This window comes from Pseudonocardia oroxyli, assembly GCF_900102195.1.
Lineage (GTDB): Bacteria > Actinomycetota > Actinomycetes > Mycobacteriales > Pseudonocardiaceae > Pseudonocardia > Pseudonocardia oroxyli.
The window spans coordinates 1-55,678 of sequence record NZ_FNBE01000009.1 but is presented as its reverse complement, the minus strand read 5'-3'; the positions used below and the strand labels follow the sequence as shown (position 1 = coordinate 55,678).

Below are 55,678 nucleotides of genomic sequence, written 5' to 3'. Positions count from 1 at the left end.
CATCCCGAGCGACCGCACCACCTCGGTCGGCTCCGGATCCCGCTCCAGCACGACCACGCCCACGCCCTGCAACCGCAGCTCGCTCGCCAGCACCATCCCGGTCGGCCCGCCCCCGGCGACGATCACGTCGATCACGAATCCCCCTCGTTCCCGCAGGTGAGACGGCATTCTGCGGGCCCGTGGGGGGCTTGCCACAAGCCCCGATCACCGCTATATGTTGAGAGTGGCCGGAGCGTCAGGTCATGCGGGGCCGCTGCCGTACGGGCGGGTCAGGACCTCGAGATTGTGGCCTTCGGGAGAGTCGAAGTAGGCACCGCGGCCACCGTCGTGGGTGTTGTGGCCAGATCTGCGGTGCCCCGGGTCGGCGTAGATCGGGACTCCTCGCTCCCGCAGCCGGTCGGTGACGGCGTCGAACTCCGCCTCGGAGACGAGGAACGCATAGTGCTGCGGATGCACCTCGTCGCTGTCGAGATAGTCGAGGGCGGCCCCGTCGGGCAGCGCGACGACGCTGAACGGCCCGAAGCGGGTCGGGGCGGCCAGTCCGAGGACATCGGCGAGGAAGCGCGCACCGGCGTCCTGGTCACGGGTCGAGACGATGGTGTGGTTGAACGCGACAGACATGGGTGGAGAGTGCAACCTCGACTCGGGTTCAGGTCAAGCGGGCGACGAGAACGGCGTCCATGCGCCGTGGGCCAGACCTGTACGTCGCGCCATCGGATACACCTCGTCGTGTGTCGGGTCGCGGCGTCGACTCCGCCCTCACTCACCGAACGGCGTCGCGGCTCCCCCGGGCATCACGGCCCGGTCGTAGTACTCCCGACACGAGACGATCTCGAGTTCCGGGTTCAGGACGAGGACGGCGACCGAACGGCCGCTGAAGGGTTTGCCCGTCGCCTTCATCTTGCCGCCGCCGAGGTCGTCACCGGAGAAGGTGCCTCGCCCGGTCACCTCCACGACCACGAACCCGTCACCGGTGTGCACGTCGTCCACCGTCATCCCGCAGTCCGAGACGGCGGCGTGCCAGAGACGGTGGCGGGTAGCGATCAGGTCGTGCCCTCGACGTCGCACCCCGAAGGTCACGTCGAAGTACTCGCCGTCCTCGGCGTACAGGTCGACGAACGCGTCCGGGGTCGGTGCGCTCCACGCCGCGGCCCAGCGGTGGGCGACATCGGCAGGCGTGATGGTCGTGCGAATGGCGGACAAACGGGTTCTCCCTCTGAGTGATCGAGACCGAGCGACGGGCGGAGCGAGCGGTCAGTAGACGGCGCCGGGCTCGTCCGTGATCTCGGGCAGGATCGCGCCGTCCTCCATCACGTTGGCACCCGGGATCTCCTCGATGAAGATCGCCAGGTCCTCCTTCGCGTCCCCGGTGATCGCGGACCAGGCGTCCGCGATCCCGTGGATGAGCGTCGACCGGATCTCGACGGAACGGCCGTCCCGGATGAGCCCGACCATCCGCGGCCCGTCGGCCCGCTTCCCGGCGACGTAGATGCCGTCCTCGGCGACCTCGACGAACGCGCAGTGCACGTACGCGCGAGGGGCGCCCGTCACCTCGCTGTGGACCGTGGTCATCGCCTCGGCGACCTCCGCCTTGTGGAGCAGCGTCGCACCGCCGCTCGGGACGATGAACTGGTAGTAGGGCATCGACGACCTCCACGAACCGTGCGGGTTCGAGGCCGGCGGGACTCGAACGAAGTGGAGGCTAGCCGGCAACAGGGGACCCCAGCAAGCTGCTGAGACTCGAAAAGTGTCCTTGGTTGGGGCCGAACGGGATGCCCTACACTCGGCCCGTGAAGCACGACGAGCTGGAGGAGCTCTACTGCTCCGTCGCCCGCACCTGGTCGGTGATCGGTGAGCGGTGGACGATGATGATCCTGCGCGAATGCTTCCGCGGTGAACGCCGCTACGACCATTTCCGCGCCAAGCTGGGGCTCGGTAGCAACGTGCTCAACGACCGCCTGCGAGTGCTGGTGTCGGAGGGGATCCTGGAGCGGGTGCAGTACCAGGAACAGCCGGTGCGGCACGAGTACCGCCTCACCGCCAAGGGTGCCGACCTGTATCCGGTGCTGGTGTCCGTCATGGCCTGGGGAGACAAGTACAAGAACGACGTCCCCCCGGTGCGCTTGATCCATCGTGGCTGCGGCCACGAGGCCGAGCCCCGCCTGACGTGCGCACACTGCGCCGAACCCGTGTCCTGGCGCGACGTGACCGCGGAGTTCCAGCCGGACGCGTGGTGAGCTCGGACTCGCGGCGCCGCGCGACCGTCGGCGTCGGCGCCGCTCCAGGAGCGGATCGGATGACCCCGTTGCTACAGCTGAGCGGTTTCGGGAGAGCCAGGCTGGAAGAAGTGCCTGGTGAGAAGGTGTGGCCAGGGGCGGGGTCGAACCGCCGACCTTCCGCTTTTCAGGCACCACGAGGCCTGCGCTCCACCCACTCCGCCACCGGATCGGGCAGGACCGGACCCGCTGCGACCGGCTGCGTCCGGGTGCGTTGCCGTCAGGGTTGCCGTCAATCTCGGTACCCGCCGCCGCGCTCCTCGCTCATGATGTCGACCATGTCCACCCCGGGTCAGGTCCGCGTCTGGCACGACGAGGAGGGTTGGGGCGTCATCGACTCGCCGTCGACGCCTGGTGGCTGTTGGGCGTACTACAGCAACATCGCCATACCCGATCAGTACCGCAACCTCGACGCAGGACAGCTCGTCGAACTGGAATGGGAGTCAGCCCAGCAGGACGGCTTCGACTTCCGTGCGGTCCGCGTCTGGCCCCGGGGAGAGGAGCCATACGACAGGCCTCCCACTCCGGTGTCGGAGGGCGACACGGCCTACCGCAGCACGTTGACGATCTACTTCGACGACCCACCCGGCTGACTCTCCGCCCTACTCACTCCGCGGCCTTGCTCGTCGTCCTGGCCGCCTCATCGACCGGGCCGGCCGTGTCAAGGCAGGAACACCACGACGCCGGCCCCGCCCTTTCCTCCTCCGGTGCTCGATCCTCGGGAGCCTGGGCGGGGCCGGCGTCGTGGTGCGCGTAGCGGCCTTGATGCGGTCGGCCCGGTCGTTGACGATTGCTGCGGACGAGCTAGTGCCTCCGTCGGCCCGGAGCCTTCTGCATCTCACCCGGTTCTGGTCCCGGCGCTGCCCGGGCGCGCCGGCCGGGAGCGGAGCGGCAAGGCCGAGCGCGCTTGGAGGGCTGCGCCCCGGCCCGCTAGGGCCGGCTTGAAGACGTACAGAAAGTGCTCCTCGGTAACGAGGCTTGCGAGCGGGCGCATTTGGCGTCTCCCGGTAGCAGCCCTGCAGCGGTCACTGAATTCCGCTGACGAGACAGGCCATCCGGCGCTAATTTCCGCCGCCTCGCCGCACCCCGCCCGTCGGCAAGCGCGCAGCCGACCCATTCCGAGCACACTGGACGGGCAGAGGACGGACACGCTTGGGGGATTCGACTTGCCACGCGATATTGATCTTAAGGCAGCTATCAACGCGGTGTCGGACGTCATCCAGAATCGCCCACGCCCGATTCGTGAATTCGATCAGATCTACATGAAGACCGGCGACATGGTGATGCAGAGTGAATTCGTAGCGGACTGGGCTAAAGGCAAGAGCCTCGCATTCATCGGCGACGGCGACTCCATCTCCGTCTGCGTCGCCTACCTGTTCGCTAGGGACATCATTGACTACGGCCCGTCTAAGATTACCGTCTTCGACTTCGACGAACGCATCGTAGGGGCAATCAATCGATTCGCAGACCGCGAGCGAATCCCTTCGCTTGAGGGCAAGCTCTACAATTGCCTGGACGCCTTCCCGTCAGGGCAGATCTACGACTACTTCTACACCAACCCGCCCTGGGGCGCGAGCAATAACGGCGAGAGCGTCAACGTATTCGCGCAGCGAGGAATGGAAGCGATAGGCTACAGCGGAGATGGCATGATCGTTATTGCAGACGACGAGCACCTCGACTGGCCAAAGTCAGTCCTTGGTGAAGTCCAGCGATTTGGGTCGCAAAATGGCTTCTACGTTAGCCGGATGATGCCTCGTCTGCATGAGTATCACCTGGACGACAACCCCGACCTCCGATCGTGCAACCTCATCCTGAGCTCAGTACCGGGAAATGGGCGGAAAGTAAACAGCTCTGCAATAACCGACCCCGGTAGGCTCGCCAACTTCTACGGACTGGATCAATCTCCCCGTGTTCGCTACGTACGTGAACGGAAGCGCGTAGACTATGGGGTAGCGTCCGACGACGAGTACGAGTTTCAGCTGATCGAAGAGGAGTGACGAGCGCGTGTTCGAGCCAGGTAGCGCAATCCTCTATATGAAGGTCGGAACGCACGCGAAAGAGGAGCTCTCCGATATCATCGAGCGCAAGCAGCGCGAGATAGAGGACGAGGGGATGGCCATGTGGGGGTACGGCGGTAATACTTGTCACCCGACCACGATGGTTCAGCCGTTTGCGAGAACGAGAGCGACTGACGAGCAACCAATTGTTCTTGCGATGCAGCCTATGAAATCAAAGCACTTCGCCGACCCTGTCAGGGCAGACGAGTACTCGCAAGATGGCAAAATCTGGACACCTGTTCCCCAGGGCATAAATGTTCTCGGATCGAGGTATGCTCTCTGTATCCGCACCCTTGAGCAAGTCGATACTAAGATCCATCTGGCCGAGACGAAGGTCGCGATCGGAAAGAGCCTGGGCAAGGCAGGGAGCAGCTACGTAAAAGGCCGTGTTGACAAGGCCTGCTTAGAGGTAACCAGTGAGGCAGTCGTGGACGAGGATGAGGGCGTCCCGATTGGCCTGATTGCGGAGCTGGTTGACCCCTATGCAGTCTTCCTGCGAAATAGCTAAGTCTCTACGTCTCGGAAAGAATATGAGGCGCCTGTCGCCGAAGATCATCAATATAGCTCTCTAATCCACTGTCAGGGGAGAGTGCGATATGGAGAGACGCGCAGCTGCAACATGCGCTAAGAGCCTTATCAACGTCCTTCTCGCGACACACACGGGCCCGGACCTCCTCTTCCCCGAGAGCGACGACTAGCCAGGCGATCGACTGTTCTAGCGATACCGCTTTCCCGTCAAGATCACTCAGGATGGCCAGCAGTTCCCGCATCTGCTCAAGAGCTATTACTGCCCTCTTGTCCCCAGTAACGAGATAGTCGTAGACTCGTGTAATAACTATTGCACAGAGCAAGCTTTCTCCGCCATCCATCTCGACGGCTTCCCGTTGCGCTATTTCTTCGATCTCTGTTGCCAGAGCAACTTCCGCATTAGACGGTTCGAGTTGGTCGGCATGATCCAAAAGGCGCCGGAAATTCTCTAGCGCCCGGCCTTTGTCAGTAATCCTGCTACTCCGCGCAATCGCGCTTGGTACGACAAAGCGTGCCGCACCCAAGACGTGGACAGCGGATCCCGACTCTCTACCTGCCGCCCCTGGGAGGTCATCCAGCATGGAATAACAGGACAACTTGATCAAAATGTCGTTGTCGACCGCGAGATCAATTGTCACTGACCAGCGCCCATGATCGCCCGGATGTATGAGGCCCTCTCATCACTGAGCGAGTCCCATTCAAGACGCTCGGATGCGAGCCAGTTGATGCTGCCCCCCAGGTCCTCGAAATATTGGCCGGGAAGGTGCCTCAATGCAGTCATTGACTGCCTCCAGCGGCCGGTAGAATGCGCCAGACTGAGGGCAAGAAATCCGGGGTCTACCCGCAGCTGTGGAGCCCATTGAGTAACAGCCTGAACCACTTCGGCAGAATTGTAGCGCTCAATACTCGGCAATACCTGGAAATTGGCCTGACCGGTCAACAACTTGAGCGCGAACCGGTCCGCCTCATGTTCTTCGTTATCCTGGCCCTCAGCTTCAAGTGGATCAGCCATCTCTAATAGCGCGGAGCCGTCTACTAGATCGCCATTCGAGATATGTCCAAGTTCGTGCGCGATGATAAATAGAACCCATGCCGGGTGACTAGAATCGCGGCCAATAAGGATTGCATACCGGTCGCCAACTCTCACCGACATTGCCTGCATCAGCTTACGACGTAGCGGAAGCAGGTTGGCCTTAATGACCGGAACGCCCATGTCCCAGCAGAGCGACAGGACTGTGCGCATATCTAGGTGAGGTATGCGATCCAGCAGCGCACCACGAACAAATTCCGGATTTGATGCCTGAAAGCCTGCCCCCGGCGGCGTTCCAGCGATTAGCGCCCGCGCGACTGCAACGCCGAACGAAGACAAGACGTCCTGTTCCTGAATCGTGGCATCACCAAGATTCTTGAACTTGGCACTGTCTCGCCATACAAACTTGGGCTCTCCTTCGAAAAGGGAGCCAGGCGAGATGCCCAGTCGGCGCGCTACCGTAAACCTAAGCTCAGCGACCGCCGACACAGACTGCTCTGCCTCGTCGCTCCACCATTCTGGCCATACGCCATCAATGGCCGACCTCGTAAGACCAGCGCTACGGAGCTCCTTAGTGAGGGAAGAGCGCAGCGTTGCCACAGCTACTCCCCCTCCCAGGTGACGCGGCCCAAGCCTTGATCTTGATCGTTCGACACGGCTAGCCTACCGCGATCCAGGAGGTACGGCCGTCACCAGCGCGCTGCTGGCGCGTTGACTTGACAGGGTGTGCTAGTTGCCGAGGGTGAGGGGTTGCGGTGTCCGTGCCGAGGGCGTTCTGCTGGAGCAAGTTCGGCACGGAGGCGGGGGAGCCCGCCGGCCGGATCATTGCGCGCAAAGAGTACGAGCGCCAGCAGAACGGCGGGGTCTTTCTGTGGGGTATCGGCAACAGCATTCGGCCCTCTCTTCTAAAGCTGGTTGACGATGAGCCACACCCAGAGGTCTTGTTTACTGAGATGCTTTCCCAGCCCAAGGAACACGATGTCTCGCCCGCGGCAGTGCAATTGTGGCGGGAAGCTACCGGAATAGATGGCTCAACTTTCGAACTGCCTGAGTATTCGGCGGTAACAAGTCGCGTGTCTGGCCGCCGTAGTCATTTCGCACTGATCTGCCGGTCTGCCGAACCACTGGGCTTTCAGCCTGACAACTCGCCGAAGTTCCGCGCTAACGATGTTCGGAATATCTTGACGGGGAACCTAGTTGGCTCCTCACAGGTGACCTCGGTTGTCCGAAAGGCCCCTTCGCTCTCACAAGAGGGAAGATCGTACTCGGTAGCGTTCAGGGCCGAGCTGGTGTACCCGTATTTAGCTTGCTTGCAAGCGCCGCTCACAGTCAGCGGCTCGGTGCACACTTCGTCGACCGACACATGTCCGCGCGAAACAGTCGATTGGCTAGTCGGGGTACGGCATCAAAATACGGCCTCGTCTCCACATCTAGCTCTCTTCTAGCTGGACTGACTCTGCGGAATAGATCGCGGAGTTAAACCCGGACATACCTGCATCTGCACATCCTTCACGATTGATAGCCCTAGACGCAGGGGCTCGCGGGGCGTAGAATTTTCACATGCGTGGGGCTGGCGACACTTTAGCGTTAGGGCAGAGAGTTGCCTTCTATCGCGCCCGCCGTGGACTAACGCAAACTCAGCTTGCGAACTTGGTAGGCCGGAGGACTGACTGGCTCAGTAAGATCGAGCGTGGTGAGCGACAGCTTCGGAACGTCGAACTAATTGCCGATCTGGCGAAGGTTCTGCGAGTGTCGCTTCCTGATTTGATGGGCCAGCCAGTCTTACTTGAGGGTGAAGATCGACGAGACGACGTTCCGGCTATTCGCGATGCACTGATGGCGCCAGGCCAGCTATCCCGAACTCTATTCGCCGTCTCTGAAGCTCCGGCGAAGCCGCTGGACGTAGAACAGTCTTCCCGCCTGGTCGAATTCGCTTGGACTTCCTATCAGGCCGGTAGGATTGGCGACGTCGTTGCTTCACTCCCTCGCCTGATCCGTGAAGCGCAGGAACTGGAACAGCACGCAGAAGTCGGGGCTGATGCAAGTATTTCGGCATGGGCCGTTTCGGCTCGCGTCCATCACCTCGCGGCAACGACACTCAGCAAGGTTGGGGAGTCTGATCTGTCCTGGATCGCGGCTGAGCGAGCCATGCGAGCAGCAGACGAGTCCGGCGATCCGTTGGTTCTGGCCTCCGCTGCTCGTGCGGCGACTCACGCGCTGCTCGCCATTGGGCGGTACGACGATGCGCTTCGTCTCGGCGAAACCGCCGCGCGATGGTTGGAGCCGCGAGTGGCCGATGGCGATTTGGAGGCCCTGAGCCTGTTCGGGATGCTTCACCTGCGCACGGCCGTGGCGGCGGCAAGGCACCAGGACAGGGCGACCGCGGCTGAACTGCTCGGGCGGGCTGCTCGCGCTGCGGAGCAGCTCGGGGTGGATGCGAACTACTGGCAGACCGGGTTCGGCCCCACCAACGTCGAGTTGCACCGGCTCTCCGCCGGCCTCGATCTCGGGGACGTCGCGTGGGTCGCCGAGCACGGGCAGCAGGTGGGCGCCGAGGAGCTGCCCGTCGAGCGGCGGGTCACGCACATGATCGACGTCGCTCGGGCGCTCTCCTACCTCGCCAAGGACACCGAGGCCCTGGACCTCCTGCTGAACGCCGAGCGGCAGGCGCCGGCTCTCGTGCGGCACAGTGCTTCCGTGCGGGAGATGGTCAAGGACATGCACCGGCGGTCCCCGGTGACGGGAGGCTCGCGTTCCTCGGAGCTGCTGGCGTTCGCGCAGCGCTGCCGGGCGGTGGCGTGAGTCGGGGGACGATCGGGCTCGTCGCCTGCGCCGCCGGCGGGGCCGAGACGATCCGGGCTGACTTCGTCGAGCCGGCCATCGAGCGCGGCTGGGACGTCGCGGTCACCCTCACCCCGACCGCGGCGACCTGGTTGGAGGAGAGCGGGGAGGCGGCCAAGCTCGAAGAGCTGACCGGGCACCTCGTGCGCAGCTCCCCGCGGATGCCCGGCGAGAAGAGCCCGCACCCGCCGATCTCCTGCTACGTCGTCGCGCCGGCTACGGCCAACGTCGTCGCCAAGCTCGCGCTCGGGATCTCCGACAACCAGGCCCTCACGACCGTCAACGAGGCCATCGGGGGCGGCGTCGTCCCGGTGGTCGTGTTCCCGCGGGTCAACGCCGCGCACACTCGCCACCCCGCCTGGAGATCTCACCTGGCGGCCCTGGGGTCCGCTGGGGTACACCTGGTGACCGGCGAGGACGTCTGGCCGCTCTACGAGCCGCGAGAGGCCCCGCCCGGCCGTCCCCTCCCGTGGTCGGCCATCCTGGACCTGGTCGAGCAGGTCACTGCGGCAACGCGATAGCACTCCCCCGCACCGCGCAACCCCTCCCAGAACAGACCCGGACAGTTTGTCCGGGTCCTTTCGCGACTTCGGGCTTCTCCTGGTGAGGCACCACCCCGTGCCCCTCGAACAGGAGACCACCCGTGCGCCTGCTGATCGACACCAGCCAGATGAACTTCACCGTCGGCCGCCCCTTCGACCGCCGCCTCGACGACAACGGCGTCCACCGCCTCGACCGCCGCACCGGCGCCCCGCTCTGGGCCGCCCAGCTCGTCGTCATGGACGCCGAGGGCGCCGACACCATCACCGTCACGATCGCCGCCCCGGAGCCGCCGCAGCTCCACCAGGGCCAGCCCGTCAGCCTCGTCCGGCTCGTCGCGATGCCCTGGGCCCGCAACGGCCGCGACGGCGTCGCCTACCGCGCCGACGAGGTCCGCCCCCTCGCCGCCGCCAAGAGCGCCTGATGCGCGCCGCGAAGCAGCGGGGCCGGCTCATGGTGCGCTCGCACTCCGACCGGCTCGTCCGCTCCGAACCCTTCGAGGTCTTCACCCGCCCGCAGCGCTCGCTCCCGGCCCGGCTCGTCGGGCTCCTGATCCGCTGGCGCGCCGAGCTCCTCATCCTCGGCCTCCTGCTCGCGGCGTGGGTCTGGCTGACCAAGCAGATGCCCGCCTGGGCCGCGGGGACCGCCCTCGGCGGCACCGTGTTGGTCCTCGTGGTCTGGCCGGCGTCTCGCCGGTATCTGGTCCACCGCGGCTATGCGGTCATGGTCCGGCACCGGCTGCGCTCGACCTTCGTGGAGCGGCGGGTCATGAACTACTCGGGAAACCTGCCCCTGCTGCTCTGGGCCCGTCCGACACCGGTCGGCGAGCGGGTCTGGGTGCTGCTGCGCGCGGGCATCGATTTGCAGGACATCGAGGTCGCCGCGTCCTACTACGCCGTGTCCGGCTGGGCCCGCGACGCCCGTGTGGTTCCGACACGACGCCTGGCCGCGATCGTCGTGGTCGAGGTCGTCCGCCGGGACCCGCTCACCGGGCCCGCCGTGGCCTCACCGCTGAGTCGCACGCACCTCGTCCCCGTCCCGCCGCTGGAGGAGGCCGGCCATGCGTAAGCGCGCCACGGAGTACGGGCCGCTGTCGATCTATGACCCGATCTACCTCGGCATCGACGAGAACGCCTGCCCCGTCGACATCACCCTGATCTACAAGAACCTCCTCACCGCCGGCGAGCCCGGCGCAGGCAAGTCCGGGGCCCTGAACAACCTGGTCGCCCACGCCGCCCTCGCCTCCGACTGCCGGTTGTGGCTGATGGACGGCAAGCGCGTCGAGCTGGGCCTGTGGCGCGACCGCGCCGAGGTGTTCGTCGGCTCCTCGCTCGACGACGCGATCGACCGGCTCCGCGAGCTACAGGCCGAGATGGACAGTCGCTACGACCAGCTCGACGGCTGGAAGCTCCGCAAGATCAGCCGCGGGGACGGCAACCACCCGATCATGCTGGTCATCGACGAACTCGCCTACTACTCCGCCACCGCCGGGGACAAGCGCACCCGCGAGACCTTCTCGCTCCTGCTCCGCGACGTCATCGCCCGCGGCCGCGCCGCCGGGATCATCGTCGTCGCCGCCACCCAGCGGCCCAGTGCCGACATCATCCCGACCAGCCTGCGGGACCTGTTCGGCTACCGGCTCGCGTTCCGCTGCACCACCGAGACCAGCTCCGACATCGTGCTCGGGCACGGCTGGCACTCGCGCGGCTTCGACGCCTCACAGATCGACCCCACCACGCCCGGGGTCGGGCTGCTGCTCGCCGAAGGTGGAATCCCGCGCCGGATGCGTTGCGCCTACCTGTCCGACGTCGAGATCAGCCGGATCGCCGGTCACCCCGACAGCGGGAGCGCGGCATGAACGAGCCGATCGACACCCCGCCCCTGCGGCTGCGACCGCCCCTACGACCACCCCGACGACATGCGGCATCAGGTCTTCGGCTTCGAGACCGCCGACGAGTGGCGCTCGCGCATCCACATCGACAACCGGGCCGCCCTGCTCGAACACCTCGACGGCATCCCGCTCGGCGACTACGACCACCGCATCATCGACTGGCTGGCCTGCTGGGACGTCCCGACGATCGCCGTGGTCGCCTCCCTGCTGCGCCGCGCCTGGTGGGCGGGTCACGGCTCGGCCTGTGACGCGCACCGGCCCGGGAGGCCCCGGTGATCAGGTTCCTTGCTGGGTTGGCTGTCACCGTCGCCACCGTGATCGTGGTGCTCCGCCTCATCGGCGCAGCCGAGAGCGCCGCCATCGCCCCCACCGGCAAGGCCGGCTCCTCGTCGATCACCATCGTGGACCCGTGCCAGACCGGGGAACGGGCCGTAGTCCGAGCCCTGCCGGACGGCTCCATCGAGGGCGTGCAGTGCCGATGAGCACCCCACAGGCGCTCGTCGACGGGCTGGTCCGCCGGGCCGGGTCACCCGACTTCGACCGCTGGCGCGGGCACATCACCGCGGCCGCGGGCTGCTCGCACCCGATCCGGCTCACCGGCGAGATCCACCACGTGGAGACTGCGACCGGGCGGATCACCAGCAGCACCGCGACCGCGGACATGCCCGACGGCGTGATCTACGTGCCCTGCGGCAACCGCCGCGCCACCGTCTGCCCCTCCTGCGCCGAGACCTACCGCGCCGACACCTTCCAGCTCGTCCGCGCCGGATTGGCCGGCGGCAAGGGCGTCCCCGCCACGGTCGCCGAGCACCCGTGTGTGTTCCTCACCGGCACCGCCCCCTCCTTCGGCGCGGTCCACGCCCACCACCGCGACGGCCGCCCCTGCCGACCCCGCCGCGACCCGCAGACCTGTCCGCACGGCGTCGTCCTCGACTGCCGCACCCGCCACCGCGACGACGACCCCGCCGTCGGGCGTCCGCTGTGCCTGGACTGCTACGACCACGCCCACCAGGCCGTCTGGAACGGCTACGCCGGCGAGCTGTGGCGCCGCACCACCAACACCGCCAACCGCGCCCTGCGCCGCCTCGGGGACCGCTACGGCACCCGCCTGCGGCTGTCCTACGCCAAGGTCGCCGAGTTCCAGCGCCGCGGAGTCGCGCACATCCACGCCATGGTCCGGCTCGACGGCGTCGACCCCCTCGATCCCGACAAGATCATCGCCCCGCCCTTCGGCATCGGCCCCGGCCACCTCGCCCAGCTGCTCGCCGAGGCCATGCGCGCCACGTCCTTCACCACCCCGCTGCACCCCGACCGACCCGAGGGGTGGGAGATCGCCTGGGGCGCCCAGCTCGAACCCCGACAGGTCCGGCTCACCGTCCGAGACCTCGACGACCACGGGGAGATCACCACCGGCGCCGTCGCCGGCTACCTGGCCAAGTACGCCACCAAGGCCACCGAGATCACCGGCCACGCCTCCAAACGCCTCGACGAAGAGACCGCCCGCATCCACGGCGACCGCACCACCCATCCGGGCCGGCTCATCCGGGCCTGCTGGGACCTCGGCACCCAGCCCGCCGACGTCCGCCAGGGCCAAGACGCGTGGATCCGTGGCGGTGGTGGCCCGCTCGACCCGGACTCACCCCTCGGCCGCTGGAACGCCGGCTACGGCCGGCTGCGCCGCTGGGCCCACATGCTCGGGTTCGGCGGCCACTTCTCCACCAAGAGCCGCCGCTACTCCACCACCCTCGGCGCCCTGCGCCAGGCCCGCCGCGACTGGCGCCGCGCCCAGCTCCGCGACACCGGCCCCGATGAGCCAGCGCCCGAGGACGACGACACCACCGTCGTCATCAACTCCCTGGCCTTCGCCGGGATCGGCTGGCACACCACAGCCGACGCCCTGCTCGCCAACACCGCGGCGGCCAAGGCTCGTGCGCAACGGCTCACTGCCCGCGAGGAACTGTCCATCACCAGCTGATCGAGGAAGGAGAGAACCGTGGAACCTGTGTTCCTGACCGTCGAGGAGGCGGCTCGGACGCTGCAGATCAGCCGCACCCGGGTCTACGACCTGATCCGGACGCACCAGCTCCGCTCGCGCAAGATCGGCCGCGTCCGCCGCATCCCGGTCGACGCCATCCGTGAGTTCGTGGCCCAGGCCGACGAGGAGGTCGCCTAATGCCGCCGGCTCGGCGCGCCCGGAAGCGGGCGAACGGGGAGGGCACGATCTACCCGCGGGCCGACGGGCGCTACGAGGGCGCGGCCTATGTGCTCATGTCCGACGGCTCGCGACGGCGCCAGCGCGTCTACGGCAAGACCCGTGACGAGGTGTTCGACAAGCTCTCGGAGCTGCAACGCCTGTCCCGCCAGGGCATCCCCATGCCGTCGGAGTCCTGGACCGTCGACCGCTACCTCGAGTACTGGCTCGAGCACGTCGTCCGGCCGACCGCGAAGCCCAAGACCCACCAGGGCTACGAGGTCGTCGTGCGGGTGCACATCGTGCCGGTGCTCGGCCGCAAGCGGCTCAAGGGCCTCCAGGCCGCGGACGTGCGCCGGCTCCTGGCCGTCGTCGAGCACCGCTGCCGCTGCTGCGCCGAGGGGATCGACGCCCGGCGACCGGAGAAGAAGCGGAAGTGCTGCGCGGTCGGCGACTGCTGCGAGTCGTTCCCGTCCGTCCGGACGATCCAGCAGGTCCACGCCGTGCTCCGCAACGCGCTCCAGAACGCGGTGAAGGAGGAGATCGTCTTCCGCAACGTCGCTCGGCTGGTCTCGGTCCCCACCCCGCGCTATCGGGTGCACCGGGGCATCGACATCGAGCAGGCGCGCAAGCTCGTCACCGCCTCCGCGAGCGACCGGCTGCACGCCCTGTACGTCCTCACGCTCTACCTGGGGATGCGCCGGGCCGAGCTGCTCGGACTCCGCTGGTCGGACGTCGACCTCACCGCCGGGACCTTGGAGATCGTCCAGACCCTGCAACGGGTCGACGGGGAGCTCCGGTTCGTGCCGGCCAAGACGCTGAGCTCGGAGCGCACCGTGCCGCTGATCGGGCTGTGCGTCGAGGCGTTGAAGTCGCACAAGGCGAAGCAGGCGTGGGAGGCGAGCCAGGCCGGCGAGGGCCGCTGGACCGACAGCGGGCTCGTGTTCACCTCGACCGTGGGCACGCCCATCGAGCCGGACAACCTGCGTCGGAGCTGGCACCCGCTCCGCGCCTCCCTCGGGCTGGGGCCGGTCCGGTTCCACGACCTGCGCCACACCTGCGTGAGCCTGCTGCTCGATCTCGGGGTGCCGCCGCACATCGTGCGGGAGATCGTCGGGCACGCGGACATCGGCGTGACGATGAACATCTACGCCCACGCCTCGCTGGCCGAGAAGCGCGCTGCGCTGCTGAAACTGGACGAGAGACTCCGATGACGTTGCCGTCACGGTTGCCGTCAACCGGGGAGATCGGGACGGTGCCGAGCGGAGAATCCGCTGGTGAGAAGGTGTGGCCAGGGGCGGGGTCGAACCGCCGACCTTCCGCTTTTCAGGCGGACGCTCGTACCAACTGAGCTACCTGGCCCCGGCTCCGGAGCGGAACCTGGAGAGTGAAGCGACCCAGACGGGACTCGAACCCGCGACCTTCGCCGTGACAGGGCGACGCGCTAACCAACTGCGCCACTGGGCCTTGCTGTGAAACCGTACCCCCAACGGGATTCGAACCCGCGCTGCCGCCTTGAAAGGGCGGAGTCCTAGGCCGCTAGACGATGGGGGCTCGGACGACCCGGAGGCTGTCCTCGACCTCCAACGGCTGTCCGTTGGGAGCAAGGAGAGCTTACGACACCCCGCACCGGGCTTCACCACCACCCCTCCCCCGCTGGATCGTCCCAGCTCAGCGGGGGTGCGGGCGGTCGAGAGCGGGTCGGTTCGCCGGATGCGGCCCCGGTGAGACCTGCCGCACAGTTCTCAGCGGCTCACCGGGGGTGGCAGATCGGGGTTGCCGGACACCAGGCCGAGCATGTCGAGGAGCAGCCGGAGATCGTCCGGGCCTTGCGAGTTGTCGGCGACGACCTTGCGGGCGCGGTGCAGCTCCTCGTCGGACACCCGGTAGGCGTCCGCGGCGTTGCGCGGGCTCGGGATCGACCCGCGGTCCTCCCCGTCCGATGCGGCGACACCCTCGTTCACGACTCCGGTCCTCACGATCCCGCTCAACGGCGTCTCCCTCGTGTCGCACCCCGAACGCCCGTGGGGTGGACCGCACGGACCTGCGGGCACGACGAGACGCACGACCGCCGATCCCCCGACCGGCGCCGCGTCCGTCGACCCGAAGCCTCCCGCCGACCACCCCCGTGGCCGTGGCCGGAACGTTACCCATCCGAGACCGTCGGCGCATGCCCCTTCCCGGGTGAGGACCACGACGTTGCGTCACGACCCGGACACCGTCCGAACAAACGGGGTGGCGGCCCGCCCGTACCCCGGAGGGGTATGCTGGGCGGCGAGCGACACGACGAGCGGAGGCGGGATGCACGGATACGCGGACTCGCGCGAGGCACACCTGCGCCGGCTGCGCCGGATCGAGGGCCAGGTCCGTGGCCTGCAGCGGATGGTGGACGACGACGTGTACTGCATCGACATCCTGACCCAGGTCTCCGCCGCCACCCGGGCCCTGCAGTCGTTCGCTCTCGAGCTGCTCGAGGAGCACATGGCCGGGTGCGTCGTCGACGCCGCCCGCCAGTCCCCCGAGGAGGGCGCCGCGAAGGTGAAGGAAGCCGCCGACGCCATCGCCCGGCTCGTCAAGTCCTGACAGCTCCCCGCAACGCACCGAGAGGCAGTCGAGATGACCGTCCAGACCCCGTTCCAGACCACCGTGACCGTCGTCGGCATGACCTGCAACCACTGCACCAGCTCGGTCCAGGAGGAGGTCGGCGAGATCGCCGGCGTCCGGTCGGTGGACGTCGTGCTGGACAGCGGCGCGGTGACGATCTCCAGCGACCGCCCGCTCGCCCGTCCCGAGATCGAGGCCGCCGTGGTCGAGGCGGGCTACACCCTGGCGTAGGGCTACTGTCGGCCCATGGCCCGTCACGCACCGAAGCACGGAGCGCGACGGGCCGCGCCCGTTCCCGAGCTCGAACCGCACGATCCCGAGCTCGACTCCTACCTCGCCGCCCTCGCCCCCGACCCGGCGGCGACCGGCAGCCTGAGCGAGACGCTGCAGGTCCGCCTGCCGGGGATCCAGGCCGAGGAGCTGCGTCGGGTCGCCGCCGAGCAGGGCGTCACCCCGGCCGCCCTCGCCGCGACCTGGCTCGTCGAACGGCTCGGCCGCGAGGAGCCCCCGACCGGCCCGCTGCGCACCGTGTAGGCACCGGCCCTCAGCGTGCGGCCGAGGCCCGCACCTGTGCGGCGTCCTCGGCCAGGCACGGGCTGCCCGTCAGCCGTCCGACGTCCACGGCGCCGGCCAGCGCGCGGTAGCCGGCGGGCGAGAGGTGCAGGCCGTCGCCGGAGTCGTAGGCCGCGGCCAGGCGCGTCGGGTCGCTCGGGTCGGCGACCGCGGCGGCGAAGTCGAACACGCCGTCCGCGTGGGCCGCACCCTCGGTGCGCAGCCAGCGGTTGACCGCGTCCCGCTGCGCCGTCGCCAGGCCGTGCGCCCCCGCGTTCGACGGCGTGATCGTGGTCAGGAAGACCCGGTGCCCGTCGGCCCGCGCCCGGTCGGCGTAGCCGGCCAGCCCCGCGGTGACCTCCCCGGCGGACCGCCCGGCGGCCAGATCGTTGGTCCCGATGTGCAGCACGACGTCCGTCGCCCCCGGCACGTCCGCCACGTCCGTCGCGTACCGCTGCGCGGGGGGCGGCCCGCTGACGCCCGCGACCAGCTGGTTCGCCGAGATCCCGGCGTTGAGCACCGGCATGGTCAGCGCCCCGGTGAGGCGCTCGGCGAGGGCGTCGGACCAGCGGGTGCCTGCCGTGGCACCCACCCCGTCGGTGATCGAGTCCCCCACGAGGACGACGGCGTGCTCGGTCCGCGGGGTCAGCACGTCCAGCCCCGAGAGCACCGACCACGAGGTCACCGGCCGGGTGAAGGCGGCGCCGGACGGGTCGTCGACGACGGACCCCGGCTCGGAGACGTAGGAGGTCGTGAGCGCGACGGGGTGCACCGAGACGAGCGCGGGCGCGGTCGGGACGAAGAGGCTGACGGCGACCGCCCGTCCGCGCTCGGCGACGAACGTGACCGGGTCGCTCGCCCACTCCGCCCCCGGGGGCACGACGACGCCGGGCGCGCCGTCGAACGTCACCGGCCGCCCGGAGCCCGACACCAGCTCCGCCCCCGCGCCGGCGAGCCCGACCGAGGCCGAGCCGACCTGGAGCGGGGAGGCACCGAACCGGTTGGAGACCCGGATGCGCAGCTCGGTGCCGGTCGCCTGCGGGGTCGCGATCATGCGCAGTGTGCGGCCCGCGACGTCCGCGCCCGATCCGGGCTGCGGGCTCGTGCGCCACGCGCCGACCCACGCGGCGCCGCAGTCCGGCGCGGGCGCCGTCGCCGAAGCGGGAGCAGCCGACGGGGGCAGCGCGACCAGGCCCACGCTCAACAGCGCCGCCACCCCGGTCAGCCACGCCAGCAGTGCGCGCACCTGTGCCCCTTTCGAGGGAAGAGCCGTTCACCCGGACGAACGATCACGCCCGTCCATTCGCGTATCGGCCCCGCGCCGGGTGACGTTACGTGGACCCGACATCACCTCCTGTGAGCGCCTGCTCGGCGAGCGCGGCGGTGTCCCCGTCGGGAGAAACGCCTTAGGGTCTGCCGCAGAGACGTCGAGGTCAGGAGGTCGCCGGTGGGTGCGTACGAGGAGGTCTTCCAGGCCGCGGTGCAGGACCGGGAGGGGTTCTGGCTGGACGCGGCCCGGGCGCTGGAGTGGGAGCAGGCCCCGACACGGGCCTTGGACGAGTCGAACCCGCCCTTCTACCGCTGGTTCCCCGACGGCGTGCTCAACGTCGCCCACAACGCCCTGGACCGCCACGTCGCCGCAGGTCGCGGCGACCAGGCCGCCCTGATCTACGACTCTCCGGTCACCGGGACCCAGCGCACCTACACCTACGGTGAGCTGACCGAAGAGGTGGCCCGCTTCGCCGGAGTCCTGCGCGATCTCGGGGTGGGAGTCGGGGACCGGGTCGTGGTCTACATGCCGATGGTCCCCGAGGCCGCGATCGCGATGCTCGCCTGCGCCCGGCTCGGCGCGGTGCACTCGGTGGTGTTCGGCGGGTTCGCCGCCAAGGAGCTCGCCGTCCGCATCGACGACGCCACGCCCGCGGTGATCGTCTCCGCCTCGTGCGGGATCGAGGGCACGCGGGTCATCGAGTACAAGCCCCTGTTGGACAAGGCGATCGAGCTCGCCACGCACAAGCCGGGCAAGCGGGTGATCCTGCAACGCCCCCAGGCCGAGGCCGCCATGGGCCCCGACGACCTGGACTGGGCCGACGCGGTGGCGCGCGCGACGCCCGCGGCGCCGGTCCCGGTCCGCTCCACCGACCCGCTGTACGTGCTCTACACCTCCGGCACCACCGGCAAGCCCAAGGGCGTGGTCCGCGACGGCGGCGGCTACGCCACCGCGCTGGCCTGGTCGATGCCGAACGTCTACGACGTCGGGCCCGGGCAGACGATCTTCACCGCCTCCGACGTCGGCTGGGTCGTCGGGCACTCCTACATCGTCTACGCCCCGCTGCTCGCCGGGGCGACCACCGTGCTCTACGAGGGCAAACCCGTCGGCACCCCCGACGCGGGCCAGTTCTGGCGGGTCTGCGCCGAACACGGGGTCCGGTCCCTGTTCACCGCCCCCACGGCGTTCCGGGCGCTGAAGAAGGAGGACCCCGACGGGGACTACGCGAAGAAGTACGACCTCTCGCGGCTGCGGTACCTGTTCCTGGCCGGGGAGCGGCTGGACCCCGAGACCTACCGGTGGGCATCGGCGCTGCTGGACATCCCGGTGATCGACCACTGGTGGCAGACCGAGACCGGCTGGCCCATCGTCGCCGACCCTGTGGGCATCGAGCAGCTGCCCGTCAAACCCGGCTCGCCGACGAAACCGCTGCCCGGCTGGGACGTCCAGATCCTCGACGCCGCGGGCAAGCCGGTGCCCGCGGGTGAGGACGGGGCGATCGTGGTCAAGCTCCCGCTGCCCCCGGGGGCCTTCCCGACCCTGTGGAACGACGACGACCGGTTCGTCTCCTCCTACATGTCCGCCTTCGACGGCTACTACCTCACCGGCGACGGCGGCCGCATCGACGAAGACGGCTACGTGTTCGTCATGGGCCGCACCGACGACGTCATCAACGTCGCCGGACACCGGCTCTCGACGGGCGGGATGGAGGAGGTCCTCGCCTCCCACCCCGACGTCGCCGAGTGCGCCGTCATCGGCGTCGCGGACACCATGAAGGGCCAGATCCCCCGCGGGTTCGTGGTGCTCAAAGCAGGAGCCGACCCCGACCCCGAACAGCTGCGCGCCGAGCTCGTCCAGATGGTCCGCGACCAGATCGGCGCCGTCGCCAGCCTCAAGGAGATCGCCGTCGTCGCCGCCCTGCCCAAGACCCGCAGCGGCAAGATCCTCCGCAAGACCATGCGCGGCATCGCCGACGGCCTCGACGAACCCGTGCCCTCCACCATCGAGAACCCCGACATCCTCGACGCACTGCGCCCGGTCCTGCGCAAGGAGTAGTCACCTTTGATGAGGTGAGGTAATGGCGGGGTAATGAGGGCGATAGGTCGGGCACGGCGGTCGCAGGGACGCGGCCGCCGAGCCCGACCGATGGGACACGCATGCCTTCCCGCACGACCCGACTCGCCGCCGTACTCGTCTCCGCGTCCGCGGCGCTCCTGTTCGGGACGGCCGTACCGGCCGTCGCCGACGACCTCCGCAACTGCACCACGTTCAGCTCGTGGGCGGAGGCGGACGCCTATTGGAGGGCGCAGGGCCGCCCGGCCGCAATGGACCGGAACGGCGACGGGATCCCGTGCGAGTCGCTTCCGGGCGCACCCACGAGCGGCGCCGAGGCCCCGGTGACCACGACCCCCACCACGCCTGCCGCCCCCGCCGACGAGCCGGTGGAGGAGACCTCCGAGCACGAGGAGTCCGCCCCGGAGCCGACCCACGAGGCCGCTCCGGTGTTCGTGGCGGCCGCGGGCGGGAACGGGGGTGCGAGCGCGCCCCCCGCCGTCGCCGACCGCGACTGCGCCGACTTCGCCACGCAGGCCGAGGCGCAGGCCGCCCTCACCGCGAACCCCTCCGACCCCGAGCGGCTCGACGCGGACGACGACGGCATCGCCTGCGAGAACGCGTTCGGCACCGAGGGCCGTCAGGTCGCGGTGTTCCCGCTCGGGGGCGTCGCGACGGGCGGGTCCGGCCTCCGATGAGGGTCCGGGCGCTCGCCGCCGCCCTGCTGCTGGCCGCGCTGGCGGGCTGCAGCACCCCGCCCCCCGCCCCCGCGCCGGCTCCCGCACCCGTCGCGGCCGAGCCGGCCGCGACGCGACCGGCCGCGGCCCCGATCGCCGCGTTGGCGCCGTCGGACCCGGTGGGTCTGGGGGTACCGACGATCGGGGTGCGCTCGGGCCCGCTCATGCGCCTCGGGATCGACCGCGCGGGCGCGCTGGAGGTCCCGCCGGACGCGACGACGGTCGGCTGGTTCACCCTCGGCCCCACACCCGGCGCGCCGGGGCCCGCGGTGCTGGCCGCGCACGTGGACTACCGGGGCGTGCCCGGGGCGTTCACCAACCTCAAGGCGATGAGCGAGGGCGACCGGATCAGGGTGCCGCGCGCCGACGGGAGCACCGCGGTCTTCACCGCGTACCGGGTCGCGCGGTACGACAAGTCGGCCTTCCCGACCGAGGACGTCTACGGGGACACCGCGGGGTCCGAGCTGCGGTTGATCACCTGCGGCGGGGAGTTCGACGCCGCCACCCGCAACTACCGGGACAACGTCGTCGTCTACGCGCGGCTGACGGGCTCGGAGTAGTCACCCGATCGTGTAACGCGCCGGTCTCTCACCCGATGAGGAGTCGACGGTCCGCTCCCCGGCCGTCGCTCCCCCGTTCGTGAGAGAGACCGATGCTCCGCACCCGAGTGGTCGCCGTGTCCGCGGCCGTCCTCGGCCTGCTCGTCGTCGCCGCGTTGGCGACGGCGGCGGTCGCCGTGGGCGCCGCGCCCCCCGAGCCCGCCCCGGCACGGGCGGCACCGCCGCCCACCGCCGCCCGCCTCCCCGTGACCACCCCGCCCGCGCCGGCGCCCTCGCTCCTGGCCGAGGCGGCGCGGGCGGCGCTGGCGGTCGAGCCGACGCCCCCGTGTGCCCGCACCCGGGAGCTGACCCCCATGGGCTCCCGGCTGCAGGCCAAGCCCGTGACCAGCGCCGACGTCGAGGAAGGCTGTCCTCAGTCCGGCGGTCCCCGGCTGCGGGGAGCACCATGAGGGCATGAAGGTCACAGTCGACTTCGACCTCTGCGAGAGCAACGCGCTGTGCATGGCGGCCGCGCCCGAGGTCTTCGAGGTCCGAGAGGACGACTTCCTCTACGTCCTCGACGAGAACCCGCCCGAGTCCCTGCGGGCCAAGGTCGAGGAGGCCGTTCGGGCCTGCCCGAAGGCCGCCATCACGCTCGGGGATGCCTGACCCGTCAGACATCCCCTCACAGGGGTAGCACGCCGGCGCCCGAGCGGTCAGGATCGACGGATGACGCCGGTCTGGCACACCCCGCTGACCCCGCTGGCCCTGCTCCGCCGCTCGGCGCAGGTGTATCCCGACCACACCGCGATCGTCTACGGCGAGCGCCGCACGACGTACGCGGAGTTCGCCGCCGAGGTCACGCGGGTGGCGCACGGCCTGCGCGGCTCCGGGATCCAGCCCGGTGACCGGGTGGCCTACCTGCTGCCGAACCTGCCGGAGATGCTCGTCGCGCACTTCGCGGTGCCGCTGGCGGGTGCCGTGCTGGTCGCGATCAACACCCGGCTGTCCACCGAGGAGATCCGGTACATCCTCGACCACTCCGGCGCGAAGCTGCTGGTCGTGGACGCCGCGCTGCACCCCCGGGTCGCCCCGGTGGCGTCCGGGTTGAAGAGCGTCGAGGAGATCATCACGGTCATCGACCCGGCCGACCCGGGAGACGGCGTGGGCTCGGGTGTGCGCTACGACGACCTGCTCGCCCGCGGCACCGAGGCCCCGATCCCGTGGGAGGTCGCGGACGAGGAGTCCACGATCTCGATCAACTACACGTCCGGCACCACGGGGCGCCCCAAGGGTGTGCAGTACAGCCACCGCGGCGCCTACCTGAACTCGTTCGGCGAGATCGTGCACTCCGGGTTCACCCCGGAGAGCGTCTACCTGTGGACGCTCCCGATGTTCCACTGCAACGGCTGGTGCACCCCGTGGGCGGTCACCGGCATCGGCGGCACCCACGTCTGCCTGCGCGAGGTGCGCGGCGACCGCATCTGGGAGCTGATCGGCGAGCACGGGGTGACGCATCTGAACGGTGCCCCCACGGTCGTCACCACGATCATGCGGGCGGAGCAGGCGCGGCAGCTGGACTACCAGCTCGTCGTCACGACGGCCGGGGCGCCGCCCAGCCCCACGACGATCCTGCAGATGGAGCGCATGGGCTTCCGGATCGTGCACGTCTACGGCCTCACCGAGACCTACGGCCCCTACACCGTCAACCAGTACCAGCGCGCGTGGGACGGCCTCGACCCCGAGGAGCGGGCGCGGCTGCAGTCCCGGCAGGGCGTCGGGATGCTGCAGACGGACGCGGTCCGCGTCGTCGACGAGCAGATGGGGGACGTGCCCGCGGACGCCACGACCATGGGTGAGGTCGTGATGCGCGGCAACAACGTCATGACCGGCTACTACGACGACCCCGCCGCCACCGAGAAAGCCTTCGAGGGCGGCTGGTTCCACTCCGGGGACCTCGGCGTGGTGCACCCGGACGGCTACGTCGAGCTCCGCGACCGGGCGAAGGACATCGTGATCTCCGGCGGCGAGAACATCTCGACGATCGAGGTGGAACAGGCCGTCGTCTCGCACCCCGCGGTGCTGGAGGCCGCCGTGATCGGGGTGCCGGACGAGGAGTGGGGCGAGCGCCCGAAGGCGTTCGTGGTGCTCTCCGGCGAGGCCACGCCGGAGGAGCTGATCGAGCACGTCAAGTCGACGATCGCCCGCTACAAGGCCCCGCGCGAGGTCGAGATCGTCGAGTCCCTCCCCAAGACCAGCACCGGGAAGATCCAGAAGTTCGAGCTGCGCAAGCGCCCGTGAGTGGCGATGGTCGCTCTGGCGACCATCGCCACTCACGAGCCGTTTAGCCTTGCTCACGATGGCTGAGCAGAGTGCGGTGCGGGTGGGGGCGGGGGCCGTCGCGATCACCACCTCGACGGTCCTGCCGGTGTTCCTGCTGGGCGCGTTGAGCGTCCAGATCGGGGCGGAGCTGCACTTCGACCCGGCGGCGCTGGGGCTGGTGGTGGCGCTCTACTTCGGCGTGTCGGCGTTGGCGTCCCTGCCGGTCGGCAAGCTCGTGGAGCGGTGGGGGTCGCGGCGCACCAGCCGTGTCGCGGTGTGCGGCGCGGCCGGGTTCATGCTGCTCACGGGCCTGGTGCCGTGGAACTACGCCTCGCTCGTGGCGATCCTGCTGTGCGGCGCCTGGTGCAACGTGATGGGCCAGCTCTCCTCCAACCTCACCCTGGCGCGGTCGATGCCGGAGCACCGGATGGGGCTGTCGTTCGGGGTCAAGCAGGCGTCGGTGCCGCTGGCCACGCTGCTGGCCGGGGTGGCGGTGCCCGCCGTCGCGCTGACCGTCGGATGGCGGTGGGCGTTCGTGATCGCCGCCGGGCTGGCGCTGACCGCGCTGGCCGCGGCGCCGCGGGGTTCGGGGCCCGCCACGCGGGACCGCGCCGTCCCCGAGGACCGCGCGACGGGTTCGCTGGCGGTCATCGGCGCCGCCGCGGGCCTGGGCGCCGCGGCCGCCACCGGCCTCGGCATCTTCCTGGTGTCCGCAGCTGTGGATCAAGGTGTGGATCCGGGGACGGGCGGGCTCGTCCTGACCCTCGGCAGCGTCGTCGGCCTGGTCATGCGGATGCTGCACGGCCATCTGGCGGACCGACGCAGCGGCGCGCACATCGCGTTCGTCGCGGGCTCGCTGCTCTCCGGTGCGGTCGGGCTCGCGCTCCTCGCCGTCCCCGGCCCGGTCACGCTGATCGCCGGGGTGGTCCTCGGGTTCGGCCTGGGCTGGTCGTGGCCCGGGCTGCTGCAGTACGCGGTCGTGCGGCTCAACCCCTCGGCCCCCGCCGCGGCGACGGCGATCGTGCAGGTCGGGGTCTACGCGGGCGGGTTCGTGGGGCCGATCGGGTTCGGGTTCCTGGCCACGCACGCGTCGTTCACGGTGGCGTGGTTCGTGTCGGCGGCGGCGATGCTGGTCGCGGGCGCCGGGGTGCTGGTGGGGCGGCGGATGCTGGTCGCCCACCGGGTGGCTCAGGAGAGGCGCTCGGCCAGCGCGATCGCGTCGTAGGGCGCCCGGATCTTGACGTCGTTGTCGAAGTAGACGAGCACGTCCCGGCCGTCGGCGAGCCAGCCGCGGATCCGCTCGGCCCACGCGTCGAGCGCCTCGGGGGTGTAGCCGGAGACGTAGAGCTCCTCGCTGCCGTGCAGCCTGCAGTAGACGAAGTCCGCGGTCACCTCGGTCAGGAAGGGCCACTTGCCCGCGGTGTCGGCCACGACGAGGGCGACCCCGTGCTCACGCAGGAGCCCGAGGAACTCCGTGCTCCGGAAGCTCTCGTGGCGCACCTCGATCGCGTGCCGCAGCGGTCGGTCGTCCGTGTGCAGCACGGGGTTCGCGATCCGCTCGTCGTGCTCCGTGCCCAGCTCCGCGGCCTGCGCGGTGGTGCGCGGCAGCAGGGCGAGGAACTCGCGCATCCGGTCCGGCTTGAACAGCATCCGCGGCGGGAGCTGCCAGAGGATCGGCCCGAGCTTGGGGCCCAACGCCAGGACGCCCGAGGCGAGGAAGTTCGCCACGGGCACCCGGACGTCCTTGAGCTGCTTCATGTGGGTGACGAACCGGGGGCCCTTCACCGAGAACAGGAAGTCCTCCGGCGTCTCGTCCCGCCAGCTCGGCCAGGCGGTCTGGATGGAGTAGAACGAGCCGTTGATCTCGATCGACGACACCGCACGGGAGAGGTACTCCAGCTCGCGGCGCTGCGCCAGCCCCGTCGGGTAGAAGGTGCCGCGCCACGGCGGGTACCGCCAGCCCGAGGTGCCGGTCCTCCAGCTCGCCATCGGCGACTCCGTCGCTCGTGAGTGGTAAGTGGTGCTCTGGCACCACTTACCACGCACGGGCGCGTCAGCGCAGGGTGAGACCGGGGAAGCCCTGGTCGGCGTTCTCGTCGCAGATCCGGAAGTAGTTGTTCGCGCCGCCGAACCAGACGTTCACCCCGCGCGCCTTGCCCGGGATGTTCGCCCCGAGGAACCAGGTGTGCACGCCCTCGCCCTCGGTCAGCAGCGTCGGCTCGACGGCCTCGCGGGTCTGCCGCGCCCAGTCCTGTTCGGCCTCCTCGGTGGCCTCCACGACCCGCCCGGCCGCGTGGTCGAGCGCCGCGCCGATCCACTCGACGTTCTTCTCGATGCACACCGGCAGGTTGGCGAACGGGCTCAACGGACCCGTGATCATGAACAGGTTCGGGAAGCCCGCCGTGGTGGTGCCCAGGAAGGTCAGCGGACCGTCCTGCCACTTCTCCTTCAGCGTGATCCCGTCCCGGCCGCGGATGTCGATGGCCGTGAGCGCGCCGGTCACGGCGTCGAAGCCGGTGGCGAGGACCAGGACGTCGAGCTCGTAGGAGGCGTCCGCGGTGCGCAGCCCGGTCGGGGTGATCTCCTGGATCGGCGCACCCTTCGCCGAGACGTCGACGAGCCGTACGTTGTCCCGGTTGTAGGCCTCGTAGTAGTCGTGCCCCGCGGGCGGGCGCTTGCCGGAGTACGGGTAGCCGCGCGGCGAGAGCAGTTCCGCGGTCGCGGGGTCGTGCACGATCTCGCGGATCCTGGAGCGGATGAACTCCGCGGCCGCCTCGTTCGCCGCCGGGTCGAGGATGAGGTCGTCGAAGGTCTCGAAGAGGAACCGGAAGCCGCCGCGGGCCCAGCCGTCGGAGAAGATCCGCTGCCGCTCGTCCTCGTCGACCGCCATGGCCGCGCCGTGGCCCGCGTCGAACGGCATGGCGAAGGAGTGTGCGCGGGCCTTGGCGAGGATCTCGTAGTGCCGGGCCTTGAGGTCGGCGATCTCGTCCGGGTCCATCGGCCGGTTCTGGGCGGGGACGACGTAGTTGGGCGTGCGCTGGAAGACGACCACCTCCGCCGCCTCCTGCGCGATCACCGGGATCGCCTGCACCCCGGTCGCCCCCGTGCCGATGACCCCCACCCGCTTGCCCCGCAGGTCCACGCCCTCGGCGGGCCACCGGCACGTCAGGTGCAGGTCGCCCGCGAACGTGTCCAGCCCGGGGAAGTCCGGGACGTGCGGGTCGGTGAGGAACCCCAGCCCCGTCGCGACGTACCGGCTGCGCAGCTGCTCACCGGAGTCCAGCGAGACGTCCCAGCCCTCGTCGCGGTACTCCATGGCGGTGACCCGCGTGGAGAACGTGATGTCCTTGCGCAGGTCGGCGCGGTCGGCCACGAACTCCAGGTAGCGCTGCATCTCCGGCTGCCCCGGGTAGCGCTCGGACCAGGTCCACTCCGCGACGAGCTCCTTGTTGAAGGACAGGCAGTAGTAGTAGCACTCGCTGTCGGTCCGGGCGCCCGGGTAGCGGTTCCAGAACCAGGTCCCGCCGACGTTCGAACCCGCCTCGATCACCCGGGCGGACAGCCCGGACTCGCGGACCCGGTTCAGCATGGCCAGGCCGGAGAACCCGGCCCCCACGATGACGACGTCGTAGGTGTTCATCGGGCCTCCAGCCCCAGGCGCGGGCGGACCCAGGCCGCCATCGCCGCGATCGTGGCGTCCGCCTCGGGCGCGCGGCCCGCGGAGAACGGGTGGACGTGCTGCATCTCCGGAGTGATCTCGAGCGTCGCGTCCACACCCGCGGCGCGGGCCTTCTCGTGGAACAGCTCGGCGTTGTCCAGGAGGGTCTCGTGGCCGCCCGCGGCGATGAAGCAGGGCGGCAGGCCGGTCGGGTCGCAGTGCAGCGGGTTGGCCAGCGGGTCGCGCCGGTCCCCGTCCTCGCCGAGGAACATCCCGGACATCGCCTCGACGACGGCGCGCTGCACCAGCGCGTCGGTGTCGGCGTTGGCCTCCAGGGTCTTCCCGACGTGCTCCATGTCCAGCCAGGGCGACATCGGCAGGATCGCGGCGGGCAGCGGGACGCCCTCCGCACGCAGCGCCAGGACGGTGCTGATCGCCAGGTTGCCGCCCGCGGAGTCGCCCGCCGTCGCGATGCGCTCGGGCGCGTAGCCCTGCGCGAGCAGCCACCGGTACGCCGCGACGGCGTCCTGCACCTGCGCCGGGAACGGGTGCTCGGGCGCGAGCCGGTACTCCAGCACCAGCGCCCGCGCGCCGACCGCCTTCGCGAGATGGCCCGCCAGCTTGCGGTGCGTCGCGATCGACCCCACGACGAAACCGCCGCCGTGCAGGTACAGCAGCACCCGGTCGTCGGCCGCGTCGAGCGGCAGACACCACAGCGCGGGCCGCCCGCCCGCCTCGACCTCCTCGTAGGTCACCCCGGTCGGTTCGGCGGTGGGCAGGTGCCACTCCTCGAACAGGTCCCGCAACGTCGGCAGGTCCATGTCCGGCGCCGCCGCCATCCGGTCGCTCCAGCTCTGGTAGATCGTCCGCAGCTCCGCGGACTCCGCGCTCGCCATGGCCGAGGAGCATGCGGCCGGGCGCCCGCCGAGAGTGTCCGACTTCGCGACACCACCCGAACGGTCGTCATGTCTGTCGCGTTCTGGGACAGTCGGACGGGACCCGGGACGTGTTGACTCGGGGGACGCCGCAACGACGCGGAGGTGCCCATGACCGTCGACGAGCGGGAACGCCTGGTCCGGGCCGCCCGGGAGGGGTTCCTGTCCGGGGACCGCCCGGACGCGCGGCTGCGCCCGGAGATCGCCTCGTCCTGGCGTCGCAGCCGACTGTCCCGGGTCGCCCCGAGCGACGACAGCGTGCCCTACGCGCCGCTGCTCGACGGGGCCAACCGGCTGCTGACGGCCGCCGCCACACCCGTCCTGGACTGGCTCGCCGACCAGCTGACCGGCGGGACCGCGGTGATCCTCGCCGACGCGGACGCCCGCATCCTGGACCGCCGCGCGGACGGCCGCACCCTCTCCCGCCATCTGGACACGGTGCTGTGCGTGCCCGGCTCCCAGTTCGGCGAGGAGCACATCGGCACCAACGGCATCGGCAGCGTGCTGGAGGCGTCCGGTCCGGTGCGGATCGCGGGCGCCGAGCACTACCGGGACAACCTGCAGGGCTTCACCTGCGTCGGGACGCCGCTGCGCCACCCCGTGCACCGCAGGCTGATGGGCGTGCTCGACGTCTGCTGCCGCTACGACGACACCAACGACCTGATGACCCCGCTCATGCTCTCCGCGGCGCGGGAGATCGAGTCGCGGATGTACGCGGAGTCGTCGTTGCGCGAGCGGATGCTCCTGGAGGAGTTCCTGAAGGCCTCCCGCCGCACGTCCGCCTTGGTGGTCACGCTCAACCAGGACTTCCTGATCACCACCACCGCGGCCGCCACGCTGCTCGACCCGAGCGACCACGCCCTGCTGTGGGAGTGGGCGTCGGACGCGATGACGCGGCGGGGCGAGTGCGCGGGGGACGTCCGGCTGCACGGCGGCGCGGTCGTCTCGGCGCGCGCCCGGATGGTCCCCGACGCGGGTGTGCTGATCGAGCTGCGCGGGGACCGCGCCGGTTCCCCGCACCGCAGGCCCGCCACCTCCGACCCCGAGCTGCCCGGGCGCAGCGCGGCCTGGCGCCGGGCCCTCGCCGAGGTCGGCGCCGCCACCCGTTCCGGGCTCGACGTCCTGGTCACCGGCGAGCCGGGGACCGGCAAGACCCGGGTCGCCGCGCGGATCCTGCCGGGCGCCACCGTGTTCGACGCGGCGTTGGCGGCGGTCTCGCCGGCCTGGACCGCCGAGCTGCAGGACGCGCTGCGGCGCGGGCCGGTGATCCTGCGACATCTGGACGCGCTGCCTGCGGACCTGGCCCCGGTCGTGGCCGCGCTGCTGGGGACCTCGCGCGTGGTCGCGACCGCGAGCGACCCCGCCGCCCGCCTGTTCGACCACTTCGGCGCGCGGATCGAGCTGCCACCGCTGCGGCAGCGCCCCGAGGACCTCCCCGACGTGGCGGCGGCCCTGCTCCGCACGCCCTCCCCCGCGCCGCGCCTGCAGCCGGCGGCCCTGCAGGCGCTGCAGGCGTACGGCTGGCCGGGCAACGTCCGCGAGCTGGGCGCCGTCCTGGCGTCGGCCCGGCTGCGGGCGATGGGCGGGGACATCGGGCTCGCCCACCTGCCCGCCGAGCACCGGCGCGCCGCCTCGCCGTCGCTGCCGACGCTGCGCCGCACCGAACGCGAGACGATCCTCGAAGCCCTGCGGGACGTGCGGGGCAACAAGCTCGCCGCCGCCGAACGCCTCGGTATCGCCCGCTCCACCCTCTACCGCAAGATGCGCGCCCTGGGCATCGAGGACACGCGCTTCGCGCCCGTGCGCGGCAAGTAGTGCCCGGGCACCACTGCGCTCACCCACCCCGCGGCTCCGCCGCTGCCGTCCCCCGGCCCACTCACGACCTGTGACGCGCCGACCCGCTCGTTCGTGTACGGGGCGAGAGAGGGAGGTCCCGTGATGCCTCGGTGGATCGTGCCGCTGGTCGTGGCCTCGGACGCGGCCGTGATCGTCCTGTTGTCGCTGGTCCTGGGCTGGCCCGCGGTGTTCTTCGCCGTGCCGGTGGTGGCCGGGAGCATCATCGCGCTGGTCGTGCTGACGATCATGACGCGCACGAGGCGGGCGGTGTCGCAGCTGCGGATCCCCGCCGGGCCGTACCGGGCGGCGGGGTCGGCGGCGGGGTCGGAGCCCCATCGGTGGTCGAGCAGCAGCACGGACTCCTACCCGGACTGGACGGGCCAGAGCACGTGGTCGGACGGCGGGGCCTGCGGTTCCGCGGACTCGTGGTCCGCCGACGGCGCCGGCTGCTCGTTCGACACCGGCTCGTCCTCCTCCGACTCCGGTTCCTCGTCCTCCTCGGACTGAGCCGCGAGGACTCGCGGGCACGGAACCCGGGGCTCGCGGCGCTACCCTGCGCCCCATGACCGGTCCCGCCCAGCCCGACGAGTCGTACCTGCGCTCCCTCGTCGCCGCCACCGAGGCGGCCGTCGCCCGCGCCGAGCCGCTGACCAGCGCGTTCACCGGGGCACCGGCCGAGCTGTGCGCACCGGTGCGGGCGGCGGTCGACGCGCTGGGGGACGAGCTCGTCGCGCTGAGCCGGGACCTGCACGCCCACCCCGAGACGGGCTTCGCGGAGCACCGCTCGGTGCGGGCCGTCGCGGACCTGCTCGCCCGCCACGGGCACACCGCCGAGATCGGCACCGCCCTGCCCACCGACCTGCGCTGCACCACCGGTTCGGACGACGGCCCGCACATCGGGATCCTCGCCGAGTACGACGCCCTCCCCGGCATCGGCCACGGCTGCGGCCACAACGTCATCTGCGCGACCGCCGTCGGCGCCTTCCTCGGCCTCGCGGGCCGGGCGCCCGGCCGGGTCACGCTGTTCGGCACGCCCGCCGAGGAGGGCGGCGGGGGCAAGGAGACGATGGCCCGCGCGGGCCTGTTCGACGACGTCGACGCCGTCGTGATGCTGCACCCCTTCAGCCACGACGTCGCGATGCACCCGTTCCTGGGCCGCCGCCAGGTCGAGATGGTGTTCCACGGGGTGGCCGCGCACGCCTCGGCCCAGCCGTTCATGGGCCGCAACGCGCTCGACGCCGCCGTCGCCGCCTACACCGCCGTCGCCGCGCTGCGCCAGCACCTGCCCCCGAGCGACCGGCTGCACGGCACGTTCACCGACGGTGGCGCGCGCCCCAACGTCGTCCCCGACCGGGCCGCGCTGCTGTTCTACGTCCGCTCCATGGAGCCCGAGACCCTGCGCGACCTCGCCCACCGCGTGGCGGAGATCGCGTACGGCGCCGCCCGGATGCACGGCTGCACCGTGGACGTGACCTGGGACGACAAGCCCCCGTACCTGCCGATCCGGCAGAACGCGGCGCTGGCCGGGCGGTGGGCCGCCCGTCAGGTCGAACGCGGGCGGACACCGCTGGCACCCGGCGTCGTCCCCGAGTTCCTCACCGGATCCACCGACCTGGGCAACCTCTCCTACCGGATGCCCGCGATCCACCCGATGCTCGCCATCGCCGGCCCGACCGCCGCGCTGCACACCGTCGGGTTCGCCGCGGCGGCGGGGAGCGGGACGGGTGATCGCGGGGTCCGGGACGGGGCCGACGGCCTCGCCCTGACCGCCCTCGACTACCTGGTGGACGACGCCCTGCGCGCCGCCGTCCACGAGGAGTTCGCCGCGAAGGGAGGCCCGGTCGACGTCCCGACCTTCTTCGGATGAGGATGGGTCCATGGATCTCCCCCGCGCGACCCGAGCACTGCTGGACTGGCCCGTCGACCACGTGGCGGCGGCCGTCGTCCGGGGCGGTGCGGTCGTCGCGACGGCCGGGGACCTGGACCGGGAGTTCCGGCTGGCCTCGGTGACCAAGCTGCTGTCCGCCTACGCCCTGCTCGTCGCCGTCGAGGAGGGCGCCGTCGAGTGGGACGACCCGGCCGGCCCGGAGGGCGCGACGGTCCGGCACCTCGCCGCGCACACCTCGGGCCTGGCGTTCGACTCGATGCAGGTCCAGGCCAAGCCCGGCACGCGCCGGATCTACTCCAACACCGGGTTCGCCGTGCTCGGCGAGACGGTGGAGAAGGCCAGCGGGATCCCGTTCCCGGAGTATCTGGCCGAGGCCGTCTGCACGCCGCTGGGCATGACCGCGACCGAGCTGCGGGGGCCCGCCGGGCACGCCGCGTACTCCACCGCCACCGACCTCGCCCGGTTCGCCGCCGAGCTGCTCGAGCCGACCCTCGTCGTCCCGGAGACCCTCGCCGCGGCCACCTCCGTCGTCTTCCCCGGGCTCGACGGCGTGCTCCCCGGCTACGGCTCCCAGCGGCCCAACGACTGGGGTGCGGGCTTCGAGATCCGGGACGGCAAGTCGCCCCACTGGACCGGCACCACGCACTCGCCGCGCACGTTCGGCCACTTCGGCCAGGCCGGGACGTTCCTCTGGGTGGACCCGGAGCTGGGCGCGGCGGCCGTGGTGCTGACCGACCGCACGTTCGGCGAGTGGGCCGTGCAGGCCTGGACCCCCTACAACGACGGGCTGGTCACCGCGCTGCGATCGTGACGCAGCACACGGAACCGGGCCTCGGGAACATCTCCCGGGGGTCACCCGTTGAACCACCTGTCCGAGCCGGGCGATGCAGTGTCCCCGGGCCGCAATAGATAACCGCCGCCGCGGAATACCGTCAGGCTGGAGCCGCGGTGTGCCACTCGCCGCGAGGCGACCTGCGCTCGGCTCGGACACCTACTTCCCGGCGAACGCGCCGGTGACCGGGATCGGCGTGATCACGTCGACGAGCACCCCGTCGGGTGCCGCGACGATGAAGTGCCGCTGGCCGAACTCCTCGGACCGGAGGGGCAACACGATCTCCAGGTCCTGCAGGCGCGCGTACTCCGCGTCCACGTCCTCGACCTCCAGGTTCAGCAGCATCCCCCCGACGGGCCGCCCGTAGCCGGTGGGGACCGTCTCGTGCGCGGGATCGAGGATCGCGAGCTCCCACGTCCCGTTCCGCAGGCTGACGTACCAGTCCGCCTCGAACGTCGTCTCGAAGCCGAACCGGTCCCGGTAGAACCGGGCCGCCGCGGGCACGTCCGCGCTCATCAGGACCGGGTACACGCTGGTCGGGGCCACTGCCCACCTCCATACATTCAGACTGTACGTATGTTATACATGCATCCTGTACGTAAAAGGAAGGGGCAGCGTGGCACGTGCGACGAAGGCGGAGGCGGAGGCCACCGCCGCCCGGGTGCTGGCCACCGCGCGCGAGCTGTTCGTGGCCCGCGGCTACGCCGACGTCGGACTGGAGGAGGTCGCCGCCGCGGCGGGCGTGACCCGGGGCGCGGTCTACCACCACTACCGCAGCAAGCAGGCACTGTTCGAGGCCGTGCTGGCCGAGGTGCAGCGCGAGGTGGCCGAGGCCATCGCCGCCGCGGCGACCGGAGACGCCCGCGAGCAGCTCGAACGGGGCTGCCGGGCGTTCCTCGCCGCCGCCGTGGCCCCGGAGGTCCGCCGGATCCTGCTCGTCGACGCCCCCGCCGTCCTGGGGTGGGCCGTCTGGCGGGCGCACGACGCCGCAGGCACCCGGCTCCTGGCCGAGGGCGTCGCCGCCGCGGGACTCGCCCCGGCCTTCACCCCCCTGCTCAACGGCGCCCTGAACGAGGCCGCCCTGTGGATCGCCGCGGCCCCGGACCGGGAGGCCGCCCTGGACCAGGCCTGGTCCGCCTTCCAGAAGATGCTGCCGAGAGGAACCTGAGGGCGATTCCGCACGGGTCGGAATCGCCCTCGGGTTCCTCTCGGCGGGCTCGGGGCCCACGGGAACAACTCCGGCAGCCGTCCCGTTGCAGAGAAGGCCCGCCGGGCACCTCCCTCGCCCCGACTTGGCAGACTTGACCTCACGATGACCTCCTCCCGATCCACCGGGGACGACGTGCGCGCCGGAGACCCCGGCTCCCGCGCGGACTCCCCCGCCCAGTCCGGTGCTCCCACCACAGCGACCGGACCCGCCGCCTCGCAGGCCGCAGCCGAACCCACCGGCAGCGCCGCGAGCGGCGACGGGAGCCGCGGCCGACGACCCCGCCGGCGCGGCTCCCGGGGCCGGAGCGCACCCGCACAGCGGGGCAACGCGCCCGGCCCCACCAGCACGTCCTCCCCGACCGACGGCGCGCCCCGCCGCCGGACCGAGCCCGCGCTCCCCGCCCTGCCGGACGACGTGCTCGCCGACCTCGAGCAGCGGGTCGCGGAGCTGCGCAGCACGGACGCCGAGCGCCTGCGCAGGCGCCTGCACGGCGCCCGCCGCTCCGCAGACGGCCGCGCCCAGCAGGCCGTAGCCGACGCGATCGCCGCAGCCGAGCACCGCCGCGAGCGCCGTCGCGCCGCCGTCCCCCGGATCAGCTACCCCGAGCAGCTCCCGGTCTCCCAGCGCAAGGACGACATCGCCGCCGCGATCCGGGACCACCAGGTCGTGATCGTCGCCGGCGAGACGGGCTCCGGCAAGACCACCCAGCTGCCGAAGATCTGCCTGGAGCTGGGCCGCGGCGTCGACGGGATCATCGGGCACACCCAGCCGCGCAGGCTCGCGGCGCGCACCGTCGCCACCCGGATCGCGGACGAGCTGCACACCGAGCTCGGCGACGTCGTCGGCTGGAAGGTGCGCTTCACCGACCAGGTCGGCGACCGCACCATGGTCAAGCTGATGACGGACGGCATCCTGCTCGCCGAGCTGACCGGCGACCGGGACCTGCTGCAGTACGACACGCTGATCATCGACGAGGCCCACGAGCGCAGCCTCAACATCGACTTCATCCTGGGCTACCTCACGCAGCTCCTGCCGCGCCGCCCGGACCTCAAGGTCATCATCACCAGCGCGACCATCGACCCGGAGCGCTTCTCCCGGCACTTCGGGAACGCCCCGATCGTCGAGGTCAGCGGGCGGTCGTACCCCGTCGAGGTGCGCTACCGGCCCGTCGTGGACCCGGACGACGCGGACGCCGACCCGGACCGCGAGGAGACCGACGCGATCGCCGACGCCGTGGCGGAGCTGCAGCGCGAGGGCCCCGGCGACATCCTGGTCTTCCTACCCGGCGAACGCGAGATCCGGGACACCGCGGAAGCCTTGCAGCGCAGGGACTTCCGCAACACCGAGATCCTCCCGCTGTACGCGCGCCTGACCACCGCCGAGCAGCAGCGGGTCTTCAGCCCGCACCCGGGCAACCGGATCGTGTTGTCCACCAACGTCGCCGAGACGTCCCTGACCGTGCCCGGCATCCGGTACGTGATCGACACCGGCACGGCGCGCATCTCGCGGTACTCGCGCAGGCTCAAGGTGCAGCGGCTGCCCATCGAGAAGATCTCCCAGGCGTCGGCGAACCAGCGCGCGGGCCGGTGCGGCCGGACGAGCGACGGCATCTGCATCCGGCTCTACGCCGAGGACGACTTCGACGCCCGCCCGGAGTTCACCGACCCGGAGATCCTGCGCACCAACCTCGCCTCGGTCGTCCTGCAGATGATCGCGCTGGACCTCGGCGAGATCTCCGCGTTCCCGTTCGTCGAGCCGCCGGACCGGCGGGACGTCGCGGACGGCCTCGCCCTGCTCCACGAGCTGGGCGCCGTCGACCACGGCAGGCTGACGGCGGTGGGCCAGGCCCTCTCGCGGCTGCCCGTCGACCCCCGCCTGGGCCGGATGCTGGTGGAGGCGAACAAGACCGGGTGCCTGCGCGAGGTCCTCGTGATCGCCGCGGCGCTGAGCGTGCAGGACCCGCGCGAGCGGCCCACCGAGCAGCGCCAGGCCGCGGACGAGCAGCACCGGCGCTTCACCGCCGCGGGCTCGGACTTCCTGGCCTACACCGCCCTCTGGGACTACCTGGCCGAGCGCCGGGCCGAGCTGAGCGGGAGCCGGTTCCGGCGCACACTGCGCGAGGAGTTCCTGCACTACCTGCGGATCCGCGAGTGGTGGGACCTGCACGGCCAGCTCCGCCAGGCCGCCCGCTCCGCGGGGATGACCGCGAACGACGCCCCCGCCGATCCCGACCGGATCCACCAGGCGCTGCTGTCCGGGCTGCTCTCGCAGGTCGGGCTGCTGGAGGAGCGCACCGAGAAGAAGGGGGACAAGCGCGGCGCCCGCGAGTACCTGGGCGCCCGCAACGCGAGGTTCGCGATCTGGCCGGGCTCGGCGCTGGCGCGCAAGCCGCCGCACTGGGTGATGGCCGCCGAGCTCGTCGAGACCTCGCGGCTCTGGGCGCGCACCGTCGCGTCGATCAAGCCGGAGTGGATCGAGCCGCTCGCCGGACATCTCGTCAAGCGGACGTATTCGGAGCCGCGCTGGTCGCGCAAGCGGGCGAGCGCCGTGGCCACCGAGCGGGTCACGCTGTACGGCATCCCCGTGGTGGCGGACCGCACCGTGGACTTCGCCCGGGTCGACCCCGAGGTCTCCCGCGACCTGTTCCTCCGGCACGCGCTCGTCGAGGGCGACTGGGAGACGCGGCACCGCTTCTTCCGCGCCAACCGCGCGCTGCTCGAGGACGCCGAGGAGCTGGAGCACCGCGCCCGGCGTCGGGACCTGGTCGTGGACGAGGACACGCTGTTCGCCTTCTACGACAAGCGGATCCCCGCCTCGGTGGTGTCCGGGCGGCACTTCGACTCCTGGTGGCGGAAGGAGCCGGACAAGAACCTGCTGGACTTCACCGCGGAGATGCTGGAGACCGAGGCGGCCCGCGGCATCGACCGCGCCGCCTACCCGGACCACGTCGCCGCGGGCGGGCTGTCGCTGCCGCTGTCGTACGCGTTCGAACCGGGACACCACACGGACGGCGTGACCGTCGACGTCCCGGTCGCCGCGCTGCACCAGGTCGACCCGACGCCGTTCACCTGGCAGGTCCCCGGGCTGCGCGAGGAGCTGGTCACCGCTCTGATCAAGACGCTGCCCAAGTCCCTGCGCCGCAACTTCTCCCCCGCCCCGGACCACGCCCGCGCGGTGCTGTCCCGCTTGCGCGACCAGGACGAGCCCCTGCTCGACGGGCTGGAGCGCGAGCTCGGCCGGATGCGGAACGTCGTCATCCACCGGGACGACTGGGAGCTCGCCCGGCTCCCGGACCACCTCACCGTGACCTTCCGTGTCCTCGACGAGAAGGGTCGCGAGGTCGCCCGCGGCACCGACCTGGAGGCGCTGCGCGAGCAGCTCGCGCCCAAGGTGCGCGAGGAGATCGCCGCCGCGGGGCGGGACATCGAACGCACCGGGCTGACCACCTGGGACCTCGGCGACCTGCCCCGGGAGCACGCCATCCGCCGCGGCCGCCACGTCGTGACCGGCTACCCGGGCCTGGTCGACCGCGGCGACTCGGTGGACGTGCGCGTGTTCGCCACCGAGGCCGAGCGGGACTCCGCGCACCGCCGCGGCGTCCGCAGGCTGCTGCTGCTCGCCACCCCCAGCCCGGCCAAGCAGGTGCAGCGGGGCCTCGACCCCCGGGCCCGGCTCACGATCGCCCGCAACCCCCAGGGCGGCCTCGACGCGCTGATCGCGGACTGCGTGCTGTGCGCAGCCGACCACCTCATCGCCCGCGCGGGCGGACCCTGTTGGGACGCAGCGGGTTTCGCCACGCTCTCGGGGGTCTTCGCCCAGCACCTCGGCAGCGCCACGATGCAGGTCCTGCAGGCCGTCCGCGCGGTCCTGGAGCGCTGGCACCCCGTGCAGGCGGCGCTGGCCGAGCTGCGGAACCCGCCCGCGGACATCCGCGCCCAGCTGCAGGAGCTGACCGGTCCGCACTTCGCCGAGCAGGCGGGCGCGGCCCGGCTCGCGGACGTCGCCCGCTATCTGCAGGCCCTCGCCGTCCGCATCGACAAGCTCCGCGTCGACCCCGCCCGGGACGCCGAGTGGACCGCCCAGGTCCACGAGGTCCAGGACGAGTACGCGGCCGAGCTCGCCGCCCTCCCCCCGGGCGTGGACCCGCCCCCGGCGCTGGTCGAGATCCGCTGGATGATCGAGGAGCTGCGCGTGAGCCTCTACGCGCAGCCGATGAGGACGCGCTACCCGGTCAGCGTCAAGCGGATCCAGAAGGCCCTCGACGCCCGCTGAGTGGGCGGGCGGCGCGCGGCCCGACCTGCCAGGCTGTCCCCATGGAGTACGCCCATCTCGGCGAGGCGCTGGGCACGGACTTCTTCTCGGTGCGCGAGCAGTTCACCGAGGAGCAGTGGACCCGCTTCGCCACCGTCCGCACGTTCGTCGACACCGAGGTGCTGCCCGACATCGGGGACTACTGGGAGCGGGCCGAGGTGCCGTGGCACCTGGTCCGCAGGCTCCCCGAGCTCGGGATCGTCGGCGAGACCATCACCGGGTACGGCGCGGCGGGCATGAGCCCGCTGGCCTGCGGCCTGGTGCACATGGAGCTGCACCGGGGCGACGGGTCGCTGGGCACGTTCCTCGGTGTGCACGCCGGCCTGGCGATGCAGTCGATCGCGATGTGCGGCAGCGCGGAGCAGCGGGAGCGCTGGCTCCCCGCGATGTCCACCATGGACAAGCTGGGTGCCTTCGCGCTCACCGAGCCGGACCACGGCTCGGACTCCGTCGCGCTGGAGACGACCGCCCGCCGAGACGGCGACCACTGGGTGCTCGACGGGCGCAAACGCTGGATCGGCAACGGCGCGGTGGCCGATCTCGTCGTCGTCTGGGCCCGGGACACCGACGACGGCGAGGTGAAGGGATTCGTCGTCGAGACCCCCGCCGAGGGGTACGCGGCGACCGTGATCGGCGGCAAGGTGTCGCTGCGGGCGATCCACCAGGCCGACATCGTGCTGACCGGGGTCCGGGTGCTGGAGGAGAACCGGCTCGCCGAGGCGAACGGCTTCGCGGACTGCGCGCGGGTGCTCGCCACGACCCGCGGGATCTGCGCGTGGATGGCGCTCGGCCACGCCACCGCGGGCTACGACGCCGCCCTGCGGTACGCGACGGAGCGCAGCCAGTTCGGCAAGCCGCTCGCGAGCTTCCAGATCGTGCAGGAGCGGCTGGTGCACATGCTCGCCGACCTCACCGGCATGCAGCTCTACTGCATGCAGATCGGGCGCCTCGCCGAGGCCGGGCGGCTGTCCCCGACCGTGGCCGGGCTGGCCAAGATGCACAACACCCGCGCCGCGCGGCGGATCCTCTCCACGGCGCGGGACATGTTGGGCGGCAACGGGATCCTCCTGGAACACCACGTCGCACGGCACTGGGCGGACATCGAGGCCATCCACACGTTCGAGGGCACCGAGACGATGCAGACCCTGATCGTCGGCAAGGACGTGACCGGCATCGGTGCCTTCGCCTGACCTGCGGCATCGCCGCTCGTGCGTGGTAAGTGGTGCTGGAGCACTACTTACCACGCACGGGCGGCGCAGCCGCATAGTCGGGCGGCGCCCCGTCGGACTCCCGGACGGGCAGTCCGGCGGCCTGCCAGGCCCGGAAGCCGCCCACCAGGTCGGTGGCCCGGTGCAGGCCGAGGTCCTGCAGCGCGGCCGCGGCCAGGCTGGAGGTGTAGCCCTCGGAGCACGCCACGATCCACTGGACGTCGTGCGAGTCGGCCTCCGCGATCCGGGCCGCCGAGGTGGGGTCGAGGCGCCACTCGAGGTGGTTGCGCTCGATCACCACCGCGTCGGCGAAGTCCCCCTCCCGCACGCGCTGCCAGCCGGGCCGGATGTCGACCAGCCGGGCGCCCGCGCGCAGCAGGTCGGCGGCCTGGGCCGGGTCCACGCGGTCGAGCTTCTCCCGGGCGGCGGCCAGCATCTCGTCGACGGTCACACGGACAGGGTCTCAGGTGCCTTCTCGGGCTCGTTCGTGAGCTCGGTGCGGGTGCGCCGCAGGATCCCGGCCGGGCTCACGTCGTAGTAGCTCATCGCCGTCAGCGGCGGCGAGTAGGCGTGCACGCTGACGGCCGTCTCCGCTCGGGTGTTCGCGACGTCGTGGACGTGGCCGAGCGGGAACGACGCCCCGCGGCCGCTGTGCAGCGTCCGCGACCGCAGGCCCCGACCCGCCACCCAGCGCTGCTCGACGAGCTCGCCGCGCACCACGGTCAGGGCACCGAGCGACCCGGCGTGGTCGTGCAGCTCGGCGATCTGGTCGGTGGTCCACGAGATCAGCCAGACGTCCACGACGTCGTCCGCGACGAGGCGCCGCGACCAGCGGTGCAACGGGTCCTCCTGGACCGGGTGCTGGCCCGCCGCGACCTCGGCGGCGTAGGTGCGGGTGAGGGCGGTCAGGTCGTGCAGGGACAGCGGCGTGGGCGCACGCACGGCAGTACTCCGAAGTGTCTCGCGAGGGGGTCGGGCCGGGAGTCAGTTCCCGGGGCGACAGCACTCGTCGAAGACGTACCCGCGACGGCTCTCCCAGATGGGGCCGAGGTTCCAGGCGGGCATCACCCCACCGTTGTACACACGCCGTCGCGGAAATCCCAGCCCTCTCCCGCCGGGAGGGACGCACCGCACAATGTCCGGTAAATGTCCGGTGCGTGCGCGGTCTAGCCGGAGCTGCCCACGAGGGTGTCGAGGCCCGCGAGCACCAGGATCCGACGGGCCGGGCTCTCGGACGCCGTGACGACCGACAGGTCCGTGCCCGCCGTCCGCGCGCGCTGGGCCAGCTCGGACAGCACCGCGATCCCGGCGCTGGACACGTAGGAGTCGACGGCGAGGGTGAGGATCAGCGTGCCGCCGCGCTCGAGGGCGGCCAGCAGGTCGCTGCGCACCGCGGCGACCCCCGCCAGGTCCAGGTCGCCCTCGACGTGCAGCCGCACGGCGTGCTCGTCCGCCCAGCGGCGCAGCCGGGTGACCCGCGGCGGGGCGCTGTCGGCGCCGTCGGCGGGGACGTCCGCCGGGCCGCCGGGCAGCGGTGCCGTCCCCGCCCGCACCGAGATCTCGACGGGCATCGCGGGCATGCGGAACCAGATCTCGGTGCCGTCGTCCGCGGCCAGCACCTCGACGTCGACCGCGAGCTCGCGGATCAGGGCCAGCCCCCGGCCCCGGAAGCCGGGATCCGCGGGCGGCGGCCGCCACAGCCCGTGGTCGGCGACGCGGACCGCGACCGAGCCGTCCGGCCGCAGCTCCAGCGACAGCGCGACCGCGTCCGCGCCGGGCTCGGGCCCGCCGGTGTAGGCGTGCTCGACCGCGTTGGTGACGGCCTCGCCGACCGCGAGCTGCAGGTCCGTGACGGCGTCCACGTCCAGCCCGCACCCGGCCGCCCACTCCGCGATCGCGCGGCGCATGGGCGCCAGCACCTCGGGGGCGGCGGGCATGGACCGGGTGAACGGCTCGGGCACCCGGCGGGCCAGGACCACCACCGTGTCGTCGGGGGCGCCCGCGGCGTCGAGCATCCGCTCCAGCAGGGCGTCGACCATGTCCGGCGGGCGGTGGTGGGCGAGCTCGCCGAACGTCGCGGCCAGCCGGTCGAGCCCGTCGTCGACCACCTCGGTGCGCCGTTCGAACAGCCCGTCCGAGCACAGGAGGATCGTCTCGCCGGGGTCGATCCGGCCGTCCGCCTCGACGTACGGCGGGCGCCCGACGACCCCGAGGGGGGTGCCGCGGCCGCCGTCGAGGGCGCGGACCCCGTGGTCGCCCGCGACCATCGGCGGCGGGTGCCCGGCGCACGCGTAGCGCAGCGCCCCGGTCGAGGTGTCGACGATCGCGCAGGCCACCGTGCTGGCCCGCGCCCCCGCGACCCGGCGGGCGAACAGGTCCAGCTGTTCGAGCGCGGTCGCGGGCGGTGCGCCGTTGACCAGGTTGGCGGCCAGCGCGCTGCGCAGCTGACCCATCACCGCCGCGGCGCCGGGGCCGCGGCCGACGACGTCCCCGACGACGAGCGCGGTGCGCCCGTCCGGCAGGTCCAGCACGTCGTACCAGTCCCCGCCCGCCTCGGTGCCCTCGGTGCCGGGGTTGTAGCGGGTGGCGACCGTGAGCCCCTCGATCTCGGGCAGCTCCGACGGCAGCAGGCTGCGCTGCAGGGTGACCGCGACCTCGTGCTCGGCCTGGTGCAGCCGGGCGCGCATGATCGCCTGCGCGCACTGGCTGGCCAACGTCAGCACGAACCCGCGCTCGTCCGGGCCGAACGCGGGCTCCTCGGCGAACCCGAGCCCGACCGCACCGATCGCCGTGCCCGCCACCAGCAGCGGCACGGCCGTGCCCGCCGGGTAGGGATCGGGCAGCCCGGTGGACTCCCAGACCGGTTCGCCGGAGTGCACGACCTGCGCCAACGGGTGGGTGCCGGTGACGGGCCCGAACCCCGTCGTCTCCCAGCCCTCGGCCGCGAGCACGTGCAGGGCGCGCTCGTCGTCCGCCAGCAGGACGACCACGGCGTCCGCGCCGATCGCGGACCGCCCGTGCGCGAGGATCACGTCGGCGACGGACTCGATGTCGGTCGCGCGCGACAGCGCCGTGGCGACCGCCCCCAGCCGCTCCGCGAGCCGCCTGCCCTCCGTCTCGGCGACCAGCAGCAGCGAGCGGTCCAGGGCCTGCGCGGCGAGCTCGGCCACGGCGAGCGCGGCCTCGCGGTCGCTCGCGGTGAACACCCGCGGCTCGGTGAACCCGACCGCGACCATGCCCAGGTCCCGGGTGCCCGCCACGAGCGGGAGCCAGCAGGCCGCGCGCAGCCCGAAGCGGCCCATCCACTCGACGGTCCGGGGGTGCTCGGCGGCGAGCTGCATGGTCGACTCCGCCCAGAGCGGGCGGCGGGAGCGGACCGCGTCCGCCGGGCTCGGCTCCAGCAGCGAGATCCGGTCCAGCTCCTCGGGCACGTCGCCGACCCATCCGTGCAGCGACAGCAGCCGCAGGCCGCGCCCGGCGGACTGCCAGACCCCGGCGGTGGGCGCGTCCAGCAGCGCGACGAGGTGGCTGGAGGCGATCCGGGCGACCTCCTCGGGGGTGGCCGCGGCGGACATCTCGGCGGTCGCGGTGTGCAGCAGCCCGAGCCGGGTCGCGGCCGCCCGCTCCTGCTCCAGCAGCCGGGCGTTGTCGATGGCGACGGCGGCGCGGCGGGCGAGCTCGCCGAACACGGCGAGATCGGGACCGTCGAGCACCGGGGAGTCGCCGCAGCGGGCGACCCCGAGCAGGCCGAGCATCTTGCCGCGGGCCTGCAGCGGCAGCACGAGCGCCGAGTGCGCCCCGGTGCGCTCCCACGTCTCGCGCTGGTCGGCGGGCATCCGGGCCAGCATCGCGGCCAGCGCGGTGGGGTCGAGCAGGACCGGCTCGTCGGAGATCTCGTCGAGGACCGGCAGGCCGGGCAGGTCCCCCAGGGCGGCCTCGCGCCCCGGGTCGGCGGCCGCGCAGGTGTGCACCTCGAGGCCGGACCGGCCCCCGCGGCCGTCGTCGACGAACACCCGCACGAGGTCCGCCAGGCCCTCGTCGACGAGGGCGCGGGCGAGCGCGGCGAACCGGTCCGCCCGGGTGACCTCGCGGTCGAGGATCTCGCCGAGGTCGGCGTAGAGCTGGTGGCGGCGCTGTTCGGCGTGCCGGTCGTCGATGTCCAGGCAGCCGCCGACGTACCCGCCGGTCCGCCCGTCGCCCTCGCCGACCGGGGCGCCGCGGTCCAGCACCCACCGGTGCCGCCCGTCGCCGCCGCGCAGGCGGTACTCCACCTCGAACGGGGCTCCCGCGCGCGTCGCCGCGGTGACGACCGAGCGGTAGCGCTCCCGGTCGTCCGGGTGGATGCGGTCCCGCCAGTCCAGGCCCAGCTCGGAGCCGGGGTCGGCGCCGGTGAAGTCCAGCCAGCCGCGGTTGACGAACACGCGGTGCCCGCCCGCGTCGTCCACCCAGATCAGGGCGGGCGTGGAGTTCGCCATGGCCCGGAAGCGCAGCTCGGCGTCCCGGCGCACGCGGCCGAGCTGCAGGTGGTTGGCCACCCGGGCCAGCAGCTCGCGCGCGGAGAACGGCTTGACCAGGTAGTCGTCCGCGCCCGCCGCGAGACCCTCGACCGCGGCCTCCTCACCCGCCCGCGCGGACAACAGCACCACGGGCAGCCCCGCGGTGCGCGCGTCCGCGCGCAGGGCACGCAGCAGGGCGATGCCGTCCGGCTCGGGCATCATCACGTCCGCCACGACGAGGTCCGGCGGGTCGACCCTGGCCAGCTCCAGCGCGGCCGCACCGCTCGCCACCGCCTGCACCGACCAGTGCGCGCTGAGCAGCTTGCGCAGGTGGTCGAGCATGTCCGGGTCGTCGTCGACGACGAGGACCCGACCGCTGGGCGGGCCCGGCACCTCGGGCGGCAGCGGGCTGACCCACCCGCCCGGTTCCTCCACCGGCGCCGGGGTCCACCGCAGGGCCTCGGCGACGAACGGCTCGAACGTCTCCGGACGCGGGTGCGGCGCCGTGGGCGGCTTGCCGAGCGTGATGTTCTCCGCGGGCAGGTGGGCGAACCCGAGCGGCAGCCGGACCGTGAACCGGGTCCCCTCACCGTCCACACTCGACACGTCGACGGTGCCGCCGTGCACCTCGGTCAGGTTGCGCACCAGGGCGAGCCCGATCCCGCTGCCCTCGCGCGAGCGGGCGCGGGCGGCGGGCACCCGGTGGAAGCGGTCGAACAACCGCGGCACCTCGGCCTCCGGGACCCCGGTGCCGGTGTCCGCCACCTCCAGGACGAAGTGCTCGTCGGTGAGGTGGGTGCGCACCCGCAGGCCGCCCTCGAAGGTGAACTTCAGGGCGTTGCTCAGCAGGTTCAGGACGATCTTCTCCCACATGTCCTGGTCCGCCCACACAGGACGGCCCGACGGCGGTGAGTCGATGTCCAGGCGCAGCCCGGCCCGCTCGGTCGGCGCGGTGAACAGGGCCGCGAGCTCGCCGGTGAGGGCACCGAGGTCGATCGGGGCGAACACGGCGTCCGTGCGGCCCGCCTCGAGCCGCGAGACGTCCAGCAGCGTGTTGACCAGCTTGAGCATCCGCTGCGCGCTGCGCTGCGCGACGCCCGCCTCCTCCCGCACGACGGGATCGGACGAGCCGAGCAGCACCTCCAACGGACCCATGATCAGCGACAGCGGGGTGCGGAACTCGTGGCTCACACCGGTGAAGAACTCGGTGATCGTGCCGTCGAGCAGCGCCGAGCGCCGGGCCGCGTCGACGTGGTCGGCGTGCTCGCCGTCGTCGCGCCGGACGGAGTCGCCCGGGTCGCTCACGTTCCGCTCCTGTCCGTCGAGGCCTTCGCGGCTCAGCGCGGACCAGCCTGCCAGGTCCCGCCCGACCCGGCGACCGGTGACCCGCGCGGGCCGGGCGCGGCCCCCGCGCCGCGCCGCCGACCCGGCAGGATCGGGGCATGGCGACGCGGCTCGAGGACGGCAGCTGGGAGATCCGGGGCGAGCGGCTCACGTTCCCGGTCCGGATCGGCGACGCCGCCGCGGCCTGCGCGGTCTACCCCGTCCGGGCGTCCCGGGTGGCCCTGCCCCCGGCGCTGCGGCCCGTCGCGGTCGCCGGCTGGACCGTCGCCGTCGTCGGGCTGGTGCGGTACCGGGTCAACGACCTGGGCACCTACGACGAGCTGGCCCTCGCCTACCCCGTCCGCCGCGGACCCGACGCGGGCATCCACATCAGCGAGCTGCCGGTGACCGAGGAGTTCACCCGCGAGGCGGGCGCGGCGCTGTGGGGGCTGCCGAAGTGGGTCGGGGAGGCGTCGCTGGAGTTCACGCCCACCCGCGCGACGGGGGTGCTGGCGCACGCGGGCAGGCACGTCCTGACCCTGGCGGTCTCCGCGGCCCTGCCCCTGCCGTTCCCCCTCCGCGGCAGCGTGACGGCCTTCGGTGACGACGGACGCCTCGCCTCGCCGGTCCACGCCCGCCTGCGCGGGATCCGCATCGGGCGCGGCGCCGCCCTCGTCCCGGGCCACGGCCACCCCATGGCCGACGAGCTGCGGGCCCTGTCCCGCCGCCCGCTGCTCACCGCGAGCGTGGCCCACCTGGCGTTCGACATGGACGCGGCGACGTGATCACGCCGGGCGCACGGACTCCCGGTGGGCCCCGAGCCACGTCCGGAGATCACCGATCGGGCGGTCCCGCTCCGGCTCGTTGTAGATCTCGTGCCACAGGCCCGGGTAGATCTCGACGGTGAGGTCGTCGGAGGCGATGGTGCGCGCCAGCGTCCGGGTCACCTCGACAGTGGTGATCGCGTCGATCTCGCCGTGCTGCAGGAGCACGGGCAGGGTCAGCTCGCGGGAGCGGGCGAGCAGGTCGTCCATCGCACCGAACATCGCGGCGCCGAGCCGCAGCGTCGGATTGCCGGAGTAGCACAACGGGTCTGCCCGGACCGCCGCGACGACAGCCGGGTCCCTGCTGATGTCGGCGAGGTCGATCCCCGCGGGGCGCAGGGTCGGCAGCAGCCTGCCGAGCGCCAGCAGCACCGGCACGACGGGCGCGGGGACCGCCTGCTTCGACAGCCCCGGCGCCGAGAGCACCAGCCCGGCCAGGTCGGCCTGGTGCTCCAGCGCGTAGGCCAGCGCGATGTGCCCGCCCATGCTGTGCCCCACCAGGAACACCGGCAGGCCGGGGTGTCGGGCGGCGGCGTGCAGGCGCAGGAGGTCGAGGTCCGGGACCCAGTTGGCGTGCCCGCCGTCGACCCGGCGGCCCTCGGAGCGACCGTGCCCGGCGTGGTCGAGTGCGTACACGGCCCAGCCGTCCTCGACGAGGGCCTCCGCCACGTGGCTGTAGCGACCCGAGTGCTCCCCGAGGCCGTGGCTGACCAGCACGATCCCGGTGGCGGACTCCGGGAGCCAGGCCTGCCAGAACAGCTCGCCGAGGACGCCGGGCAGGCGCCCCTCCGCCCGTCGCATCAGCCGCGGACCGCGGCGGGCAGGGTCACGTCCTGCTCGGCGTCGGCCTCCTCGCCGACCCGGACCGCGGCGAGCGCCGGGGCGTGGCCGCCGGACTGCACCGCGATCGTGTATTCGCCCGCGGCGAGGTCGGCGAACCGGTAGTCGCCCGCCGCGCCGGTCGTGGCGGAGGCGACGAGCTCGCCGTCCTGCAGGAGGTCCAGCGCGGCCGACGCGACCGGCTCGGCCGCCGCGTCGGTGACGCGGCCCGCGATCGCCGAGGAGCGGACCAGCGGGACCTCGACCGACGCCCCCGCGTGCTCCGCGCGCACGGCGACGACCCCGGGCTGGTGCCCGTCCGCCGACGCGACCAGCACGTACCCGCCGGGGCGCGGCGCCTCGACGGAGCCGTGGCCCGCCGCGTCGCCGTGGGCGGAGGCGGCCTCCCGGCCGCGGTGGTCGAGCAGGGCGACCGTGGCGTCCGGGAGCGGCGCGTGGTCGCGGCCGGTCACCCGGAACGCGACGGCGACGGGGTCGCGGGGCGGCTCCGGTGTGTCGTCCGGGTGCTCGACGGACATGTCCACCACCGGCGAGGCCCCCTTGCGCGGGTTGGGGTCGGCGAAGCCGAGGGTGCGCAGCAGCGCGAGGTCCACAGCGGCGTGCTCGGCGGCACGCGCGTCGACGGCCGGAGCGGGGGCGGCCGTGGAGTGCGGGGAGGTCACGGCGCTCAGCGTGACGGGACGCGACGAGGGGGTCACAGCCGGGGTCGGGATCGCGGTGTCCGCGCTGGTCGGGACGGCCTGGAGCCGGCGCACGGCCGCGGCGGGGACGACCACGGGCCGCGGGGCGGCGCCCGCCCCGTCCCGCGGGCTGGGCAGCGGCGCCACGGGAGCGACGGACGCGACAGTCTCGACGGGCGCGATGGGCGCGGCGGCCGCGGCGGGCGCGGTGCCGGCGGTGTCGTCGCTGGTCTCGCCCGCAGCCGCGTCCACCCCCTCGGGCTCCGCGTCCCGGTGAACGGCGCGTGGTGCCGGCGCGGCGTCGTCCGCAGTGTCGGTCGTGGTCTCGTCGGTCGTCTCGTCCACGGTCTCGTCCGCGGCCTCGGTGTCCACAGCGGACTCCTCGGGCGCGGTGTCGGCGGTGTCGGCGGTGTGGGTGACGTCGGTGGTGTCGGCCGCTGCCTCGACGGCGCTGCGCTCGGCGGGCGGCTCGGGCTCGGGAGCGGCTTCGACCTGCTCGTCACGGCGCCCGCCCACGAATCCGGTGAGCGCCAGCCCCGCGACACCGGCACCGCTGGCGACGAACGTGCCGCGGCGTGGGGCGGGGCGGGGCGGCAGGTCGGGGACCGCGGTGAGCACCGGACGCTCGCCCTGCCGACGTGCCTCGGCGCGGGCCACGGCGTCCGCGACCGCGGGGCTCACGATCCCGCGCTCCACCCGCTCCGCACTGGGCCGCACCGGCGGGGACACCGAGGTCACCCGGGCGACCAGCGCCGGGTCCACACCGGTGCGCCGCGGCGGCTTCGGCACCGGCGGGCCCTCGACCGGCACCCCGTCCACGAACCCGCGCGTCCAGGGCGGCCCGACCGGCCCGGCGTCGACACCCGTGTCCGCGCGGCGCTCGAGCGCCGGCTCCGAGCCCCGCGCGGGCCCGTCCTGCTCCGCGCCGCTCTTGACGGGAGCCTCCGCCTCCGGGGCCGGGGCGGCCACCTCGTCCGCGGGCTGCTCCGGAGCGACCACGGCCGGGGCGCGGTCGCGCACCAGGTCACCCACCGTGCGCCCGACGGGCTGCGGATCGGCCGCCACCGCGGCCGGTGTGCGCGGCCGCCGGGACGCCACCAGGACGATCCCCAGGGCGAGCAGCACGAGCAGCACCATCACCAGCAGGGCCCACGTGCTCATCGCTTCACTCCTCGTGCGGACGACCGAAGGGCCGAGTACGCACACAGGGGTACGGGCCCGCCCGGACTCGTGGCCGCGACCGTAGCACCGGGGGCGCCGCACGCCGCTGCGCCCACGCCGGTGTCGATGTCGCAGCTCAGCGCGATTCAGTCGACCGGACGAATGGGACCCGGGCCGATGGGGAAGCATTCCCCCGTGGCGATCGATCCCGACCTCTCCGAGCTGGCCGCGGCGCACGGCGTCGCCACCGGCTACAACGACGGCGACCGCAGGCCCGTGACCGTCGACGAGGAGGTGGTCGTGGAAGTCCTCGGCCTGCTCGACGTCGACGCCACGACGCCCGCCGCCCGGGCCGCCGCGCTCGCCGCGGCCCGCGAGGACGCGGCGCGCGGCCTGCTCCCCGGCACCATCGGGATGCGCGCGAGCGACACCCGGCGCGGCGCGGGCACGCTCACCGCCGAGGACGGGACGTCCCGCGAGGTCACCGAGCTGGCCGGGCTCGAGCCCGGGTGGTACCGGCTGCGGACGGCGGAGCAGGAGGTCACGGTCGTCGTGTCGCCCGCGGCGCTGCCCGCCGCGCCGCGCTCCTGGGGCTGGATGCTGCAGCTCTACGCCTTGGCATCGGCGCAGAGCTGGGGGATCGGCGACCTGGGCGACCTGCGCGAGTTCACCGAGCACGCCGCCGGGCAGGGCGCCTCGGCGATCCTGCTGAACCCGCTGCACGCGATCACCCCGCTCTCGCCCGTGCAGCCGAGCCCGTACACGCCGTCGAGCCGCCGGTTCTCGACGCCGCTCGCGCTGCGGGTCACCGACCTGCCCGAGTACGCGGCGGCGGACCCCGCCACCCGGGCGGAGGTGGACGCGCTGCGGCCCGAGATCGTCGGCGACAGGATCCCGCACGACCGCGTGTGGGCCGCGAAGAAGTCTGCGGCCGAGGCGCTCTGGCGGGCCGCGGGCCGCCCGGAGCCGGTCGACCCCGGCCCGGACCTGGTGGACTTCGCGACCTACTGCGCCCTCGCCGAGCGCTACGGCGGCCGGTTCTCGCTGTGGCCCGCGGAGCTGCGCCACCCCGGGAACCCGGCCGTCGCCGAGGCCCGCCGCGCCCTGGCGCCGCGGGTCGCGTTCCACGGGTGGCTGCAGCAGCGCGTCGCCGACCAGCTGGCCGCGGCCCGCGAGGCCGCCCGCGACATGCCGCTCGGGGTGATCCACGATCTCGCCGTCGGCTGCGACCCGGAGGGGGCGGACGCCTGGGCGCTGCAGGACGTCCTCGCCCTCGACGTGACCGTCGGCGCCCCGCCGGACGCCTTCAACCAGCGCGGCCAGGCCTGGGGCCTGCCGCCGTGGCGCCCCGACCGCCTCGCCGCGACCGGCTACGCCGCCTACCGCGACATGCTCCGCGCGCTGCTCACGCACGCCGACGGGCTGCGGATCGACCACGTCGCCGGGCTGTTCCGGCTGTGGTGGGTCCCGCCGGGCCGCTCGCCCGACCGCGGCACCTACGTGCACTACGACGCCGAGGCGATGCTCGCCGTCCTCACCCTCGAGGCCGCACGCGCCGGGGCCGCCGTGATCGGCGAGGACCTCGGCACGGTCGAGCCCGAGGTCACCGAGGCGCTGCACGGCCGGAACATGCTCGGCTCCACCGTCCTGTGGTTCGTCCGCGACCCCGAGACCGGCAGGCTGCTGCCGCCGGACGAGTGGCCGGAGGAGGCGGTCGCGACGATCTCCACCCACGACCTCCCGACGGCGGCGGGCTTCCTCGGCGGCGAGCACGTCCGGGCCCGCGCGGACCTGGACCTGCTCGACGACGTGCCCGCCGAGGAGCGCAAGGCCGCCGCAGAGCGCGCCGAGCTGGTGGACCTGCTCGTCGCCGAGGGACTGGTCGCGGCCGACGCGTCGGACGCGGAGATCGTGCCCGCCCTGCACGCCCTGCTCGCACGCAGCCGGTGCCGACTCGTGCTGGCCAGCCCCTACGACGTCGTCGGGGAGACCCGGCAGCCCAACCTGCCCGGAACCGTCGACGAGTACCCCAACTGGCGGCTGCCGCTGCCCGTGTCGGTGGAGGAGCTGCGGACCGACCCTCGGGTGAAGGAGGTCGTGGCGGCATTGCGCTCGGGGGATCGCTGAGGCGAGGATCACAGCCATGCCGCTCACTGCCGAGACGCTCGCCGACCGCGCCGCCGACCTCCTGTGGACCGCGTGGACCACGGGCGAGGTGCTCGACGGGCTGCCGGAGGACCTCCACCCGCACGACCACGAGGCGGGCTGGGCCATCCAGCGGCGGGTTGTCGAGCGGGCGGGCGCGAGCTACGGCTGGAAGATCGCCGCGACGTCCGCGCCGAGCCAGGCCGTGATCGGGATCGGGACCCCGCTGCCGGGGCGGCTGTTCGAGGGCGGGCGGGTGGCCTCGGGCGACCGGATCCCGTTCGCGGGCCTGCACATGCGGGCGGTCGAGGCGGAGTACGCGTTCCGCCTCGCGCGAGACATCGGCCCGGAGCCGACCCGCGAGGAGGTCCTCGCCGCCGTCGGCGGGATGCACCTGGCCATCGAGGTCCCGGACTCCCGCCTCGCCGACTACGCGCACGCGGGCAGCTCGCTGCTGCTCGCGGACGTCGCGTGCGCCGGGCACCTGGTGCTCGGCCCCGAGCTCTCCGCGGTCCCGGACGACCTGGCGACGATCGGGACCGCCCTGTGGATCAACGGCGAGCGCACGGCGGAGGGGGACGGCGCCGTCGTCATGGGGGATCCGCGCACCGCCCTGGTCTGGCTCGCCGAGGAGCTGGTCCACCTGGGGACCGGACTCAAGGCGGGCGAGATCGTCACCACCGGCTCCACGACCAAGGTCCCCAGCATCCAGGCGGGCGACCACGTGCGGGCGGACTTCGGCCCCCTCGGCCAGGTGGACGTCACCTTCACCTGAGGCCCGGGCCGCATTGTGGCTCCACAATGCCTGGCTAGACGCGGAAGGTGAGGGACGTCGGGACGTCGGCCTCCAGTGCCTGCAGGTGCTCGTCGACGTTCGTCATCTCGTGCAGCGACCGGCCCCGCGCCATGCCCGCGAGCAGGGCCTGCTCGGCGCGCTCGATCTCCTCGGCCTGGTCGATCGCCGCCTCGAACCGCTCCCGGCTCCCGACGACCACGCCGTCGTCGTCCCCGACGACGAGATCACCGGGCGCGACCCGGACCCGGCCGATCAGCACCTCCCGCCCGAAGGTGCCCGGGTCCCGGGTGGTGCCGGACATCGGCGTGGTGCCCCGCGCGTGCACGGGCAGTCCGATGCGGCGCAGGCCACGGAGGTCCCGGCAGTAGCCGTCGATGACGATCGCGGCGATCCCGCGGCGCCGGGCCTCGGTGGCGAACAGCTCGCCCGACACCGCCTTCCTCAGCGTGTTGGTGGCCACGACCAGCACCGACCCGGGCTCCGCCTCCCGCAGCGCGACGAGCACGGGCAGGTGGTCGTCGTAGGCGAGGAGGGTGAAGGCGGGACCGGCGAACGAGACGTCCGGGACCATCGCCCGGATCGCCGGGTCCACGACCGCCAGGCCCTTGTCGGCGTCGCAGAGGGAGGACACCTGCACGTTCCGGAGCCGCTCGAGCAACATGGCCCCATCCTCCGCTATCGGACGGTGGTGAGCCCTCCGGGCACGATGTCCACCCGGACCCGTGCGCCCGCCTCCAGCTCCAGGACCTCGCCGTCGATCTGCGCGGGCATCGGGTCGATCGTGGTGAAGGCGTACTCGCGCACGCTCGGCTGCGGGCCGAGCCCGCCGAGCGCCGCCCGGGCCGCGGACAGGGCCGTGCGCAGCTTCGAGCGGTGCGGGATGAGGACGACCTCGAACACGCCGTCGTCCGGCTCCGCGCCCTCGGCGAGCGTCGCGACCTTGGCCATCTCGGCGATGTTCGCGAAGACCAGGCTGTCGAAGGTCTGCGTGCGCCCGTCGACGTCGATCGCGAAGGGGTGGAACCGGGAGAACGCGCGCACCGTGGTCAGGACCTCCCGGATCGACCCCTTCCCGCCGCGCTCCAGCTCGAGCGCGACGACGGGGGTGATCCCGAGGCCGATGTAGGAGTGGGCGTAGCGCACCTCGTCGTCGACGGTCATCCGGAGGACGTCCAGCTTCTCGGTGGTGCCGTCGACGATCGCGTCGAGCAGGGGCCGCCTGCCGACGACGCGGCGATGGTCGTTCGCGTTGCCCGCGGCGAGCACCGCGGCGACGGCGTCGTTGTCCGACTTCATGACGCCGTCGACGACCTCGTTGTACCCGCCGTCGCCGCTCACCGAGACGATGAGGGGAGTTCCGGGCTCCTCCCCGGCGATGACGCGGGCGTGCCCGGCGTACTCCGTGGGCCGCAGCTCCACGGGCAGGTCCGCGGCTCGCTCCGCCAGCCCGGACTTCAGCTCCTCGGCACGCTCCTGCGCGTCCCCGGTCGAATGGGGGTTGAAGACGACGACCACCCGGTCGTAGGAACGCGCCACCCGCGAAGACTATCCGGTTGGGGCGAGAACGACCGGTTCCGTACCCCGCTCCCGCAGCCCGAGCGCGGTGATGGCCGCCACGACGATCACCAGCCCGAGCCACTGGGTCGCGCTCGGGTGGACGCCCAGGAACGCGATGCCCAGCACCGCGGCCGTCGCGGGGAAGGCGAGCTCGGCCAGGGTGGCGCGCGCGGCGGGCGTCCGCTGCAGGCCGATGTAGTAGAGGACGAGCGCGAGCAGCCCCGGGATCAGCGCCAACAGGGCGAGCGGCACGACCTGGGATGCGGTGATGGCGACCGGTGCACCCTGCACCCCGACGATGATCGCGGACGCGGGCAGCCCGATCGCGAACCGCAGCACGGTGACGTCCCGGGGTGCGGTCTGCACGCCGACCATCCGGCCGAGCACCGTCCCGAGCCCCCAGAGCACGGCCGCGCCGACCGCCAGTCCCGCCGCCCCGAGCTCGCGCAGCTGCGCGCTCAACGGGTCCGGGAACGCCACGAGCCACGCACCGACCAACGCCGGCACGGCGAACAGCCAGTACCTCCCCCGCACCCGCTCCCCGAGCAGCAGCGCGGCGGCGACGACCGCCACCAGCGGCTGCAGCTTCTGCAGCACCAGCGGGGTCAGCGCGTCCCCGGTCGCGAAGGCCGCCGTGAACAGCGCGGTGGCGAGTGCGCTTGAGCCCGCCCCGATCACGACGATCGCCGTGCGGTCCCGGACGGACGCAGCCCGGAACGCGCGGAACGCCGACGGCAGGAAGGGGATCAGCACCACGATCGCGAGCAGGTGTTCCCAGAACACGACCGTCGCCGCGGGCAACGCGCCGGCCAGTGGTGCCCGCAGCAACCCGTCGGTGCCCCACAGCGCGGCCGCGGCCGCCACGAGCCAGGTCCGGTCACGTGCCATGGTCGGTGACAACCCCCGTCGCCGCGCATCTATGCCAGGCTGGGGTGATGGAGTCCGCGCGCCTCGACCGGTGGCTGTGGTCCGTGCGGCTGGCGAAGACCCGGTCGGACGCCGCGGCGGCGTGCCGCGGCGGACACGTCCGGGTCAACGACCGCCCCGCCAAGCCGGCCACCACGGTCCACCCCGGCGACCGGGTCCGCGCCCGGGTGTACGAGCAGACCCGGATCGTCGAGGTCGCCAAGGTGATCGACAAGCGCGTCGGCGCGCCGGACGCCCAGGCCTGCTACATCGACGACACCCCGCCGCCCCCGCCGAAGGAGGCGCGGCCGGTCTTCGCCGTCCGGGAGCGCGGCACCGGCCGCCCGACGAAGCGCGAACGCCGCGCCATGGACGCCCTCCGCTCGCCCCACTGACCCCGGCATTGTGGAGCGGTCGTCGGGGTGGGCGATGATGAAGGCATGTACGACCTGCTGTTCCAGCACGTCCTGCGCCGCATCCCGGCGGAACCGATCCACGGCGTCGCGTTCGGGGCGATCCGGGGGGTGGCGGGTTCCTCGCTCGTGGGCCCGCGGCTGAGCTCGGTGCTCACGGCGCCGGACCCCGTGCTGCGCACCCGCGTGTTCGGCGTCGACTTCCCGAACCCGCTCGGCCTCGCAGCGGGGTTCGACAAGGACGCGCGCGGGCCGGTCGCACTCGGGAACCTCGGATTCGGGTTCGTGGAGATCGGCACGGTCACGGCTCGGCCCCAGCCGGGCAACCCCAAACCCCGCCTGTTCCGCCTGCCCGCGGACAAGGCGCTCGTGAACCGCATGGGGTTCAACAACTCCGGTGCGGACGCCGTTGCCGCCCACCTGGCGACGCTGCCCGAGCGACGTCCGGTGCTCGGCATCAACATCGGCAAGAGCAAGGCCGCGACGCCGGACGAGGCCGTCGACGACTACCGCTACAGCGCCCGCGCCCTCGGCCGGTTCGCCGACTACGTGGTGGTGAACGTCAGCTCGCCCAACACCCCCGGTCTGCGGGACATGCAGCAGGTCAGCGTCCTCGAGCCGCTGCTCGACGCGGTGCGGGACGAGCTCGTCTCCGCCGTGCCCGGACGCACCGTCCCCCTCCTGGTCAAGATCACGACCGACCTGGCCGGGGAGGACGTCGACGCGGTCGCCGACATGTCCGTGCGCCTGGGGCTCGACGGCGTGGTCGCCACCAACACCACCGTCTCCCGTGAGGGTCTGCGGACGCCTCGGGTGGAGGTCGACGCCCTCGGCGCGGGCGGGGTCTCCGGTCTCCCGCTGCGCGAGGCGGCGCAGGCGGTCGTCGGAACGCTGCGGGCGAAGCTCGGCCCCGAGCGCACGATCATCTCCGTGGGCGGGATCTTCACCGGGGAGGACGCCTACCAGCGGATCACCGCGGGCGCCTCGCTGGTGCAGAGCTACACCGGCTTCATCTACGGGGGCGCCACCTGGCCCAAGAAGGTCAACCAGGAACTCGCCGTCCTGCTCCACCGGAATCGTCACCGCTCGGTCGCCGCGGCCGTCGGCACCACCTGACGGCACGGATCGGGGGCACGAATCCGGGAATGCAGAAAGGCCCCGCAGCGAATGCTGCGGGGCCTTTCCGATTGTTTGATGTCGGCGGCGACCTACTCTCCCACACCCTGGCG

56 protein-coding genes and 3 tRNA genes (1 of these 59 cut by a window edge) are annotated in these 55,678 nt (G+C 72.3%); 36 read left to right on the top strand and 23 right to left on the bottom strand.

Annotated features, from left to right (window positions below; genetic code table 11):
* The 4 genes from BLS43_RS14955 to BLS43_RS14940 form a co-directional block, all read right to left on the bottom strand.
* Positions 1–135 carry the start of an FAD-dependent monooxygenase gene (locus BLS43_RS14955; RefSeq protein ID WP_093084496.1) on the bottom strand. 1,290 nt of this gene lie to the left of the window's left edge, so only the first 135 of its 1,425 coding nucleotides appear in the window; the start codon lies at positions 133–135; its stop codon lies off the left edge, out of view.
* Between the two features lie 105 nt (positions 136–240).
* Positions 241–621 carry a VOC family protein gene (locus BLS43_RS14950; protein WP_093084492.1) on the bottom strand — a complete coding sequence of 127 codons (381 nt, stop codon included), beginning with the start codon at positions 619–621 and terminating at the stop codon, positions 241–243.
* A gap of 138 nt (positions 622–759) precedes the next feature.
* The gene (locus BLS43_RS14945; RefSeq protein ID WP_093084489.1) at positions 760–1,203 is read right to left on the bottom strand and encodes a nuclear transport factor 2 family protein; all 444 of its coding nucleotides are present in this window, start codon (positions 1,201–1,203) and stop codon (positions 760–762) included.
* A 51-nt stretch (positions 1,204–1,254) separates the two neighbouring features.
* Positions 1,255–1,644, bottom strand: coding sequence for a tautomerase family protein (locus BLS43_RS14940; protein WP_093084486.1), 390 nt, complete (start codon positions 1,642–1,644; stop codon positions 1,255–1,257).
* 146 nt (positions 1,645–1,790) lie between these two features.
* Here BLS43_RS14940 and BLS43_RS14935 point away from each other — a divergent pair, with 146 nt between their 5' ends.
* From BLS43_RS14935 to BLS43_RS14920, 4 genes are all read left to right on the top strand, one after another.
* Positions 1,791–2,237: a winged helix-turn-helix transcriptional regulator gene (locus BLS43_RS14935; RefSeq protein WP_093084482.1), complete on the top strand. Its 447-nt coding sequence runs from the start codon at positions 1,791–1,793 to the stop codon at positions 2,235–2,237.
* Positions 2,238–2,554: 317 nt separating this feature from the next.
* Positions 2,555–2,869: a hypothetical protein gene (locus tag BLS43_RS14930; RefSeq protein WP_093085009.1), complete on the top strand. Its 315-nt coding sequence runs from the start codon at positions 2,555–2,557 to the stop codon at positions 2,867–2,869.
* A 612-nt stretch (positions 2,870–3,481) separates the two neighbouring features.
* On the top strand, positions 3,482–4,273 hold the full coding sequence (locus BLS43_RS14925; RefSeq protein WP_218129831.1) for a bis-aminopropyl spermidine synthase family protein: 792 nt from the start codon (positions 3,482–3,484) through the stop codon (positions 4,271–4,273).
* A 7-nt stretch (positions 4,274–4,280) separates the two neighbouring features.
* A complete protein-coding gene (locus tag BLS43_RS14920) occupies positions 4,281–4,841 on the top strand; it encodes a hypothetical protein (protein ID WP_218129830.1) in 561 nt (186 codons plus the stop codon).
* Positions 4,842–4,845: 4 nt separating this feature from the next.
* On the opposite strand, the gene BLS43_RS29425 is transcribed toward BLS43_RS14920, so the two are convergent.
* Together BLS43_RS29425 and BLS43_RS29420 are read right to left on the bottom strand one after the other, a co-directional pair.
* Positions 4,846–5,442 carry a hypothetical protein gene (locus BLS43_RS29425; protein WP_143030061.1) on the bottom strand — a complete coding sequence of 199 codons (597 nt, stop codon included), beginning with the start codon at positions 5,440–5,442 and terminating at the stop codon, positions 4,846–4,848.
* 53 nt (positions 5,443–5,495) lie between these two features.
* Positions 5,496–6,491 (bottom strand): M48 family metalloprotease, encoded by a 996-nt coding sequence (locus BLS43_RS29420; protein ID WP_143030060.1) that lies wholly within the window; start codon positions 6,489–6,491, stop codon positions 5,496–5,498.
* A 960-nt stretch (positions 6,492–7,451) separates the two neighbouring features.
* Here BLS43_RS29420 and BLS43_RS14910 point away from each other — a divergent pair.
* The 10 genes from BLS43_RS14910 (at position 7,452) to BLS43_RS14865 (ending at position 14,568) form a co-directional block, all read left to right on the top strand.
* Positions 7,452–8,693, top strand: a complete 1,242-nt coding sequence (locus BLS43_RS14910) for a helix-turn-helix domain-containing protein (RefSeq protein ID WP_093084473.1) — start codon at positions 7,452–7,454, stop codon at positions 8,691–8,693.
* Positions 8,690–9,253, top strand: a complete 564-nt coding sequence (locus BLS43_RS14905; protein WP_093084470.1) for a flavoprotein — start codon at positions 8,690–8,692, stop codon at positions 9,251–9,253. Before BLS43_RS14910 ends, BLS43_RS14905 begins: the two co-directional genes overlap by 4 nt.
* A gap of 122 nt (positions 9,254–9,375) precedes the next feature.
* Entirely contained in the window at positions 9,376–9,696 is a 321-nt protein-coding gene (locus BLS43_RS30020; RefSeq protein WP_093084467.1) for a hypothetical protein, read from the top strand.
* Positions 9,696–10,340, top strand: a complete 645-nt coding sequence (locus BLS43_RS14895) for a hypothetical protein (protein ID WP_093084464.1) — start codon at positions 9,696–9,698, stop codon at positions 10,338–10,340. The genes BLS43_RS30020 and BLS43_RS14895 overlap by 1 nt, the downstream gene beginning before the upstream one ends.
* Positions 10,333–11,130, top strand: a complete 798-nt coding sequence (locus tag BLS43_RS14890) for an FtsK/SpoIIIE domain-containing protein (protein ID WP_093084461.1) — start codon at positions 10,333–10,335, stop codon at positions 11,128–11,130. Before BLS43_RS14895 ends, BLS43_RS14890 begins: the two co-directional genes overlap by 8 nt.
* A gap of 60 nt (positions 11,131–11,190) precedes the next feature.
* On the top strand, positions 11,191–11,439 hold the full coding sequence (locus BLS43_RS14885; protein ID WP_093084458.1) for a hypothetical protein: 249 nt from the start codon (positions 11,191–11,193) through the stop codon (positions 11,437–11,439).
* 38 nt (positions 11,440–11,477) lie between these two features.
* Positions 11,478–11,645, top strand: coding sequence for a hypothetical protein (locus BLS43_RS30015; RefSeq protein WP_176921335.1), 168 nt, complete (start codon positions 11,478–11,480; stop codon positions 11,643–11,645).
* Positions 11,642–13,138, top strand: coding sequence for a replication initiator (locus BLS43_RS14875; protein ID WP_093085003.1), 1,497 nt, complete (start codon positions 11,642–11,644; stop codon positions 13,136–13,138). The genes BLS43_RS30015 and BLS43_RS14875 overlap by 4 nt, the downstream gene beginning before the upstream one ends.
* Positions 13,139–13,156: 18 nt before the next feature.
* Positions 13,157–13,336: a helix-turn-helix domain-containing protein gene (locus tag BLS43_RS14870; protein WP_093084450.1), complete on the top strand. Its 180-nt coding sequence runs from the start codon at positions 13,157–13,159 to the stop codon at positions 13,334–13,336.
* Positions 13,336–14,568: a site-specific integrase gene (locus tag BLS43_RS14865; RefSeq protein WP_093084447.1), complete on the top strand. Its 1,233-nt coding sequence runs from the start codon at positions 13,336–13,338 to the stop codon at positions 14,566–14,568. The genes BLS43_RS14870 and BLS43_RS14865 overlap by 1 nt, the downstream gene beginning before the upstream one ends.
* A gap of 74 nt (positions 14,569–14,642) precedes the next feature.
* Here BLS43_RS14865 and BLS43_RS14860 read toward each other — a convergent pair.
* The 4 genes from BLS43_RS14860 to BLS43_RS14845 form a co-directional block, all read right to left on the bottom strand.
* A tRNA-Phe gene (locus BLS43_RS14860) sits at positions 14,643–14,716 on the bottom strand.
* Positions 14,717–14,747: 31 nt separating this feature from the next.
* A tRNA-Asp gene (locus BLS43_RS14855) sits at positions 14,748–14,821 on the bottom strand.
* A gap of 14 nt (positions 14,822–14,835) precedes the next feature.
* Positions 14,836–14,908, bottom strand: a tRNA-Glu gene (locus tag BLS43_RS14850).
* A 191-nt stretch (positions 14,909–15,099) separates the two neighbouring features.
* The gene (locus tag BLS43_RS14845) at positions 15,100–15,318 is read right to left on the bottom strand and encodes a hypothetical protein (protein WP_093084444.1); all 219 of its coding nucleotides are present in this window, start codon (positions 15,316–15,318) and stop codon (positions 15,100–15,102) included.
* Positions 15,319–15,655: 337 nt separating this feature from the next.
* Here BLS43_RS14845 and BLS43_RS14840 point away from each other — a divergent pair, with 337 nt between their 5' ends.
* The 3 genes from BLS43_RS14840 to BLS43_RS14830 are packed head-to-tail and all read left to right on the top strand — an operon-like array spanning position 15,656 to position 16,492.
* Entirely contained in the window at positions 15,656–15,937 is a 282-nt protein-coding gene (locus BLS43_RS14840) for a metal-sensitive transcriptional regulator (RefSeq protein ID WP_093084442.1), read from the top strand.
* Between the two features lie 33 nt (positions 15,938–15,970).
* On the top strand, positions 15,971–16,189 hold the full coding sequence (locus tag BLS43_RS14835; RefSeq protein WP_093084439.1) for a heavy-metal-associated domain-containing protein: 219 nt from the start codon (positions 15,971–15,973) through the stop codon (positions 16,187–16,189).
* A gap of 15 nt (positions 16,190–16,204) precedes the next feature.
* Positions 16,205–16,492, top strand: a complete 288-nt coding sequence (locus BLS43_RS14830; RefSeq protein WP_093084436.1) for a hypothetical protein — start codon at positions 16,205–16,207, stop codon at positions 16,490–16,492.
* A gap of 10 nt (positions 16,493–16,502) precedes the next feature.
* Here BLS43_RS14830 and BLS43_RS14825 read toward each other — a convergent pair whose 3' ends face one another.
* Positions 16,503–17,756, bottom strand: a complete 1,254-nt coding sequence (locus tag BLS43_RS14825; RefSeq protein ID WP_093084433.1) for a GDSL-type esterase/lipase family protein — start codon at positions 17,754–17,756, stop codon at positions 16,503–16,505.
* A 201-nt stretch (positions 17,757–17,957) separates the two neighbouring features.
* Between BLS43_RS14825 and BLS43_RS14820 the strand changes: the two genes are divergently transcribed.
* From BLS43_RS14820 to BLS43_RS14790, 7 genes are all read left to right on the top strand, one after another.
* Positions 17,958–19,835 carry a propionyl-CoA synthetase gene (locus tag BLS43_RS14820; protein ID WP_093084430.1) on the top strand — a complete coding sequence of 626 codons (1,878 nt, stop codon included), beginning with the start codon at positions 17,958–17,960 and terminating at the stop codon, positions 19,833–19,835.
* A 101-nt stretch (positions 19,836–19,936) separates the two neighbouring features.
* Positions 19,937–20,530 (top strand): excalibur calcium-binding domain-containing protein, encoded by a 594-nt coding sequence (locus tag BLS43_RS14815; RefSeq protein WP_093084427.1) that lies wholly within the window; start codon positions 19,937–19,939, stop codon positions 20,528–20,530.
* Positions 20,527–21,129 carry a class F sortase gene (locus BLS43_RS14810; RefSeq protein WP_093084424.1) on the top strand — a complete coding sequence of 201 codons (603 nt, stop codon included), beginning with the start codon at positions 20,527–20,529 and terminating at the stop codon, positions 21,127–21,129. The genes BLS43_RS14815 and BLS43_RS14810 overlap by 4 nt, the downstream gene beginning before the upstream one ends.
* Before the next feature lie 92 nt (positions 21,130–21,221).
* Positions 21,222–21,578 carry a hypothetical protein gene (locus tag BLS43_RS14805; RefSeq protein WP_143030058.1) on the top strand — a complete coding sequence of 119 codons (357 nt, stop codon included), beginning with the start codon at positions 21,222–21,224 and terminating at the stop codon, positions 21,576–21,578.
* 4 nt (positions 21,579–21,582) lie between these two features.
* Positions 21,583–21,777, top strand: coding sequence for a ferredoxin (locus tag BLS43_RS14800; RefSeq protein ID WP_093084417.1), 195 nt, complete (start codon positions 21,583–21,585; stop codon positions 21,775–21,777).
* A 60-nt stretch (positions 21,778–21,837) separates the two neighbouring features.
* On the top strand, positions 21,838–23,409 hold the full coding sequence (locus BLS43_RS14795) for an acyl--CoA ligase family protein (protein WP_093084415.1): 1,572 nt from the start codon (positions 21,838–21,840) through the stop codon (positions 23,407–23,409).
* A gap of 58 nt (positions 23,410–23,467) precedes the next feature.
* On the top strand, positions 23,468–24,655 hold the full coding sequence (locus tag BLS43_RS14790) for an MFS transporter (protein ID WP_093084412.1): 1,188 nt from the start codon (positions 23,468–23,470) through the stop codon (positions 24,653–24,655).
* Here BLS43_RS14790 and BLS43_RS14785 read toward each other — a convergent pair.
* From BLS43_RS14785 to BLS43_RS14775, 3 genes are all read right to left on the bottom strand, one after another.
* Positions 24,619–25,419 (bottom strand): DUF72 domain-containing protein, encoded by an 801-nt coding sequence (locus BLS43_RS14785; protein ID WP_093084409.1) that lies wholly within the window; start codon positions 25,417–25,419, stop codon positions 24,619–24,621. The two genes, BLS43_RS14790 and BLS43_RS14785, sit on opposite strands and share 37 nt — an antisense overlap.
* Positions 25,420–25,483: 64 nt before the next feature.
* Positions 25,484–27,070, bottom strand: coding sequence for a flavin-containing monooxygenase (locus BLS43_RS14780; protein ID WP_093084406.1), 1,587 nt, complete (start codon positions 27,068–27,070; stop codon positions 25,484–25,486).
* Positions 27,067–27,984, bottom strand: coding sequence for an alpha/beta hydrolase (locus BLS43_RS14775; RefSeq protein WP_093084403.1), 918 nt, complete (start codon positions 27,982–27,984; stop codon positions 27,067–27,069). Before BLS43_RS14775 ends, BLS43_RS14780 begins: the two co-directional genes overlap by 4 nt.
* Positions 27,985–28,134: 150 nt before the next feature.
* Between BLS43_RS14775 and BLS43_RS14770 the strand changes: the two genes are divergently transcribed.
* From BLS43_RS14770 to BLS43_RS14755, 4 genes are all read left to right on the top strand, one after another.
* Complete coding sequence (locus BLS43_RS14770; protein ID WP_093084400.1) at positions 28,135–29,838, top strand: sigma-54-dependent Fis family transcriptional regulator; 1,704 nt, start codon at positions 28,135–28,137, stop codon at positions 29,836–29,838.
* Between the two features lie 123 nt (positions 29,839–29,961).
* Positions 29,962–30,366 (top strand): A24 family peptidase, encoded by a 405-nt coding sequence (locus BLS43_RS14765; protein WP_093084397.1) that lies wholly within the window; start codon positions 29,962–29,964, stop codon positions 30,364–30,366.
* A 55-nt stretch (positions 30,367–30,421) separates the two neighbouring features.
* Positions 30,422–31,726 (top strand): amidohydrolase, encoded by a 1,305-nt coding sequence (locus BLS43_RS14760; protein ID WP_093084394.1) that lies wholly within the window; start codon positions 30,422–30,424, stop codon positions 31,724–31,726.
* 10 nt (positions 31,727–31,736) lie between these two features.
* The gene (locus BLS43_RS14755) at positions 31,737–32,558 is read left to right on the top strand and encodes a serine hydrolase domain-containing protein (protein ID WP_093084390.1); all 822 of its coding nucleotides are present in this window, start codon (positions 31,737–31,739) and stop codon (positions 32,556–32,558) included.
* Between the two features lie 180 nt (positions 32,559–32,738).
* Here the strand turns inward: BLS43_RS14755 and BLS43_RS14750 are convergent, their stop codons facing one another.
* Complete coding sequence (locus BLS43_RS14750) at positions 32,739–33,125, bottom strand: VOC family protein (protein WP_093084388.1); 387 nt, start codon at positions 33,123–33,125, stop codon at positions 32,739–32,741.
* A 70-nt stretch (positions 33,126–33,195) separates the two neighbouring features.
* Between BLS43_RS14750 and BLS43_RS14745 the strand changes: the two genes are divergently transcribed.
* The 3 genes from BLS43_RS14745 (at position 33,196) to BLS43_RS14735 (ending at position 39,290) form a co-directional block, all read left to right on the top strand.
* Positions 33,196–33,747: a TetR/AcrR family transcriptional regulator gene (locus BLS43_RS14745; RefSeq protein WP_093084386.1), complete on the top strand. Its 552-nt coding sequence runs from the start codon at positions 33,196–33,198 to the stop codon at positions 33,745–33,747.
* Between the two features lie 144 nt (positions 33,748–33,891).
* Positions 33,892–38,061, top strand: coding sequence for an ATP-dependent RNA helicase HrpA (gene hrpA / locus BLS43_RS14740; protein ID WP_093084383.1), 4,170 nt, complete (start codon positions 33,892–33,894; stop codon positions 38,059–38,061).
* Positions 38,062–38,102: 41 nt separating this feature from the next.
* On the top strand, positions 38,103–39,290 hold the full coding sequence (locus BLS43_RS14735) for an acyl-CoA dehydrogenase family protein (protein ID WP_093084381.1): 1,188 nt from the start codon (positions 38,103–38,105) through the stop codon (positions 39,288–39,290).
* 43 nt (positions 39,291–39,333) lie between these two features.
* On the opposite strand, the gene BLS43_RS14730 is transcribed toward BLS43_RS14735, so the two are convergent.
* The 3 genes from BLS43_RS14730 to BLS43_RS14720 all read right to left on the bottom strand — a co-directional run bounded on the left by BLS43_RS14730 (position 39,334) and on the right by BLS43_RS14720 (position 45,109).
* Complete coding sequence (locus BLS43_RS14730; protein ID WP_093085000.1) at positions 39,334–39,744, bottom strand: rhodanese-like domain-containing protein; 411 nt, start codon at positions 39,742–39,744, stop codon at positions 39,334–39,336.
* 11 nt (positions 39,745–39,755) lie between these two features.
* Positions 39,756–40,250, bottom strand: coding sequence for a cysteine dioxygenase (locus BLS43_RS14725; RefSeq protein ID WP_245707506.1), 495 nt, complete (start codon positions 40,248–40,250; stop codon positions 39,756–39,758).
* A 224-nt stretch (positions 40,251–40,474) separates the two neighbouring features.
* Positions 40,475–45,109, bottom strand: coding sequence for a SpoIIE family protein phosphatase (locus tag BLS43_RS14720; protein ID WP_093084378.1), 4,635 nt, complete (start codon positions 45,107–45,109; stop codon positions 40,475–40,477).
* Between the two features lie 137 nt (positions 45,110–45,246).
* On the opposite strand from BLS43_RS14720, the gene BLS43_RS14715 reads away from it, so the two are divergent.
* On the top strand, positions 45,247–45,912 hold the full coding sequence (locus tag BLS43_RS14715; RefSeq protein WP_093084376.1) for an acetoacetate decarboxylase family protein: 666 nt from the start codon (positions 45,247–45,249) through the stop codon (positions 45,910–45,912).
* On the opposite strand, the gene BLS43_RS14710 is transcribed toward BLS43_RS14715, so the two are convergent.
* Both BLS43_RS14710 and BLS43_RS14705 read right to left on the bottom strand, forming a co-directional pair.
* Positions 45,913–46,752: an alpha/beta hydrolase gene (locus tag BLS43_RS14710; RefSeq protein ID WP_093084373.1), complete on the bottom strand. Its 840-nt coding sequence runs from the start codon at positions 46,750–46,752 to the stop codon at positions 45,913–45,915. It abuts the gene before it with no gap.
* Positions 46,752–48,632, bottom strand: coding sequence for a carboxypeptidase-like regulatory domain-containing protein (locus BLS43_RS14705; protein ID WP_093084369.1), 1,881 nt, complete (start codon positions 48,630–48,632; stop codon positions 46,752–46,754). The genes BLS43_RS14710 and BLS43_RS14705 overlap by 1 nt, the downstream gene beginning before the upstream one ends.
* Positions 48,633–48,833: 201 nt before the next feature.
* Here BLS43_RS14705 and malQ point away from each other — a divergent pair, with 201 nt between their 5' ends.
* Positions 48,834–50,759, top strand: a complete 1,926-nt coding sequence (gene malQ, locus BLS43_RS14700; protein WP_245707518.1) for a 4-alpha-glucanotransferase — start codon at positions 48,834–48,836, stop codon at positions 50,757–50,759.
* Between the two features lie 16 nt (positions 50,760–50,775).
* Positions 50,776–51,552 carry a 2-keto-4-pentenoate hydratase gene (locus tag BLS43_RS14695; protein ID WP_093084363.1) on the top strand — a complete coding sequence of 259 codons (777 nt, stop codon included), beginning with the start codon at positions 50,776–50,778 and terminating at the stop codon, positions 51,550–51,552.
* Positions 51,553–51,586: 34 nt separating this feature from the next.
* On the opposite strand, the gene BLS43_RS14690 is transcribed toward BLS43_RS14695, so the two are convergent.
* The 3 genes from BLS43_RS14690 to BLS43_RS14680 are packed head-to-tail and all read right to left on the bottom strand — an operon-like array spanning position 51,587 to position 54,018.
* Positions 51,587–52,234, bottom strand: coding sequence for an RraA family protein (locus BLS43_RS14690; RefSeq protein WP_093084359.1), 648 nt, complete (start codon positions 52,232–52,234; stop codon positions 51,587–51,589).
* A gap of 14 nt (positions 52,235–52,248) precedes the next feature.
* On the bottom strand, positions 52,249–53,109 hold the full coding sequence (locus tag BLS43_RS14685; protein ID WP_093084355.1) for a diacylglycerol/lipid kinase family protein: 861 nt from the start codon (positions 53,107–53,109) through the stop codon (positions 52,249–52,251).
* Between the two features lie 9 nt (positions 53,110–53,118).
* Positions 53,119–54,018: a DMT family transporter gene (locus BLS43_RS14680; RefSeq protein WP_093084352.1), complete on the bottom strand. Its 900-nt coding sequence runs from the start codon at positions 54,016–54,018 to the stop codon at positions 53,119–53,121.
* A 47-nt stretch (positions 54,019–54,065) separates the two neighbouring features.
* Here BLS43_RS14680 and BLS43_RS14675 point away from each other — a divergent pair, with 47 nt between their 5' ends.
* Both BLS43_RS14675 and BLS43_RS14670 read left to right on the top strand, forming a co-directional pair.
* Positions 54,066–54,431, top strand: a complete 366-nt coding sequence (locus BLS43_RS14675) for an RNA-binding S4 domain-containing protein (protein ID WP_093084349.1) — start codon at positions 54,066–54,068, stop codon at positions 54,429–54,431.
* Between the two features lie 45 nt (positions 54,432–54,476).
* Positions 54,477–55,565 (top strand): quinone-dependent dihydroorotate dehydrogenase, encoded by a 1,089-nt coding sequence (locus BLS43_RS14670; protein ID WP_093084346.1) that lies wholly within the window; start codon positions 54,477–54,479, stop codon positions 55,563–55,565.
* Positions 55,566–55,678 lie beyond the last annotated feature (113 nt).

Coding starts and splice junctions, on each gene's coding strand:
- BLS43_RS14735 (WP_093084381.1), top strand. CDS start 38,103: ATGGAGTACGCCCATCTCGGCGAGGCGCTGGGCACGGACTTCTTCTCG.
- BLS43_RS14755 (WP_093084390.1), top strand. CDS start 31,737: ATGGATCTCCCCCGCGCGACCCGAGCACTGCTGGACTGGCCCGTCGAC.
- BLS43_RS29425 (WP_143030061.1), bottom strand. CDS start 5,442: ATGCTGGATGACCTCCCAGGGGCGGCAGGTAGAGAGTCGGGATCCGCT.
- BLS43_RS14760 (WP_093084394.1), top strand. CDS start 30,422: ATGACCGGTCCCGCCCAGCCCGACGAGTCGTACCTGCGCTCCCTCGTC.
- BLS43_RS14680 (WP_093084352.1), bottom strand. CDS start 54,018: ATGGCACGTGACCGGACCTGGCTCGTGGCGGCCGCGGCCGCGCTGTGG.
- BLS43_RS14795 (WP_093084415.1), top strand. CDS start 21,838: ATGACGCCGGTCTGGCACACCCCGCTGACCCCGCTGGCCCTGCTCCGC.
- BLS43_RS14695 (WP_093084363.1), top strand. CDS start 50,776: ATGCCGCTCACTGCCGAGACGCTCGCCGACCGCGCCGCCGACCTCCTG.
- BLS43_RS14895 (WP_093084464.1), top strand. CDS start 9,696: ATGCGCGCCGCGAAGCAGCGGGGCCGGCTCATGGTGCGCTCGCACTCC.
- BLS43_RS14710 (WP_093084373.1), bottom strand. CDS start 46,752: ATGCGACGGGCGGAGGGGCGCCTGCCCGGCGTCCTCGGCGAGCTGTTC.
- BLS43_RS14670 (WP_093084346.1), top strand. CDS start 54,477: ATGTACGACCTGCTGTTCCAGCACGTCCTGCGCCGCATCCCGGCGGAA.
- BLS43_RS14715 (WP_093084376.1), top strand. CDS start 45,247: ATGGCGACGCGGCTCGAGGACGGCAGCTGGGAGATCCGGGGCGAGCGG.
- BLS43_RS14875 (WP_093085003.1), top strand. CDS start 11,642: ATGAGCACCCCACAGGCGCTCGTCGACGGGCTGGTCCGCCGGGCCGGG.
- BLS43_RS14885 (WP_093084458.1), top strand. CDS start 11,191: ATGCGGCATCAGGTCTTCGGCTTCGAGACCGCCGACGAGTGGCGCTCG.
- BLS43_RS14840 (WP_093084442.1), top strand. CDS start 15,656: ATGCACGGATACGCGGACTCGCGCGAGGCACACCTGCGCCGGCTGCGC.
- BLS43_RS14910 (WP_093084473.1), top strand. CDS start 7,452: ATGCGTGGGGCTGGCGACACTTTAGCGTTAGGGCAGAGAGTTGCCTTC.
- BLS43_RS14775 (WP_093084403.1), bottom strand. CDS start 27,984: ATGGCGAGCGCGGAGTCCGCGGAGCTGCGGACGATCTACCAGAGCTGG.
- BLS43_RS14835 (WP_093084439.1), top strand. CDS start 15,971: ATGACCGTCCAGACCCCGTTCCAGACCACCGTGACCGTCGTCGGCATG.
- BLS43_RS14675 (WP_093084349.1), top strand. CDS start 54,066: ATGGAGTCCGCGCGCCTCGACCGGTGGCTGTGGTCCGTGCGGCTGGCG.
- BLS43_RS14705 (WP_093084369.1), bottom strand. CDS start 48,632: ATGAGCACGTGGGCCCTGCTGGTGATGGTGCTGCTCGTGCTGCTCGCC.
- BLS43_RS14815 (WP_093084427.1), top strand. CDS start 19,937: ATGCCTTCCCGCACGACCCGACTCGCCGCCGTACTCGTCTCCGCGTCC.
- BLS43_RS14790 (WP_093084412.1), top strand. CDS start 23,468: ATGGCTGAGCAGAGTGCGGTGCGGGTGGGGGCGGGGGCCGTCGCGATC.
- BLS43_RS14810 (WP_093084424.1), top strand. CDS start 20,527: ATGAGGGTCCGGGCGCTCGCCGCCGCCCTGCTGCTGGCCGCGCTGGCG.
- BLS43_RS14950 (WP_093084492.1), bottom strand. CDS start 621: ATGTCTGTCGCGTTCAACCACACCATCGTCTCGACCCGTGACCAGGAC.
- BLS43_RS14805 (WP_143030058.1), top strand. CDS start 21,222: ATGCTCCGCACCCGAGTGGTCGCCGTGTCCGCGGCCGTCCTCGGCCTG.
- BLS43_RS14730 (WP_093085000.1), bottom strand. CDS start 39,744: ATGCTGGCCGCCGCCCGGGAGAAGCTCGACCGCGTGGACCCGGCCCAG.
- hrpA (WP_093084383.1), top strand. CDS start 33,892: ATGACCTCCTCCCGATCCACCGGGGACGACGTGCGCGCCGGAGACCCC.
- BLS43_RS14930 (WP_093085009.1), top strand. CDS start 2,555: ATGTCCACCCCGGGTCAGGTCCGCGTCTGGCACGACGAGGAGGGTTGG.
- BLS43_RS14690 (WP_093084359.1), bottom strand. CDS start 52,234: ATGTTGCTCGAGCGGCTCCGGAACGTGCAGGTGTCCTCCCTCTGCGAC.
- BLS43_RS14780 (WP_093084406.1), bottom strand. CDS start 27,070: ATGAACACCTACGACGTCGTCATCGTGGGGGCCGGGTTCTCCGGCCTG.
- BLS43_RS14940 (WP_093084486.1), bottom strand. CDS start 1,644: ATGCCCTACTACCAGTTCATCGTCCCGAGCGGCGGTGCGACGCTGCTC.
- BLS43_RS14765 (WP_093084397.1), top strand. CDS start 29,962: ATGCCTCGGTGGATCGTGCCGCTGGTCGTGGCCTCGGACGCGGCCGTG.
- BLS43_RS14785 (WP_093084409.1), bottom strand. CDS start 25,419: ATGGCGAGCTGGAGGACCGGCACCTCGGGCTGGCGGTACCCGCCGTGG.
- BLS43_RS14800 (WP_093084417.1), top strand. CDS start 21,583: ATGAAGGTCACAGTCGACTTCGACCTCTGCGAGAGCAACGCGCTGTGC.
- BLS43_RS14830 (WP_093084436.1), top strand. CDS start 16,205: ATGGCCCGTCACGCACCGAAGCACGGAGCGCGACGGGCCGCGCCCGTT.
- BLS43_RS14770 (WP_093084400.1), top strand. CDS start 28,135: ATGACCGTCGACGAGCGGGAACGCCTGGTCCGGGCCGCCCGGGAGGGG.
- BLS43_RS14865 (WP_093084447.1), top strand. CDS start 13,336: ATGCCGCCGGCTCGGCGCGCCCGGAAGCGGGCGAACGGGGAGGGCACG.
- BLS43_RS14890 (WP_093084461.1), top strand. CDS start 10,333: ATGCGTAAGCGCGCCACGGAGTACGGGCCGCTGTCGATCTATGACCCG.